General features: G+C 68.7%; 56 protein-coding genes and 2 pseudogenes (1 of these 58 only partly in view). 33 read left to right on the plus strand and 25 right to left on the minus strand.

Features of this window, described 5'->3' with window-relative positions:
* Window positions 1–31: 31 nt before the first annotated feature.
* A pseudogene (locus AC1DO7_RS05345) lies at window positions 32–178 on the minus strand (H-NS family nucleoid-associated regulatory protein); the annotation flags it as partial.
* Window positions 179–1,258: 1,080 nt separating this feature from the next.
* On the opposite strand from AC1DO7_RS05345, the gene AC1DO7_RS05350 reads away from it, so the two are divergent.
* Entirely contained in the window at window positions 1,259–1,549 is a 291-nt protein-coding gene (locus AC1DO7_RS05350) for a DUF3649 domain-containing protein (RefSeq protein ID WP_441616694.1), read from the plus strand.
* Between the two features lie 120 nt (window positions 1,550–1,669).
* Here AC1DO7_RS05350 and AC1DO7_RS05355 read toward each other — a convergent pair whose 3' ends face one another.
* Entirely contained in the window at window positions 1,670–2,146 is a 477-nt protein-coding gene (locus AC1DO7_RS05355; protein WP_441616692.1) for a hypothetical protein, read from the minus strand.
* Window positions 2,147–2,286: 140 nt separating this feature from the next.
* On the opposite strand from AC1DO7_RS05355, the gene AC1DO7_RS05360 reads away from it, so the two are divergent.
* Window positions 2,287–2,709 (plus strand): PaaI family thioesterase, encoded by a 423-nt coding sequence (locus tag AC1DO7_RS05360; RefSeq protein WP_441616690.1) that lies wholly within the window; start codon window positions 2,287–2,289, stop codon window positions 2,707–2,709.
* Between the two features lie 121 nt (window positions 2,710–2,830).
* On the opposite strand, the gene AC1DO7_RS05365 is transcribed toward AC1DO7_RS05360, so the two are convergent.
* From AC1DO7_RS05365 to AC1DO7_RS05375, 3 genes and pseudogenes are all read right to left on the minus strand, one after another.
* Window positions 2,831–3,187 (minus strand): endonuclease, encoded by a 357-nt coding sequence (locus tag AC1DO7_RS05365; RefSeq protein WP_441616688.1) that lies wholly within the window; start codon window positions 3,185–3,187, stop codon window positions 2,831–2,833.
* A 361-nt stretch (window positions 3,188–3,548) separates the two neighbouring features.
* Entirely contained in the window at window positions 3,549–3,875 is a 327-nt protein-coding gene (locus AC1DO7_RS05370) for a four-helix bundle copper-binding protein (RefSeq protein WP_441643334.1), read from the minus strand.
* A gap of 151 nt (window positions 3,876–4,026) precedes the next feature.
* Window positions 4,027–5,502 (minus strand): annotated as a pseudogene (locus AC1DO7_RS05375) (MFS transporter).
* 133 nt (window positions 5,503–5,635) lie between these two features.
* Here AC1DO7_RS05375 and AC1DO7_RS05380 point away from each other — a divergent pair.
* Window positions 5,636–6,037, plus strand: coding sequence for a response regulator transcription factor (locus AC1DO7_RS05380; RefSeq protein WP_441616684.1), 402 nt, complete (start codon window positions 5,636–5,638; stop codon window positions 6,035–6,037).
* Between the two features lie 883 nt (window positions 6,038–6,920).
* Window positions 6,921–7,139, plus strand: coding sequence for a hypothetical protein (locus AC1DO7_RS05385; protein ID WP_441616682.1), 219 nt, complete (start codon window positions 6,921–6,923; stop codon window positions 7,137–7,139).
* A gap of 62 nt (window positions 7,140–7,201) precedes the next feature.
* Here AC1DO7_RS05385 and AC1DO7_RS05390 read toward each other — a convergent pair whose 3' ends face one another.
* Window positions 7,202–7,474: a hypothetical protein gene (locus AC1DO7_RS05390; RefSeq protein ID WP_441616680.1), complete on the minus strand. Its 273-nt coding sequence runs from the start codon at window positions 7,472–7,474 to the stop codon at window positions 7,202–7,204.
* Window positions 7,475–7,886: 412 nt separating this feature from the next.
* On the opposite strand from AC1DO7_RS05390, the gene AC1DO7_RS05395 reads away from it, so the two are divergent.
* A complete protein-coding gene (locus AC1DO7_RS05395; protein ID WP_441616678.1) occupies window positions 7,887–8,708 on the plus strand; it encodes an alpha/beta fold hydrolase in 822 nt (273 codons plus the stop codon).
* A gap of 133 nt (window positions 8,709–8,841) precedes the next feature.
* A complete protein-coding gene (locus tag AC1DO7_RS05400) occupies window positions 8,842–10,116 on the plus strand; it encodes an MFS transporter (protein ID WP_477115867.1) in 1,275 nt (424 codons plus the stop codon).
* 93 nt (window positions 10,117–10,209) lie between these two features.
* On the opposite strand, the gene AC1DO7_RS05405 is transcribed toward AC1DO7_RS05400, so the two are convergent.
* Window positions 10,210–11,013 carry a BON domain-containing protein gene (locus AC1DO7_RS05405; RefSeq protein ID WP_441616674.1) on the minus strand — a complete coding sequence of 268 codons (804 nt, stop codon included), beginning with the start codon at window positions 11,011–11,013 and terminating at the stop codon, window positions 10,210–10,212.
* 304 nt (window positions 11,014–11,317) lie between these two features.
* Here AC1DO7_RS05405 and AC1DO7_RS05410 point away from each other — a divergent pair, with 304 nt between their 5' ends.
* Window positions 11,318–12,415, plus strand: coding sequence for a methyltransferase (locus AC1DO7_RS05410; RefSeq protein ID WP_441616672.1), 1,098 nt, complete (start codon window positions 11,318–11,320; stop codon window positions 12,413–12,415).
* A gap of 49 nt (window positions 12,416–12,464) precedes the next feature.
* The gene (locus tag AC1DO7_RS05415) at window positions 12,465–12,935 is read left to right on the plus strand and encodes a ferritin-like domain-containing protein (protein WP_441616671.1); all 471 of its coding nucleotides are present in this window, start codon (window positions 12,465–12,467) and stop codon (window positions 12,933–12,935) included.
* Window positions 12,936–13,042: 107 nt separating this feature from the next.
* On the opposite strand, the gene AC1DO7_RS05420 is transcribed toward AC1DO7_RS05415, so the two are convergent.
* Window positions 13,043–14,014: a FadR/GntR family transcriptional regulator gene (locus tag AC1DO7_RS05420; RefSeq protein ID WP_441649924.1), complete on the minus strand. Its 972-nt coding sequence runs from the start codon at window positions 14,012–14,014 to the stop codon at window positions 13,043–13,045.
* A 308-nt stretch (window positions 14,015–14,322) separates the two neighbouring features.
* Here AC1DO7_RS05420 and AC1DO7_RS05425 point away from each other — a divergent pair, with 308 nt between their 5' ends.
* Complete coding sequence (locus AC1DO7_RS05425; RefSeq protein WP_441616667.1) at window positions 14,323–15,789, plus strand: NAD-dependent succinate-semialdehyde dehydrogenase; 1,467 nt, start codon at window positions 14,323–14,325, stop codon at window positions 15,787–15,789.
* A 52-nt stretch (window positions 15,790–15,841) separates the two neighbouring features.
* A complete protein-coding gene (locus AC1DO7_RS05430; RefSeq protein WP_441616665.1) occupies window positions 15,842–16,723 on the plus strand; it encodes an NAD(P)-dependent oxidoreductase in 882 nt (293 codons plus the stop codon).
* 100 nt (window positions 16,724–16,823) lie between these two features.
* On the opposite strand, the gene AC1DO7_RS05435 is transcribed toward AC1DO7_RS05430, so the two are convergent.
* Window positions 16,824–17,084: a hypothetical protein gene (locus tag AC1DO7_RS05435; RefSeq protein ID WP_441616663.1), complete on the minus strand. Its 261-nt coding sequence runs from the start codon at window positions 17,082–17,084 to the stop codon at window positions 16,824–16,826.
* 145 nt (window positions 17,085–17,229) lie between these two features.
* On the opposite strand from AC1DO7_RS05435, the gene AC1DO7_RS05440 reads away from it, so the two are divergent.
* Together AC1DO7_RS05440 and AC1DO7_RS05445 are read left to right on the plus strand one after the other, a co-directional pair.
* Window positions 17,230–18,660: a TAXI family TRAP transporter solute-binding subunit gene (locus AC1DO7_RS05440; RefSeq protein ID WP_441643333.1), complete on the plus strand. Its 1,431-nt coding sequence runs from the start codon at window positions 17,230–17,232 to the stop codon at window positions 18,658–18,660.
* A gap of 86 nt (window positions 18,661–18,746) precedes the next feature.
* The gene (locus AC1DO7_RS05445) at window positions 18,747–19,628 is read left to right on the plus strand and encodes a hypothetical protein (protein WP_441616659.1); all 882 of its coding nucleotides are present in this window, start codon (window positions 18,747–18,749) and stop codon (window positions 19,626–19,628) included.
* 192 nt (window positions 19,629–19,820) lie between these two features.
* Here the strand turns inward: AC1DO7_RS05445 and AC1DO7_RS05450 are convergent, their stop codons facing one another.
* A complete protein-coding gene (locus tag AC1DO7_RS05450) occupies window positions 19,821–20,711 on the minus strand; it encodes a LysR substrate-binding domain-containing protein (RefSeq protein WP_441616657.1) in 891 nt (296 codons plus the stop codon).
* Between the two features lie 268 nt (window positions 20,712–20,979).
* On the opposite strand from AC1DO7_RS05450, the gene AC1DO7_RS05455 reads away from it, so the two are divergent.
* The 7 genes from AC1DO7_RS05455 to AC1DO7_RS05485 all read left to right on the plus strand — a co-directional run bounded on the left by AC1DO7_RS05455 (window position 20,980) and on the right by AC1DO7_RS05485 (window position 27,078).
* Window positions 20,980–21,543, plus strand: coding sequence for a carboxymuconolactone decarboxylase family protein (locus AC1DO7_RS05455; RefSeq protein WP_441616655.1), 564 nt, complete (start codon window positions 20,980–20,982; stop codon window positions 21,541–21,543).
* Window positions 21,544–21,614: 71 nt separating this feature from the next.
* Window positions 21,615–22,415 (plus strand): SDR family NAD(P)-dependent oxidoreductase, encoded by an 801-nt coding sequence (locus tag AC1DO7_RS05460; RefSeq protein ID WP_441616653.1) that lies wholly within the window; start codon window positions 21,615–21,617, stop codon window positions 22,413–22,415.
* A gap of 40 nt (window positions 22,416–22,455) precedes the next feature.
* The gene (locus tag AC1DO7_RS05465) at window positions 22,456–23,466 is read left to right on the plus strand and encodes a Bug family tripartite tricarboxylate transporter substrate binding protein (protein WP_441616651.1); all 1,011 of its coding nucleotides are present in this window, start codon (window positions 22,456–22,458) and stop codon (window positions 23,464–23,466) included.
* A gap of 84 nt (window positions 23,467–23,550) precedes the next feature.
* The gene (locus AC1DO7_RS05470; RefSeq protein WP_441616649.1) at window positions 23,551–24,384 is read left to right on the plus strand and encodes an amidohydrolase family protein; all 834 of its coding nucleotides are present in this window, start codon (window positions 23,551–23,553) and stop codon (window positions 24,382–24,384) included.
* A gap of 17 nt (window positions 24,385–24,401) precedes the next feature.
* Window positions 24,402–25,358, plus strand: a complete 957-nt coding sequence (locus AC1DO7_RS05475; RefSeq protein WP_441616647.1) for an SMP-30/gluconolactonase/LRE family protein — start codon at window positions 24,402–24,404, stop codon at window positions 25,356–25,358.
* A gap of 63 nt (window positions 25,359–25,421) precedes the next feature.
* Window positions 25,422–26,405, plus strand: coding sequence for a Bug family tripartite tricarboxylate transporter substrate binding protein (locus AC1DO7_RS05480; RefSeq protein ID WP_441616645.1), 984 nt, complete (start codon window positions 25,422–25,424; stop codon window positions 26,403–26,405).
* A 4-nt stretch (window positions 26,406–26,409) separates the two neighbouring features.
* Window positions 26,410–27,078, plus strand: a complete 669-nt coding sequence (locus tag AC1DO7_RS05485) for a glutathione S-transferase family protein (RefSeq protein ID WP_441616643.1) — start codon at window positions 26,410–26,412, stop codon at window positions 27,076–27,078.
* A 24-nt stretch (window positions 27,079–27,102) separates the two neighbouring features.
* Here AC1DO7_RS05485 and AC1DO7_RS05490 read toward each other — a convergent pair whose 3' ends face one another.
* From AC1DO7_RS05490 to AC1DO7_RS05515, 6 genes are read right to left on the minus strand one after another with little or no spacing between them, the layout of a single operon-like run.
* Window positions 27,103–28,302, minus strand: coding sequence for a CaiB/BaiF CoA transferase family protein (locus tag AC1DO7_RS05490; protein WP_441616641.1), 1,200 nt, complete (start codon window positions 28,300–28,302; stop codon window positions 27,103–27,105).
* A 14-nt stretch (window positions 28,303–28,316) separates the two neighbouring features.
* Window positions 28,317–29,312, minus strand: a complete 996-nt coding sequence (locus tag AC1DO7_RS05495) for a tripartite tricarboxylate transporter substrate binding protein (RefSeq protein WP_441616639.1) — start codon at window positions 29,310–29,312, stop codon at window positions 28,317–28,319.
* Between the two features lie 60 nt (window positions 29,313–29,372).
* A complete protein-coding gene (locus tag AC1DO7_RS05500; RefSeq protein ID WP_441616637.1) occupies window positions 29,373–30,176 on the minus strand; it encodes an enoyl-CoA hydratase/isomerase family protein in 804 nt (267 codons plus the stop codon).
* Between the two features lie 13 nt (window positions 30,177–30,189).
* A complete protein-coding gene (locus tag AC1DO7_RS05505; RefSeq protein ID WP_441616635.1) occupies window positions 30,190–30,951 on the minus strand; it encodes an SDR family NAD(P)-dependent oxidoreductase in 762 nt (253 codons plus the stop codon).
* A gap of 1 nt (window position 30,952) precedes the next feature.
* On the minus strand, window positions 30,953–32,098 hold the full coding sequence (locus AC1DO7_RS05510) for a thiolase family protein (RefSeq protein WP_441616633.1): 1,146 nt from the start codon (window positions 32,096–32,098) through the stop codon (window positions 30,953–30,955).
* Window positions 32,095–32,460, minus strand: a complete 366-nt coding sequence (locus AC1DO7_RS05515) for a Zn-ribbon domain-containing OB-fold protein (protein ID WP_441616631.1) — start codon at window positions 32,458–32,460, stop codon at window positions 32,095–32,097. Before AC1DO7_RS05515 ends, AC1DO7_RS05510 begins: the two co-directional genes overlap by 4 nt.
* A 200-nt stretch (window positions 32,461–32,660) precedes the next feature.
* Here AC1DO7_RS05515 and gcvA point away from each other — a divergent pair, with 200 nt between their 5' ends.
* Window positions 32,661–33,563, plus strand: coding sequence for a transcriptional regulator GcvA (gene gcvA, locus AC1DO7_RS05520; protein ID WP_441616629.1), 903 nt, complete (start codon window positions 32,661–32,663; stop codon window positions 33,561–33,563).
* Window positions 33,564–33,608: 45 nt separating this feature from the next.
* Here the strand turns inward: gcvA and AC1DO7_RS05525 are convergent, their stop codons facing one another.
* Window positions 33,609–34,520, minus strand: coding sequence for an oxidoreductase (locus AC1DO7_RS05525; RefSeq protein WP_441649925.1), 912 nt, complete (start codon window positions 34,518–34,520; stop codon window positions 33,609–33,611).
* Window positions 34,521–34,932: 412 nt separating this feature from the next.
* Here AC1DO7_RS05525 and AC1DO7_RS05530 point away from each other — a divergent pair, with 412 nt between their 5' ends.
* From AC1DO7_RS05530 to AC1DO7_RS05540, 3 genes are read left to right on the plus strand one after another with little or no spacing between them, the layout of a single operon-like run.
* Window positions 34,933–35,895, plus strand: coding sequence for a Bug family tripartite tricarboxylate transporter substrate binding protein (locus tag AC1DO7_RS05530; RefSeq protein WP_441616625.1), 963 nt, complete (start codon window positions 34,933–34,935; stop codon window positions 35,893–35,895).
* Window positions 35,896–35,935: 40 nt separating this feature from the next.
* Complete coding sequence (locus AC1DO7_RS05535; RefSeq protein WP_441616830.1) at window positions 35,936–36,823, plus strand: PhzF family phenazine biosynthesis protein; 888 nt, start codon at window positions 35,936–35,938, stop codon at window positions 36,821–36,823.
* On the plus strand, window positions 36,808–37,338 hold the full coding sequence (locus tag AC1DO7_RS05540) for a RidA family protein (RefSeq protein WP_477115868.1): 531 nt from the start codon (window positions 36,808–36,810) through the stop codon (window positions 37,336–37,338). The genes AC1DO7_RS05535 and AC1DO7_RS05540 overlap by 16 nt, the downstream gene beginning before the upstream one ends.
* On the opposite strand, the gene AC1DO7_RS05545 is transcribed toward AC1DO7_RS05540, so the two are convergent.
* Entirely contained in the window at window positions 37,296–38,072 is a 777-nt protein-coding gene (locus tag AC1DO7_RS05545) for a helix-turn-helix transcriptional regulator (protein ID WP_477115869.1), read from the minus strand. The genes AC1DO7_RS05540 and AC1DO7_RS05545 overlap by 43 nt on opposite strands.
* A gap of 338 nt (window positions 38,073–38,410) precedes the next feature.
* Between AC1DO7_RS05545 and AC1DO7_RS05550 the strand changes: the two genes are divergently transcribed.
* The 5 genes from AC1DO7_RS05550 to AC1DO7_RS05570 all read left to right on the plus strand — a co-directional run bounded on the left by AC1DO7_RS05550 (window position 38,411) and on the right by AC1DO7_RS05570 (window position 44,263).
* Window positions 38,411–39,409 carry an O-fucosyltransferase family protein gene (locus AC1DO7_RS05550; RefSeq protein ID WP_441616619.1) on the plus strand — a complete coding sequence of 333 codons (999 nt, stop codon included), beginning with the start codon at window positions 38,411–38,413 and terminating at the stop codon, window positions 39,407–39,409.
* A gap of 65 nt (window positions 39,410–39,474) precedes the next feature.
* Window positions 39,475–40,377: a LysR family transcriptional regulator gene (locus tag AC1DO7_RS05555; protein WP_441616617.1), complete on the plus strand. Its 903-nt coding sequence runs from the start codon at window positions 39,475–39,477 to the stop codon at window positions 40,375–40,377.
* A 210-nt stretch (window positions 40,378–40,587) separates the two neighbouring features.
* On the plus strand, window positions 40,588–41,925 hold the full coding sequence (locus tag AC1DO7_RS05560) for an MFS transporter (protein ID WP_441616615.1): 1,338 nt from the start codon (window positions 40,588–40,590) through the stop codon (window positions 41,923–41,925).
* Between the two features lie 152 nt (window positions 41,926–42,077).
* Window positions 42,078–43,283, plus strand: a complete 1,206-nt coding sequence (locus AC1DO7_RS05565; RefSeq protein ID WP_441616613.1) for a CaiB/BaiF CoA transferase family protein — start codon at window positions 42,078–42,080, stop codon at window positions 43,281–43,283.
* Window positions 43,280–44,263 carry a hydroxymethylglutaryl-CoA lyase gene (locus AC1DO7_RS05570; protein ID WP_441616611.1) on the plus strand — a complete coding sequence of 328 codons (984 nt, stop codon included), beginning with the start codon at window positions 43,280–43,282 and terminating at the stop codon, window positions 44,261–44,263. Before AC1DO7_RS05565 ends, AC1DO7_RS05570 begins: the two co-directional genes overlap by 4 nt.
* Before the next feature lie 66 nt (window positions 44,264–44,329).
* Here the strand turns inward: AC1DO7_RS05570 and AC1DO7_RS05575 are convergent, their stop codons facing one another.
* The 4 genes from AC1DO7_RS05575 to AC1DO7_RS05590 all read right to left on the minus strand — a co-directional run bounded on the left by AC1DO7_RS05575 (window position 44,330) and on the right by AC1DO7_RS05590 (window position 46,138).
* Window positions 44,330–44,725, minus strand: a complete 396-nt coding sequence (locus tag AC1DO7_RS05575) for a RidA family protein (RefSeq protein ID WP_441616609.1) — start codon at window positions 44,723–44,725, stop codon at window positions 44,330–44,332.
* A gap of 97 nt (window positions 44,726–44,822) precedes the next feature.
* Window positions 44,823–45,077 carry a hypothetical protein gene (locus AC1DO7_RS05580; RefSeq protein ID WP_441616607.1) on the minus strand — a complete coding sequence of 85 codons (255 nt, stop codon included), beginning with the start codon at window positions 45,075–45,077 and terminating at the stop codon, window positions 44,823–44,825.
* Window positions 45,078–45,427: 350 nt separating this feature from the next.
* Window positions 45,428–45,565, minus strand: a complete 138-nt coding sequence (locus AC1DO7_RS05585) for a hypothetical protein (protein ID WP_441616605.1) — start codon at window positions 45,563–45,565, stop codon at window positions 45,428–45,430.
* A 195-nt stretch (window positions 45,566–45,760) separates the two neighbouring features.
* The gene (locus tag AC1DO7_RS05590; RefSeq protein WP_441616603.1) at window positions 45,761–46,138 is read right to left on the minus strand and encodes a cupin domain-containing protein; all 378 of its coding nucleotides are present in this window, start codon (window positions 46,136–46,138) and stop codon (window positions 45,761–45,763) included.
* Window positions 46,139–46,377: 239 nt separating this feature from the next.
* Here AC1DO7_RS05590 and AC1DO7_RS05595 point away from each other — a divergent pair, with 239 nt between their 5' ends.
* From AC1DO7_RS05595 to AC1DO7_RS05605, 3 genes are all read left to right on the plus strand, one after another.
* Entirely contained in the window at window positions 46,378–46,824 is a 447-nt protein-coding gene (locus AC1DO7_RS05595; RefSeq protein ID WP_441616601.1) for a cupin domain-containing protein, read from the plus strand.
* A 229-nt stretch (window positions 46,825–47,053) separates the two neighbouring features.
* The gene (locus AC1DO7_RS05600) at window positions 47,054–48,364 is read left to right on the plus strand and encodes a dicarboxylate/amino acid:cation symporter (protein ID WP_441616599.1); all 1,311 of its coding nucleotides are present in this window, start codon (window positions 47,054–47,056) and stop codon (window positions 48,362–48,364) included.
* 31 nt (window positions 48,365–48,395) lie between these two features.
* Window positions 48,396–49,328 carry an amino acid ABC transporter substrate-binding protein gene (locus AC1DO7_RS05605; protein WP_441616597.1) on the plus strand — a complete coding sequence of 311 codons (933 nt, stop codon included), beginning with the start codon at window positions 48,396–48,398 and terminating at the stop codon, window positions 49,326–49,328.
* A 40-nt stretch (window positions 49,329–49,368) separates the two neighbouring features.
* On the opposite strand, the gene AC1DO7_RS05610 is transcribed toward AC1DO7_RS05605, so the two are convergent.
* Window positions 49,369–50,133 carry a DUF899 domain-containing protein gene (locus tag AC1DO7_RS05610; RefSeq protein WP_441616595.1) on the minus strand — a complete coding sequence of 255 codons (765 nt, stop codon included), beginning with the start codon at window positions 50,131–50,133 and terminating at the stop codon, window positions 49,369–49,371.
* 124 nt (window positions 50,134–50,257) lie between these two features.
* Between AC1DO7_RS05610 and AC1DO7_RS05615 the strand changes: the two genes are divergently transcribed.
* Together AC1DO7_RS05615 and AC1DO7_RS05620 are read left to right on the plus strand one after the other, a co-directional pair.
* The gene (locus AC1DO7_RS05615) at window positions 50,258–51,478 is read left to right on the plus strand and encodes a helix-turn-helix domain-containing protein (protein WP_441616593.1); all 1,221 of its coding nucleotides are present in this window, start codon (window positions 50,258–50,260) and stop codon (window positions 51,476–51,478) included.
* A gap of 9 nt (window positions 51,479–51,487) precedes the next feature.
* Window positions 51,488–52,174 (plus strand): Vgb family protein, encoded by a 687-nt coding sequence (locus AC1DO7_RS05620; RefSeq protein WP_441616591.1) that lies wholly within the window; start codon window positions 51,488–51,490, stop codon window positions 52,172–52,174.
* A gap of 18 nt (window positions 52,175–52,192) precedes the next feature.
* On the opposite strand, the gene AC1DO7_RS05625 is transcribed toward AC1DO7_RS05620, so the two are convergent.
* Window positions 52,193–53,164 (minus strand): Bug family tripartite tricarboxylate transporter substrate binding protein, encoded by a 972-nt coding sequence (locus AC1DO7_RS05625; protein ID WP_441616589.1) that lies wholly within the window; start codon window positions 53,162–53,164, stop codon window positions 52,193–52,195.
* 20 nt (window positions 53,165–53,184) lie between these two features.
* Window positions 53,185–53,289, minus strand: partial view of a CaiB/BaiF CoA transferase family protein gene (locus tag AC1DO7_RS05630; RefSeq protein ID WP_441616587.1) — the final stretch only. The gene runs 1,068 nt beyond the window's last position; the window shows 105 of its 1,173 coding nt (coding positions 1,069–1,173); the start codon falls outside the window, past its right edge; it ends in the stop codon at window positions 53,185–53,187.

Raw genomic sequence — 53,289 nt, forward strand, 5'->3', positions numbered from 1 at the left:
GGGCACCGGACTGCCGGCGCCCCGTCTGCCCTCAGCCCACGCGGAAATGCTCGACCGACTGGCCGGCATTGACCGCGCGCAGCAGCCACGAGGGCATCGCGCCCTCGCCGTCCCAGACCTGCCCTTCGGCGTTGCGGTAGCGGCGCGGGCCGGAGGGAGCCGCCGGGGCCGCAGCAGGGGTGACGACGGGCGCGGTCTCGGCCTTTGGCTCGGCTTTTGGCTCGGCTTTTGGCTCGGCTTTTGGCTCGGCTTTTGGCTCGGCTTTTGGCTCGGCTTTCGGTTCGGCTTCTGGCTCCGCCACAGTTTTCGGCAAACCCGCAGCTGACGCCGCGGCTTCCGGCGCTACTGCCAGTGCCGATCCGGGCGAGGCGACATCGGCCGCATTGCGCTGGCCACGCCTCCTCTTGCGCCGCGGCCGCGGCGCCACCATCGGCGGCGCCGTGACAGGTGCCGCTGGCAACAGCCCCTGAACCGGGCCGGCCGGCTCCGCGATGACGTCGGCTTCCGCCTCGGGTTCGGCGACCGCTTCAACTTCCGCTTCAACTTCCGCCTCAACCTCCGCTTCAACGTCCGCCTCCACTAGCGGCTCAACTTCCGCCGCCACTTCCGTGTCCAGGGCGGCAGCAATCTTCGCGGCAGGCTCCGCGAGCGGCGCGGCAAGCAGTTCCGCCACCGGCAGGATTTGCTGCCCGCCGCCGGGTTCGGCCACAGGTTCAGCCTTCGGCGCCGCGGCTGCCTGCGCCGCCTCGATGTCATCGGCGGTGATGCCCAGCCGCTCCATCTGGACCCGTATCCAGACAATGGCGGCTACTCGTTTGACGTCGGCGGAAAGAACAGCGGGAATAGCGGAAGACACGATAGAAACCAGTAAAGGATGCGGGACAGGGGGTTCTCCATGCGGCGCTCACCGCACACCCATATCCCCGAAGCTCGCACATGATAGCCGAGCGCGGAAACCGCCTCTTGCGAGAGCCAAAAACGCGGCAGATCGCCCAGTAATACGGCCTCCGGCAGCAAGCACATAACAGGCCAGCCAGCACCGGGAATCCGCCCGGATCCACACAACTCAAATGAGAACGATTATCATATGCGACCAACAGGGCCATCAGGCGTCGCCTGCGGCCGGCCTCTTGCGCGGCGGGCCGCCTGCCGCGCAATACGGCCCTCTTCCATAGGACATATAGCCAATGCATCGACTCATTTCCACTGCCCCGCTACGGATTGTTGTGCCCGGCCGGGCTGCCCGGGAGGCGCGGACATGGGCTTGAGCCGGAACGGCCGCTACCGCCTGGATGTTGCCTCGCGCGTGGTGGCCGCGATCGGTGGCGGCTATGTGCTGGCAGCCCTGGCCACCGGCCTGCTGGCGGTGGTGCTGCCGATGCCGCCGTCCGAGGCGGTGACGACCGCCACGCTGCTGTCGTTCTCGCTGTACGCGTGCGCGGTGCTATGGGTGTTCGCCGCCGGCAGCGCGTTGCGCGCGTGGGCCGGACTGGCGATTCCCGCCGCGGTCATGGCGGCCGTGCTGGCCGCGGCGCGGAGCGCGGCATGAAGGCCGGCCTGCGGCAGTCGATGGCCTGGCTGCGCGCGGCCAGCCTGAGTGGCGCGCTGAGCGGCGCGCTGGGTGGCTGCGGGCTCCTGGCACTGCGCGCGCTGCCCTGAGCCGCCGCCGCTAGCGCGCGCACTTCTTGTACGGCGCATACTGCGCGCCGTTCCAGCGCCAGACCGGAAAGCAATTGCCCGGCCCGCCGATCTCGATGTCCGGATAGCCGAGGTGCTTCGTCTTGAGCACCGTGGCCTGCCCCGGAAAGCCGAACTGCGGCTGCCAGCGCCCGCTGCCATCCTTCACGTACAACTGCATCGAGACGCCGGCCATGCCGCCCACGCAAGTGCCGTAGAAATTGGTGAAAACCTCGGGCTGGCCATCGCCGTTCAGGTCGACGACGGCGGCATCGTAGTCCACCGACTCATTGCATGACTTGTCGAAGACCTTGCCCTTGAGCGCCTTGAGCTGGCCTTGCGTGGCCTCGGCGACGAGTTTCGCATCGGCACCCGGCGCGGCGCCGGCAGGCATGGCCAGGGCCACGGCAAAGCCGCCGGCGACGGCCGGCGCAAACGCTGCGGCCAGGACAGATGGACGGCGGGGCATGGCGGTCTCCCTGAAGGCAAGGCAGCCCGGCACGGCATCGTGGCGCAAGCCGAAGGCTGCCCTTCGATGATATGAAGAACGGTTCGCCGCCGCCAGCTATCATGTCGGCCATTCCATTCGATTGCCGACCGCTGCAAGCCATGTCCGACAAGACCCCCGCAAACCAGCCCTATGCGCTGGAGAACCCCTTCCTCGAATCCCTCAACGTCACCATCGTGGAGTGGCAGCCGGACCTGGTACGCATGGCGCTGGTGCCCCAGCCCGCGCATCTCAACAACACCGGCGTGGTCCAGGGCGGCATCCTGGCCACGTTGCTGGACGCCGCCGGCGGCTATGCCGGCCTGTTCCCGGAAGGTGGCGTGCGGCGCGCCGCCACCACCATCTCGCTCAACGTCAACTATGTCTCGTCGGGGCAACTCGAACCGCTGGTGGTGACAGGCCGGCGCGTGGGCGGCGGACGGCGCGTGTTCTTCTCCAATGCAGAAGTCACCGACAGCCAGGGCCGGGTGATCGCCACCGCGCAGGCGGCATTCCGGCGCAAGGATCCGGTGCCCTCGGCCTGATCTTCCCGGCCATGGCGTTGCGCGACTGGCATGGGCGCCGATGCATGCCGCCCCCGGCACTTCACCTGCTGGGGCGGAAGTCGGAAATCAAGATCACGGCCAGCCTATGAGGCGCCGGATCTCAGGCCCCGTCCAGGAAGCGGCTGCGCAGGCCCAGGCGCGTGCCCAGCGTGGGGCCCAGCCAGCGCGAACGGTCCATGTAGGCCAGCTGCGCATTCTGGCTCTGGTCCATGTAGGGCTCTTGCGTGGGGGCCAGGTCGGTGCGCACGGGCTGGCTGGCGCCCTGCGTGTAAGGGTCGAACTTGTCCGGCGCGCGGGCACCGGCGTAGGGGTCGGTCAGGCCGGCGCCGCTATTGGACATGCCGCCCTGCGAATACGGACTGCGGGGCTCCTGCACGCCCACGCCCTGGGCCAGCGCGCAAACCGAAGCCATGGCGGCGCCTGCCATCAGCAGGGCCTTGGCGAATGAATGCTTCATAGGTACCTCCTCGGAGAGGAAAAGAGAGGAAAAGGGTCGCTCGCATGCGGAGCGCCTGGTCTCTTCCCAAGCCAGACATGTGCCAGTCAGACGCCGTCCGACAAGCATGCGGGCCGCTCGGGGGGGAGTGCTCGCGCGGGGCGGGCGGCATGCGTTGGCAGCGCTTGCCTGGCGGCCTCCCGGCGGCCTGCGCCGGGCGCGATGCGGACGAACACGCATGGGTTCACGTGGCCGGAAACAAAGGCGCACGATGGTAATCGTTACCTGCGCGCGCCGACTGCTCCGCCCGTGTCACAGGTGCATGTCACAGGTGCATGTCACGCGCGCAGATCATTGCGCGTGTGATGTGCATCAGCGCGCCTTATGCCATGCCGTGGCACGCGTCCGCGCACAGCTTGCAGGCAATCGCGCAGACCTGGCAGTGCCGCACGGCATGTCGTCCGCACTCGCTGGCGCAGGCCTCGCAGGCCTTGCTGCACAAGCGGCATATCTCCGCTGCATAGGGGCTGCCGCGCGCCATCGCGGCGGCGGCAAGCTGGCACAAGGCGGCGCACTCCATGTCCAGCCGGATGCATTCCGTCATGTCCGCGGCCTGCCCTTCCTGCAGGCACGACGCCGCGCAGTGGTTGCACGCCGCGGCGCAGGCATTGCACGCGTCGATGCAGGCTTGATAGTCATCCATCGTCATGGTGGCTCCTGGTCGGCTGGGAACGGGCGAGCTTCACGCGCAAATCGTGCCAGCTTGCCCTGCGCATGGCCGGGGCTGACAGCGCGCCCGGCGATGCGCGCCTTGCATGCAGCACGGGCAGAGTACAGGGGCGGCATGCCCGGGCCTGGCGCTATTCCCGCGTCGCTTGCGCCGGGTCCGCGGACAGCGGCGGCGCGATGTCTTCCAGCGGGCGCATCTCTGCGTTGACCGCGTAGCGCAAGGCAAACAGGCCCGCGGCGATCACCAGCAGCGCCCCGATGCCGTAGCCGGTAGCCACCGCCACGCGGCTGCCGCTTTCTATCAACGCGCCGAACAGCAGCGGGCCGATAAATCCGCCGCTCCCTGTTCCTACAGCGTAGAACACCGAGATCGCCAGCGCGCGCGTTTCCAGCGGAAACACCTCGCTGACCGTGAGATACGCCGAACTGGCCGCGGCCGACGCCAGGAAGAAAACCACCGACCAGCACAGGGCCTGGCTGCGCGCGTCGAGCCAGCCTTGCACGAAGGCCCAGCCGGTCAGCGCCAGGCCCACGCCGGACAGCACATAGGTCAGCCCGATCATGCGGCGCCGGCCGACTCTGTCGAACAGCGGGCCCAGCAGCAGCGGCCCGAGCACATTGCCCAGCGCGAACGGAAACATATACAGCCCCACGCGGTTGTCCGGCACGCCGTGAAAACGCGTCAGCACCAGCGCATAGGTGAAGAAGATCGCGTTGTAGAAAAATGCCTGCGACACCATCAGCGCCAGCGCCACCGCGCTGCGCATGCGCTAGCGCCGGAACAGCACGCCGGCGACCTCGCGCAGCGCGGGCGTGGCGCGGCGCACGAAGGTGATCGTGCCCGCCGCGGGCGGCAATGCGCCGTATTGCGCGATCACCTGCGACTCGATGTCCGCCACGATGCGGCCCGCCTCCGCCTCGCGCCCGTGCGACAGCAGCCAGCGCGGGCTCTCGGGCACATCGCGCCGTACCAGCAGGATGGCCAGCGCCAGCACGGCGCCGAGTGCGAACGCGGCGCGCCAGCCCAGCGCCGGGCCCAGTACGCGCGGATCCAGCAGGAGCAGGCTCAGCCCGGCGCCCAGTGCCGCGCCGAGCCAAAAGCTGCCGTTGATGGCCAGGTTGACGCGGCCGCGCACGCGGGCCGGGATCAGCTCATCGATGGCCGAATTGATCGCCGCGTATTCGCCGCCGATGCCGAGCCCGGTCAGGAAGCGGCACACCGCGAAGAACACGAAGCCCGTGGAGAATGCCGTGGCGAGCGTGGCGGCCATGTACACGGCCAGCGTCGCCAGGAACAAGGTCTTGCGTCCGAGGCGGTCCGCCAGCCGTCCGAACACCAGCGCGCCCGCCACCGCGCCCGCGACGTACAGGGAGCCGAGCCAGCCCACCTGCGCCGCATCCAGGCCGAGGCCGTCGGGACGCTCCAGCACGCCGCCGAGCGAGCCGACCAGCGTCACCTCCAGTCCGTCGAGCACCCATGCCACGCCCAGCGCGATGACCACGCGCCAGTGCCAGCGCGACCACGGCAAGCGGTCAAGGCGGGCCGGGATATCGCTGCGCGCGACCGGCGCGGCAGCCATGTCCGGCCCCTTTGGGCGCCCTGGCATATCTGACACTGGTGGCACGGGTTGCACGACGGGCATGGGCAGGTTCCGGCTGGCGGTGGCAGGCAGCGGGCTTCTGGCCCGGGCCTTGCGTGGAGCAGTGTCTTCTACGACAAACTCATCATAGGCAGATTCCATGCGGCGTCCCTGTCAAACCATCCTCGTGGTCGACGATGAACCCGGCGTGGCAGATGCGCTGGCGTGCGCGCTTGAGGACGCCGGCTATATCGTGGAGCGCGCCGCCGACGGATTCAGCGCTTATTTCATGGCGCAACGCGTGCATCCCAGCGTGGTAGTGACCGACTGGATCATGCCGCATGGCGACGGCGCGGTGCTGTGCGGCATGCTGCTGCACGACCACGCGCTCTGTGCCACGCCGCTGGTAATCTCGACCAGCATGCGCCCTGTGCCCACCATCGCCAACCCTAGCGTGCGCTACTGCCCCAAGCCTTGCCACCCCGACGAAGTAGTCCGGCTCGTACGCGAGCTCGCCGGCGAATCCGGCGAGTCCGGCGCATGCGGTCCGGCGCGGCCTTGAAACTCTTGCCATGCGCACCATGCCGTGCGCCGCCCGGGTGGCCTCGTTCCGGGTGCCGGGATCACATGGCAAATGAGCTGGGCAAATGGCAAGGCGAGGAACCTGCGCCGGCAAGCCAGGAGAGCGGTCCACGCACAGCGCAATGCATAGCCCATGCAGCACCTGGATCGGGCCGACACCGGCTCCGCTGCCATCGCTGTCGCATTTATTTTTTGATGCGTGTCAAGTGAGTGACGAAGCACAAACCCCCCGGTATTGGGGCAGCCGATCGACGCTCATGGTGAGACACTATGCGCGGGCGGGAAACCAAAGCGCTCGCCCATCTCACTTCGTCAATGCCCTCCGGACCAGACCGGCGGGCATTTTTTTACCTGTCGCGCGCGGGATGACCACCGCACGGGGCCATGCGACTTTTTTACATGAGCAGGAAAGTTCGGGATACCCCGCGGCCGGCATTCGTGCACCGGCGACCCCTCAGGCTGCCGCGCGCCGACCGCGCAGAGACCGGCCACCCGCGGACACCCGGCATCGCCTGCGCCCGGGCGAATTGTCCTGGCGCGAGTGGCACGATTCCTGCCAGTTCAGCATCGCATGACGGGAAGCCATTTGTCACATGGCTGGGGCTTGCGGGGACGCGGGCCGAGTGCCGCGTCCCCATTTTTTCCGCCCGGCATGCGCGCCCGGCCGCGCAGGGAATCCGCCATGCGCCGAACGCCGCAGCCGCGTCAATAGTTCTTCGCGCCTACACCAACAAGGGGGCAGCGCACCGGTGCCGCGCCGGCGCAAAATGCGGCCAGGCCGCACGTGGCGGCGCCATGCCCTGCCGGTGACGGCAGCCCCAGGACCCAACACCTTTGCCCACATGTTCCATGACCCGAAACCAATGACCGATGCGGCCAGCCGCCCGGATGGCGCGGCGCAGGTGGGTGCATTGCCCGCCCAGCCCCCGTCATCGTGCGAGCCCACGCTGCAGCAGATAGCCGAGCGCCGTACGCGCGCGCTTGCCGATGCGCTGGAAGAGGCCATCCGCTCGTCACCGGCAAGCTCGAGCCGCGCTACCGTGCGCGCGCGCACGCAGGCGGCGGCCAAGGCGTCCGGATAGGTCCCGCGGCCCGACAACCCGGCCGGCCGGGCGGATGCTTTCCCGCCTGGCGGAGACACCGGCTAATCCGCCAGCGGGAATCCGAACACATCCTGCGCGAGGTCGCGTTCGAAGACGGCCGTCCACGCACCCTGGACACCGTCGCGGTATTCCCTGGCTTCACCCCCGGTCACGCGGGCCACGGTGATGCTGCGGGACGCGTGCCCAGGAGCGCCGTCCCGCCCATCCTGCGCGCTGACCTCGAAGTCCTCAAGGGCAAAACCGTGCAGCGCGCAGGCGGACGCGAAGTCGTCGCGCTCCTGCGCCGGCAGTTCGTGGAACCGCAATTGCGCCATGGCCGTCTCCCGGGGCCGCCGCGGATGCCGGCGGTATCTCGTCTCTGATGAGAACCGCAGTATCGCAGCAAGGGGATTCGGCGGGCAACAAGGCTGCCCGGGAGAGAGACCAGGCCCCGCGGCCAGCGGATGCGCTCCCTGCGCGATGCCGTCGCCTCGCGTTTTCCGCGCCAGCGAGCCACCGCCGCCAACGCCTTCCGAAGGCTTCCGATTACCTCCCCGGTAATTGGCCCGCCGCGCGCCAGCGCCGACACTGAGCTTGCCTGGAACCGCCAGGCAAGCTCAACCGGAGCCGACCGCCATGCCCGCAGCCAGCCTTGCCCGCCTCGAACCCGCTTATCCTGCTTCTCCCGCTTCTCCCGCTTCTCCCGCCGCCACGTCTACCACGTCTACCACCGCCCCACTCCTCCCGATGGACTACGTGCAAACCCGCGACGGCGTTTCGCTGTTCGTGCGCGACTGGCACGACGGCAGCGCCGCCGGGGTGGTGCTGTTCGTTGCCAGCTGGGCCCTGTACTCGGATTCCTGGGGTGCCCAGATGGTGGCGCTGCGCGCCGCCGGCCTGCGCTGCATTGCCTACGACCGGCGCGGCCACGGGCGCTCGGGCGATCCGGGCCGCGGCTATGACTTCGATACGCTGGCCGACGACCTCGCCGATGTGATCGAGGCCCTGGACCTGCGGCGCGTCACGCTGGTGGGGCATTCGATGGCTGCCGGCGAGATCGTGCGCTATCTCTCGCGCCATGGCGCCAGCCGCGTCGCCGGCATGGTGCTGGTGGGCTGCACCACGCCGTGCCTGGCGCAGAGCGCGGACAACCCCGACGGCATCGCCCCCGCCCTGCTCGAGCAGGTCGCAGGCGAACTGGCCGGCGATTTCCCGCTGTGGGTGGAGAATAACCTCGCGCCCTTCGGCGGCGGGCTGTGCTCTGCGCCACGGCTGGAATGGGTGCGCGCGATGGCGTTGCAGACTTCGCTGCCGGCGCTGCTCGGCTGCAACCATGCCAACGCGTATGCGGATTTCCGCGCCGAGCTGCCGGCGATCCGCGTGCCGGCGCTGCTGGTGCACGGCGACAACGACGTGTCCTGCCCCCTGCCGCTCACCGCGCAGCGCACGGCTGCGCTGCTGCCCGATGCGCGCCTCGCCGTGTACGCAGGCGCACCGCACGGCCTGCCCTACACGCACGGGGCGCGGCTGTCTGCCGACATCCTCGGCTTCGTGCGCGGACTTGACTGACGATCCGCCGACGCCTGCCTGTCGCCTGCCTGTCGCCTGCCTGTTCCCTGCCTGATGGATCCCGACCGGAACCCCGCCATGTCCTCGCCCAGCCCCGAGCCAGCCGTAGCGCTGCCCTGCGCTGCAGCTGGTGGTGGCCGGCTACGGCGTGGCCAACGCGGCCGGCCTGATCACCGGCGGGCGCCTGGGCGACATGCTCGGGCGCCGTCGCATGTTCATGCTGGGCCTGGCGCTGTTCGGGCTGGCTTCCGCCGCGTGCGGACTGGCGCCGGACGCCCGCGCGCTGGTGGCGGCGCGCGTGGCGCAGGGCCTGGGCGGCGCCTTGCTGCAGCCGCAGGTGCTGGCCATGCTGTCGCTGGCCTACACCGGGCCGGCACGCGCGCGCGCCTTTGCCGCCTACGGGCTCACGCTCGGGCTTGCCGCGCTGCTCGGCCAGCTGCTCGGCGGCGCGCTGATCCGTGCCGACCCGGGCGGCCTGGGCTGGCGCGCCTGCTTCCTGATCAACGTGCCGGTGGCCGCGGCGGCGCTGCTGCTGGCGCCGCGCGTGCTGCGCGCCGCGCCGCGGGTCCCGGGCAGCAAGCCGGACCTGCGCGGCATGGCCTTGCTTGCCACGGCCCTGTGCGCGCTGGTGTGGCCGTTGGTGGAGGGCCGCCAGCAAGGCTGGCCGCCAGCAACGCTGCTGGCGCTGGCCTTGGCCCCGCCGCTGCTGGCGCTGTTCGCATGGCAGCAGCGCCGGCTGCAGGCCCGTGGCGGCCAGCCGCTGGTCAGCCCCGCGCTGTTCGCCACGCCGGGCTTCGCGCGCGGGCTGGCGGTGACGCTGGCCTTCTATGCCGGCAATGCATCGTTCTATTTCGTGCTCGCGCTGTACCTGCAGGACGGACTCGGCCTGAGCCCGCTGCAAGGCGGCGGGGCCTTCACCATGCTGGCACTGGGCTTCTTCGGCGCCTCGCTGGCGGCGCCGCGCATTGCCGCGCGGCTGGGTCGCTCGTCCATCGCCTACGGCGCGCTGCTGCTGGCCGCAGGCCACTGGCTGCAACTGGCCAATGCGCTCTTGCCGTGGCATGCGCATGCCACCGCGCCGGTGGCGGCGATGCTCGGGCTTCTGGCGGTGCAAGGCGCCGGTATCGGCATGGTAATGGCGCCGCTGGCATCCGCAGTGCTGGCGGGCATGCCAGAGCGGCACGCAGGCGTCGCCTCCGGCGTCCTGGCTACCGTGCAACAGGTCGGCAACTCGGTCGGGGTGGCGCTGATCGGCAATGTCTTCTACGGCGTGCTGGAAGCCAGTGCCATGCCCCCGGACTGGCCTGGCTATACCCATGCCTACGCCTGGAGCCTGGCCTGCCTGCTCGGGCTGGCGCTGGCCGTCACCCACTTGTGCCGCGCCCGCCGGCAGGTGCCGGCGCCGTAGGCCCCGCCGCCTGCGTGGCGGGCCACCGTGGCATGGGTGGCGCCGCGCGGCGTCAGGGCCGGAATGCGACGCCGTGCCGACGCCGCCGCCCGCCTACTCCGAAGCCAGCACCCCATACGGCCGCACCCGGATCTGGTTGATCACCTCGGTGACGCCGTACACATCGTCGGCCACCTCTTCGATTTCGTATTTGATGTGCCGCTGGGTGACCGTGCCCTCCAGCGTGACCATGCCCCCGCTTACCGAAACCGTGACTTCGCTCACGTCGAGCGTGTGGTCGCAGGCAAGCCGCTCGCATACTTCCTCGCGCAGGCTCTCGTCCGAGCGGCGGTAGCCCTTCGGACCCATGCGCCGGCCGCGTTCGTACCCGCTCCGCTCATACCCGGCCCCCTGGTATTCATCCGGGCCGGCCATCCCCGCGCCCGGCCCCGCCGTGGCGACGCCGGGCGTCGCGCGTGCCCGCTGCGCGGCGCGGTAGCCGTCCGCATAACCGCTGGCGTAACCGCTGACGTAGCCCCGCCCGCCGGGGGCGCCATCCGGTGCGGCCGTGCCCTGGGTGCTGGCATAGCCATCGCCGTCCGGGCGGCGCGACGCGGGCGATACGAGCGCCTCATCGCGGCCGCGGTCCCAACGGCCCTGCCCCCAGGGCTGGCGCTCGCCACCGCCCATGCCGGCAATGGCGCTCGCCGGCCGGCGGAACCGGGCCTGCGGATAGCGCGATTCGTAGCGCGCGATTTCGTCTTCGCCGAGACGCCAGCTATCGTCGTTGCGATCGCCGGAATACCACGCGTGCCGCTGCGCGCGCCTTGTCGCACGCGCTCCGTCGTCGTTGCCGGGCGCATCCGCGCCGCCCGGCGCATACCGTTGCCGGCCGTATTCGTCTGTCCACGTACCCATGGCTATCCCCAATGTCGTTCCGGAGGGGACCAACGCCCCTCCACCATGGTTGATCGGGGCAAAATCCGTACCGGGTCCAGGCCGGCGGCCATGGCCCCGCCACGGCGGGCGCAGGCGGGCGGCCCATGCCGACAGCGAGCAGCAAGCGGCACGTGCGCCATGCGCTTCCCGCGTGTGCGCTTTACCCGGCGTTGTAATACGCACCCTCGCCTGCAGGCGGGGCCCGGCTGGATTTCGACCGGCCCGGCATCTAGAGTTAGCTAGCATCCTCCCCACCGCCGTGCCCACCGTGATGAGGTGACCTATGCAAAACGAAGCCGACACCCAGCGTGCGCCGGCAGACGCAGGGGCAGCGCTTTCGCCCCAGCACCTGCTGCAGCTCGGCATGGGATTCTGGGCCGCCAAGGCCATGCTGAGCGCCGTGGAACTTGGCGTGTTCACCCAACTGGCGCGGCAGCCGCTCGATGCCGGCGCGCTGGGCGCGGCGCTAGGCCTGCATCCGCGCGGCGCCGCGGATTTCCTCGATGCGCTGGTTGCGCTGCGCGTGCTCGACCGCGAGGACGGCGGGCAAGGCGGCGGACAGGAAGGCGGTGGACAAGGCGGCGCCGGCAGGTACCGCAACACGCCGGAAGCGGACCATTTTCTCGACAAGGCGAAATCCACCTATGTCGGCGGCCTGCTGGAGATGGCCAACGCACGCCTCTACCCCGCCTGGGGGGCGCTCACCGACTCGCTGCGCACCGGCAAGCCGCAGGGCGATGCCGCCGAGGGCACCGACCCGTTCGCCACGCTCTATCGCGACGAAGCGGGGCTGCGCGGGTTCCTGCGGGCGATGACCGGGGTCAGCCTGGCCGCCGCGCAAGCCATGGCGCAGCGCTTTCCATGGCAGGAATGCAAGACCGTCATCGATATCGGCGCCGCCCAGGGTGCGCTGCCGGTACAGCTTGCGCTGGCCCATCCACACCTGCGCGGCGGCGGCTTCGACCTGCCCGCGGTCGGGCCGGTGTTCGACGCCTACGTCGCCGAGCATGGCCTGCAGGACCGGCTGCGCTTCTACCCCGGCGATTTCTTCAACGATCCCTGCCCGCAGGCCGACGTGCTGGTGATGGGCCATATCCTCCATGACTGGGACCTGGAGCAGAAGCTGCATCTGCTGCGGCAGTGCCACGCGGCGCTGCCCTCGGGCGGTCGCCTGATCGTCTACGACGCCATGATCGACGACGCGCGCCGGCAGAACGCGTTCGGCCTGCTGATGAGCCTGAACATGCTGATCGAGACACCGGGCGGATTCGACTACACCGGCACGCAATGCTGCGACTGGGCCAGGCAGGCCGGCTTCGCGCAGGCGCGCGTGGAACCGCTCAGCGGTGCGGATTCGATGATGATCGCGACCAAGGCATAGCATCGCCACGGCATCGCGCGGCGGGACGTAGCCAACCGGAGACACAGCCATGGCTGAAATGAACAACGAGGACAAGGCAAAGATCGTCACCGTGCTGAACGGGATCCTCGAGGCCGAACTGGCCGGCGTGGTCCGCTACACGCACTACTCGCTGCTGGTGTTCGGCTTCGGCCGCATTCCCATCGTGTCGTGGCTGCGCGACCAGGCCAACGAATCGCTGCTGCATGCGCAGCAGGCCGGGGAATGGATCACCACGCTGGGCGCCTATCCGTCCCTGGCCATCGGCAAGCTGCTCGACAGCCACACCTTCGACACCGCCGCCATCCTGCGCGAATCGCTCGACGCCGAGATGGCCGCCCTCAAGCTCTACCGCGAACTCCTGGCGCTGGTCGAAGACCGCTCGGTGGCGCTCGAAGAATACGCGCGCCAGATGATCCAGCTCGAAGAACTCCATGCCGGCGAGGTGGACAAGATGCTGCGCAAGCCCGGCAGCACCGCGGCGTTCGCGCCGTCTGCGTGAGATCCCGGGCTAAGGCCCGGCCCCCCTTGGATTGCCGCCCGGACTTGCCTGCGTCCGCCACGCCATGCGTACGCTGCCCGGCCGCCAGCGCGGCTCGACCCGGGACACTAGCGTCGCGCGGACGGCCGCCGCAGCACCTCGCCCAGGTCTGCCCGCGCCAGGCGCTGCGCGGCCGCGCGGCTGTTGCCGGTCCAGTAGCTCTGGTCGGCGTGGGCAATGCGGTCCGCCGTGTTCTTCATATGCAGGAAGGCGGCCTTGCGCGCGGCCTCGGGATCGCGCGCCTCGATGGCGGCGCACATGGCTTCGTGCTCCGCGCGTACCTGCGCGGCCAGATCGGCGCGCTTCGCTTCGTTGCCGCGCGTGAGGCGGATGGCGTCCTGCAGCGCGCGCGTCAGCAGGCCCAGCAGTTCGGTGTAGTGCGGGTTGCCGGTGGCGCGCGACACGGCCATGTGGAAGGCCAGGTCCTCCTCCACGCCATCGCCGCCGGCCGCCGCCGCACGGTCGATGGCCTTGAGCGCGCGGCGGATCCGCGCCATCCCGGCCTCGCTGCGGCGCTCCGCCGCCAGCGCCGCCATCTCGGCTTCGATGCCGCGCCGCAGCTCGATGATGCGCACCACGCCCAGCGCGGGGTTATCGTCGTTGCGGCCGAGGCGGAAGGCCTCGCTGGCCTTGGGGTCGAGCACCACGGTGCCGCTGCCCTGGCGGGTTTCCACCAGTCCCTCCGACTTGAGCCGCGAAATGGCCTCGCGCACCACGGTGCGGCTCACGCCGTATTCCTCGGTCATGAACTTCTCGGTGGGCAGGCGCGCATTGACCGGATAGGTGCCCTTGCGGATCTGGCTTGCCAGCAGCTCGGTGATGCGGTCGGCCAGCGTCATCTCGCCGGGCGGCTTGCGCGGCGAGGCCGTGGCGTTCAGGGTGTCGGTGCGCATGCGGGCTCCGTCTCGGACTGGCTGGGTGCGGCTATCGGTATCGGCTTCGCTATCGGGCGGCATCCGTGGCTTCTCGTGCTTCTCGTGCTTCTCGTGCTTCTCGTGCTTCTTGTTCTTCTTGCCGGCGCGGTTGCCCGCGCTGGCCATCGTTCCGTGCCGATGATAGCACCGGGAACAAAGTGGTTGACAAACTCATCATATAAATTTGTAATACAAATTACTGACCAGCGCGACCGCGTCCCCGCCTCGGGACCGGCGTCTCCGAACGCCCGCAGAGGCGCCATCGCCAGTCACCGCACAGGAGACACCAAGCCATCGACGGCCTTGCGGCCCTGCAGCGCGGCGAACGGCCCGGCAACCTGCTGGCATCAGGCGGCACGAGCAGCGCCCTCACCCTCCCCCTCTCACTGTTCCTTTCCATCGATGCGGCCAATGCCCGCCCGGAGCGCCTGACCATGAAGATCACCCGTCCTTCGCTGTTTCGCCAGCAATGCCATGTCGGCGGTCGCTGGGTAGACGCCACCGGCCGCGAGACGCTGTCGGTCACCAACCCCGCCACCGGCGCCGTGATCGGCACGGTGCCGCGCATGACCGGCGCTGACGTGCAGGCCGCCATCGCTGCGGCCGGCCAGGCCTTGCCGGCATGGCGCGCCACCAGCGCCAAGGAGCGTGCCAGGATGCTGCGCCGCTGGTACGAGCTGTGCATGCAGCACCAGGAGGATCTCGCCACCATCCTCACCACCGAGCAAGGCAAGCCGATGCGCGAGTCGCGCGGCGAGATCGCTTACGGCTCGGGCTTTATCGAGTGGTTCTCCGAAGAGGCCAAGCGCATCTACGGCGACATCATCCCCGCCCCCGCCAGCGACCGCCGCATCGTGGTGATCAAGCAGCCGATCGGCGTGGTGGCCGCCATCACGCCGTGGAACTTCCCCAACGCCATGATCACGCGCAAGGCGGGGGCCGCGCTGGCCGCCGGCTGCACCATCGTGGTCAAGCCCGCCTCGGCCACGCCCTACTCGGCGCTGGCCCTGGCCGAACTGGCCAGCGAGGCCGGCATCCCGCCCGGCGTGTTCAACGTGGTGACCGGCTCCGCCGGCGTGGTCGGCCGCGAGCTGACCGGCAGCCCGGTGGTGCGCAAGCTCTCGTTCACGGGCTCCACCGAAGTCGGCAAGGAACTGATGGCGCAGTGCGCGGGCACGGTCAAGAAAGTCTCGATGGAACTGGGCGGCAACGCGCCCTTCATCGTCTTCGACGACGCCGACCTCGACGCCGCGGTGCTGGGCGTGATGGCCTCCAAGTTCCGCAATGCCGGCCAGACCTGCGTCTGCGCCAACCGCATCTTCGTGCAGGACGGCATCTACGACGCCTTCGCGGCAAAGCTCAGGACCGCGGTGGAAGCACAGGTGGTGGGCGACGGCCTGGACGACGGCGTGGACCTCGGCCCGCTGATCGACGACGCCGCGGTGCGCAAGGTCAAGGAGCATATCGAGGACGCGGTCGGGCTCGGCGCCAGGGTGCTCACGGGTGGCCAGCCGCACCCGCTGGGCGGGCACTTCTTCACGCCGACCATCCTCACCGAGGTCTCGCCCAAGGCCAGGCTGATGAACGAGGAAACCTTCGGCCCGGTGGCGCCGCTGATCCGCTTCTCCTCGGACGAGGAAGTCATCGCCATGGCCAACGACACCCCGTTCGGGCTGGCCGCCTACTTCTACACCGGCAGCTACGAGCGTTCCTGGCGCGTGGCCGAAGCGCTGGAGGTCGGCATCGTCGGCCTGAACGAAGGCATCATCTCCACCGAGGTCGCGCCCTTCGGCGGCGTGAAAGAATCCGGCGTGGGCCGCGAAGGCTCGAAATACGGCATCGAGGACTACGTCGAGATCAAGTACATCTGCGCCGGCGGCCTCGGCGGCAAGCGCGCCTGAAGCGCGCGCGGCCATCGGAAAACCGCCAGCCCGGCATCGAAACGGAGACAACATGAAGACAATCGGCATGATCGGCATCGGCATGATGGGCCACGGCATCGCCACCAATATCGCGAAGCACGGCCACCCGCTGGTGCTGCTCGACCATCCGGGCAACCAGCCGCTGGACAAGCTGCTGGCCGCGGGCGCCACCACCGCCGCCACTCCCGCCGAAGTGACGCGCGCCGCCGACGCCGTGATCCTCTGCGTCACCGGCACGCCGGAAGTCGAAGACGTCCTGTTCCGCCCCGATGGCGTGCTCGCCGGGCTGCGCCCGGGCACGGTGGTGATCGACTGCTCCACCGCCATCCCCTCGTCCACCGTGCGCATCGCGGACGCCGTGACCAGGGCCGGCGGCCGCTTTCTCGATGCGCCGATGACGCGCACGCCCAGGGAAGCCGCCGAAGGGCGTCTCAATCTCATCGTCGGCGGCGAGCGCGAACTGTTCGAGCAATACCGGCCGCTGCTGGCCTGCTTTGCCGAGAATATCGTCCATGCCGGCCCCGTCGGCTCCGGCCACCGGCTCAAGCTGCTGCACAACTACGTCTCGCTCGGCTTCTCCGCCGTGCTGGCCGAGGCCGCCGCGTGCGCCGAACGCGCCGACGTGGACCCGGCGGTGCTGCTCGAAGTGCTCTCCAAGGGCGGTGGCGACGGCGTCGTGCTCAACCGCCTGCGCCCCTATATCGAAGCACAGGACAACTCGGGCTTCCGCTTCTCGCTCGCCAACGCGCTCAAGGACATGGGCTACTACACCACCATGGCCGCGGAACTTGGCGCCGCGCGCGCCACTGCCGAAGCGGTACGGGACACCTATGAGCAGGCCAGCCACAGCGAGCGCGCGCAAGGCACGGTGCCGGAATTGATCTCGATTCTGGGGGACAGGCAGGCGGGATGAGTGCAACGCAGGCCGAAAGTGAGCGGCATGGCGCTCTTCGGCAAGCCGGATGCGGCGCAGGCGCCGCATCCGTCAGGATGGTTCTTCTTCTATATGTCGTCTAGATGCCGAGAATCTTCTTTGCCTCGCCAAGTGACTTCATGGACTCATCGTGCTTGCCAGCCTTGTGATAGGCCTCGCCGTCGGCGCGCAGCTTGGTCACCTTGGCGGCGTCTTCCGCCGACAGCGCCGGCTTGGTGGCAAGCTTGGCATCGATCGCCTTCATCTCGTTCGGGCAGTTGTGGGCCAGGGCCAGACCGCTTGCGCCGAGCAGGAACAGCGAAGCGGCAATGGGAATATATCTACGCACATCGGCCTCCATCGGGTATTGAGCGGATATTCAGCTTAGACCATCGGAGCTGAAGCAGCGCTATCGCTGGCGGGTCCGGCGCCGCGGCGCCCGGCGCGGTAAGCCCGCCGGGGCCGGTGCTATGATTCTGCCGCTCCATCCCAGCGCACGCGAGCCGATGACGCCAGACTCCGGGCAAGCCAAGCCCACGCCACCCGAAGCCAGACCGGAAACCACTCCCGGAGCCAGCCCCGACGCCACCTCCGCCCCCGCGGCGGCGCGCGCCAGAACCGATATCCGCCGCCTGGGCGCCCGCTTCGTCGCCATCTCCTGGCGCGACCTGGCGGTGTCCTTCGGCCCCGCCGTGGTGTTCTGCATCGCGGCCGCCTGGCTGGCGGTCTGGCTGATCCAGCCGGCGCCGCCCAATGCCATCACCATCAGCGCCGGGCCGAAGGACAGTTCGTTCTGGAACGCCGCCGAGAAGTACCGCGCGATCCTCGCGCGCAACGGCATCACGCTCACTGTGCTGCCGTCCGAGGGTTCGCTGCAGAACGTCGGGCGGCTGGCCGATCCCAAGCAGTCCGTCGACGTGGCCCTGGTCCAGGGCGGCGTCTCCGGCGAGGTGAACAAGGAGGGACTGGTCTCGCTCGGCAGCATGTTCTACGCGCCCATCAGCGTGCTGTACCGCGGCAAGGAAAAGCACAAGCTGTCGGATTTCCGCACGGCGCGCATCGCCATCGGCCGCGAAGGCAGCGGCAGCCGCGCGCTGGCGCTGACGCTGCTCAAGGCCAATGGCATCGAGCCCGGCGGCAGCGCCACGCTGCTCGCCCATGACGGCGACGAGGCGGCGCAGGCGCTGCTCGACGGCAAGATCGACGTGGCCATGCTGACCGGCGACTCCGCCACCGGCCCCACCATGCGCAAGCTGTTCCGCATGCCGGGCATCCGCCTGCTGGACTTCGCCCAGGCCGACGCGTACACGCGGCGCTTCCTCTACCTGCAGCAGCTGGTCCTGCCGGCCGGCGTGCTGGACCTGGGCAAGAACCTGCCCGTCCACCCGATCCACCTGATCAGCCCCACGGTGGAACTGGTGGCGCGCGACAACCTGCACCCCGCGCTGTCCGACCTGCTGATCGAGGCCGCGCGCGAAGTCCACGGCAAGCCCGGCTTGCTGCAGGGCGCGGGGCAATTCCCCTCGGCCACCGTGCACGAGTTCCCGCTCAGCGACGACGCCACGCGCTACTACGCCTCGGGCAAAGGCTTCCTGTACCGGCACCTGCCATTCTGGCTGGCCAGCCTGCTCGACCGCGCGCTGCTGGTGGTGGTGCCCATCCTGGTGCTGCTGATCCCCGCCTTCAAGGTGGTGCCCTCGCTCTATAGCTGGCGCGTCAAGTCGCGGATCTACCGCTGGTACGGCTCGCTGATCGAGATCGAACGCGTGGCGCTGGTCGATCCCACCGAGGAAGAGAAAGCCACCCTGATCGCCCGGCTGGACCACATCGAGGACGCCGTCAACCGGCTCAGGATGCCGCTGGCCTACGCCGACCAGTTCTATGTGCTGCGCGAGCATATCGCCTTTGTCCGACGGCGCCTGACCGGCGCGCCATAGCCCGGGCGGCGCGGCTCGCCGCCGGGTGCTATGATGGCCGCCGCCATCCGCCACAGAGCGGGTGCAAGGGTCAGACAGGGCGAGCCATGAGTAGAAGATTCTGGGTATCGAAGCGGACGGGAAACGGCACGCGGGTGGGGATCGGTGCGTCGTCCGGACGGGGCGGGAGCAACGATGCCCGGGTCTACGCCTCGCAGGACATCGGCAACGGCGTCAGGATCGGCGCCAGCATGCCGGCCGGCAGACTGCTGACGCTATGGGCCACGGGCGCCCTGGTGATCGGCATCGCGGTCGTGGTCATGCACTACGGCTTCGGCTGGTTCCCGGATGCCTGCAAGCCCGGCGACACGGCCTGCCTGGCGGCAGAGAACGCCAGGTACCAGGCGAGCATCCGGGAGCGCGTGGAAACACTCTACCGGACCCTCCACGATCCCGGAGCCGACGCCGCCGAACGGGAGAACGCAGCCTACTCCCTGGCGCGCTTCAAGGCCGACGGCCACGTCCCCATGGCCGAGCGCGCCGCCTACGCACACGAAAAGCGGGAAGAGGCCGAGCGCCAGGAACAGAAGCTGTTCGAGCAGGAGTCCCGCCATCTCGCCAGGATCCGCAATGCCATGATGCAACGCGGTTGGTATCCCAGTGAAGCCGACCGCCGCTTCCTCGATCAATCCGAAGAACTGGACCGCCAGGACCCCGGCCGCATTCAACGCCGCGAGAAGCTGGAGCCCGCCCAGCAGCGCGACGCTACCGGCATCGCGCGCGAGAGCGCCCGCCTCTACCAGCAGCGGCAGGCCGAAGACGCGCAGCGCCGCCAGCGCTTGCTGGCCGTGCAAGAGCGCCAGCAGGAGATCCTGAGCCGCGAGCAGAAGCCTGCCTTGCCGCAGGAGCAGCGCGAGCAAGCGCCGGCGCCGGCCGCAATCCAGGCACCCGCGCAGGGCGCGGACCGGAGCATGTACATGGGCGGGTGAGTGGCAAAGGGGCCGATCACCGCGGCCCTGCCCCTTCGGCCAGCGCGAAGCTCGCTGGCCTGGCCGCGCTCGCGATGCGTCTCGCCGGCCATGACGTGGCCGCGATCGTCGTGGACGACAACAAGCCCGAGGCAGGTTCCGATACGGACCTGATGCGGCAGATCCGCCTGGCGCCGGCCGAGCGCGCCGGCCTCAATTGCCCGCCGGCACGCCGAGCAGGCCCAGCGCCCGCGCCAGCACCGGCGACTGGTTGCCGGGATGCCAGATCACCGAATACTCGGCCTGCGCCTGCGCAGCCGTGCCCGCCAGCGGCTTGAGCACCACGCCGGGCAGCGCCGCCCGGCCCAGCGTGCGCGGCACCAGCGAAACGCCCCGCCCCAGCGCCACCAGGCTCACCACCGAAAGCAGGTGCCGCACGTAGTGCCGGATGTTCGGGCTGAAGCCGGATTGCAGGCAGGTGGAGACGATGAGATCGAAGTAGCCCGGCGCACTCTCGCGCGGAATCACGATGAAGGTCTCATCCTCCAGCTCGGCGGGGTCGATGCGCCGGCGCTGCGCCAGCCGGTGCGTGGCGGGCAGCGCGGCTACCAGCGGCGTGCGAGCGACCAGGTGCGTGGCCATCTCGCCGGCGCCGGCCTGCACCTGGGCAAAGCCGAGATCGATGCGGTCATGGCGCAGCGCTTCCACCTGCTCGGACGAGCCCATCTCCTCCCACACGGTCTCCACGCCGGCCAGGTCCCGCTCCAGCCGCGCGAACAGCTTCTCGATGCCGATATAGATCACGGCTGCCACAAAGCCGATGCGCAGGGTGCCGGTCTCGCCATGCTCGGCGCGGCGCACCACCTGCATGGCAATCTCGGCCTGGCTGAGAATGCGGCGCGCCTCCTGCACCAGCGCGCTACCCGCGGGCGTGAGCCGCACGCTGCGCTTGTTGCGGTCGAACAGCATCACGCCGAGCTGCGCCTCGAGCTGCTGGATGTGCTTGGTCAGCGGTGGCTGCGAAATGCGCAGGCGCTCGGCGGCGCGGCCAAAATGCAGCTCTTCGGCCAGGGCCAGGAACATTCGCAGGTCTCGCATTTCCATGCATCGTCTCGCATCGGATCAGGGTTCGGTAATTCTAATTTGGAATTAGTCTGTTCCAAAAAATATATTGGACGATGCCAGGCTCCGCTCCGCACAATGCAGCCAGCATCGCAAATGCAGCGCACCTGCGACCAGCACAGCGGCGCGATCCGTGCGCGACAGAACAGCAGCACAACAGAACGATACGGAGACAAGCCATTCCCGCGCGCGCCGCACCGGCAGCGTGGCGGCATGCCGTACCTCCGCCCAACGACCGAAGAAAGCCGCCATGACCCGACTCGCCCCGCTTGCCCCCGCCGACATGACCCCAGAGCAACGCGCCGTGCACGACACCATCGTCGCCGGCCCGCGCGGGCAGGTGCGCGGCCCGCTCGCCGTGTGGCTGCACCGCCCCAAGCTGGCCGCGACCGCGCAGGCGCTGGGCCAGTATTGCCGCTATGACTCTTCGCTGCCGGCGCGCCTGTCGGAGCTGGCCATCCTGGTGATGGGGCAGTTCTGGGGCGCCGAGTTCGAATGGTGGGCGCACAAGCCGCTGGCACTGAAGGCCGGCATCAGCGCCGAGGTGGTCGAAGCCATCCGCACCGGCCAGGCGCCGCGGTGCGATCGCGAGGACGAGGCCGTGGTGATCGCGGTGATGCACAGCCTGACGCGCGAGCGCAGGATCCCTGCGGCGCTCTACCAGCAGGCCGTGGACGTGCTGGGCCAGGACAACGTGATCGACCTGGTCGGGCTGGCCGGCTACTACACGCTGATTTCCATGACGATCAACGCCTTCGAGGTGATGCCGCCCGAAGGCACGGCGCCGGAACTCGGCGACGCCCGTGGCGGCTGAATAGACATCCCCGCGCCATCCCTGGCACCGCCTCTCCAATGAACACGCAAGCACGCAAGGAAGCACAGATCATGTCGAAGAGACTGCAGGGCAAGGTCGTCATCGTCACCGGCGCAGGATGCGTCGGCCCCGGATGGGGCAACGGGCGCGCCGTCGCGGTGCGCTTCGCCGAAGAAGGCGCCAGGGTATTCGCCGTGGACAAGAGCGCGGCGGCCATGGAAGAAACGCTGGAGCGCGTGCGCGCCGTGCAGGGCGAGGTCGAGCCCCATACCTGCGACATGACCAGCGCCGCCGGGGTGCAGGCCATGGTCGAGGCCTGCGTGGCCCGTTTCGGACGCGTGGACATCCTCGTCAACAACGTGGGCGGCTCCGCCCGCGGCGGCCCGGTGGATCTCAGCGAGGAAAGCTGGGATGCGCAGATCGATTTCAACCTGAAGAGCGTCTTCCTGGCCTGCAAGCAGGTGCTGCCGCTGATGGTGGCGCAGGGCGGCGGCGCCATCGTCAATACCGCCTCCACCTCGGGCATCCGCTGGACCGGCGCGGCCCAGGTCGGCTATGCCTCGGCCAAGGCCGCGGTGATCCAGTTCTCGCGCGTGGTGGCGGTGGAGTACGCCAGGCAGAATGTCCGCGTCAACACCGTCATCCCCGGGCAGATGCATACGCCCATGGTGGAAGCACGCCTGGCCGGCCAGCGCGCCGGCGGCGACGTGGACGCCCTGCTTGCGCAGCGCGTGGCGCGCATCCCGCTGGGCTTCATGGGCGACGGGCGCGATACGGCCAACGCCGCGCTGTTCCTGGCCTCGGACGAGGCGCGCTTCGTCACGGGCGCGGAGCTCGTGGTGGACGGCGGCATGAGCGTGCGCTGCGACTGAGCGGACGAACCCGACAAGAAAACCAGGAGACAAACCACAGATGGCATCGCGCAATCGTCCTTGCCCCACCCGCCGCACCGTGCTCAACGCCCTGCTGGGCGCAGCCGTGGCCGCCGGCATGCTTTCGGGGGCCACGCAGGCCAGCGCCGCGGGCTACCCGGACAAGCCCGTGCGCATGGTGGTCGCCTTCTCGCCTGGCGGCCCCACCGACATCATCGCGCGCGTGATCGCGCGCAAGCTGGGCGAGCGCCTCGGCCAGCAGGTGCTGGTTGACAATCGCCCCGGGGCCGGCGGCAATATCGCCTCGGAGCAGGTCGCGAAGGCGCCGGCGGACGGCTACACGCTGCTCTACAACAGCTCCTCCATCGCCATTTCGCCAGCGCTGTTCCACAAGCCTGGCCTGAACCCGGCGGAGATCTTCACGCCGGTGGCCTATGTCGCCACGGTGCCGCTGGTGGTGATCGTCAATGCCGCCACGCCGGTCAAGACACCGCAGGACTTCCTCAAGCTGCTCAAGGCCCAGCCGGGCAAGCTCAACTTCGGTTCGTCCGGCAACGGCACCATCGACCACCTGACCAGCGTGCTGTTCGCCGCGAAGACCGGCACCACGTTCAACCATATCCCATACAAGGGCAACGCCGCTGCGCTGCCCGACCTGCTCTCGGGCCGGCTCGATTTCATGATGTCCGGCAGCCTGAACGCCGTCATGCCCTTCATCAAGGACGGCAAGCTGCGCGCGATTGCCGCCACCACCAGCCGCCGCGTGTCGATCCTGCCCGACACGCCCACACTGGCGGAGACCATCACGCCCGGCTTCGACTCGGGCACATGGCAGGGCATCGTGGCGCCGGCCGGCCTGCCCGCGGCCATCGCCGCGCGGCTGAACCGCGAAGTCGCGGCGGTGCTGGCCGACCCCGAGACCATTGCCGCCCTGCATGCCCAGGGCGCCGAGCCCATCGGCGGCAGCGCCGCCAGATACGGCGAACTGATCAAGACCGAGTACGCACGATGGACGCGCGTGGTCAAGGAAACCGGCGCGAGCTCGGACTAGGCGTCCGGACCAAGCGCCCGGACCAGGCACAGCCCGGCCCCGCCCGTCTCCGATCAATTCGCAGCCAGGAGAACAAGACCCATCATGACCCAGCCTGACGCCGGTGCCGCCACGCGCGGCACCTGGGATTGCCACACCCATATCTTTGGCCCCTACGATGCGCATCCGCTGCCGTCGGACGCCATCTACAGCCCGCCCGCGGCACCCTTCGCCGAGCTGCGCGCGCTGCACGCGGCGCTCGGCATCGTCCACGGCGTGCTGGTGCAGGGCGCCTGCTACGGCGACGATCACAGCGCCCTGCTGGCGGCGCTGGATGCCAGCGCCGGCACCTACCGCGGCGTGGCGCTGATCGATCCCGAGATCGACGAGGCGCGCCTGGCGGACATGCATGCGCGCGGCGTGCGCGGCATCCGGCTTGGCCTGATGTCGCACCTGGGCGGCGCCATCGATCCGGGCCGCATGCGGGCCATGCTCGATCGCATCCGTCCCTATGGCTGGCATGCGCTGCTGCACGGCCAGCTGACGGACGTGACCGGAGCGCTGGAGACACTCGAGGCGCACGGCGTCAAGCTGGTCGTGGACCACATGGCGCGCGTCGAGGCGGCGCGCGGCGTGGACTACGCGGAATTCACCGCGCTGGAGCGGCTGCTGGCGCTGCCCAATGTGTGGATCAAGCTGTCGGGCCCGGACCGCATCACCAGCGGCACGGCGCCCTTCGCCGCCGCCGTGCCGGTGGCCCGCCGCCTGCTGGAGATCGCACCCGCGCGCGCCATCTGGGGCAGCGACTGGCCCCATCCCAATATCGCCTACGCGCGCCCGGACGAAGCGCAGCTGCTGGCGTGGATCCACGCCGTCTGTGGCGGCGCGGCCGGCGCCGATGCCGTGCTGGTCCGCAACCCTGCCCGCCTGTACGCCTGACCCCACCCGGAGATCCCATGACCAGCCTTGCCCCCGCTCCAATGCCGCTGATCCGCTACCCGGACCCCGCCGTGCAGGTGCTCAGCCCCGCCTTCGAGAAATACCGGCTGGTGCTGGCCGCGGTGGAGCGCATCGCCGGCGGCAGCCGCTGGGCCGAAGGCCCGGTATGGTTCGGCGACGGCCGCTACCTGCTGTGGAGCGACATCCCCGGCAACCGCATCCTCAAATGGGAGGAAGCCACCGGCGCCATCAGCGAGTTCCGCGCCCCTTCCGGCCACGCCAACGGCAACACGCGCGATCGCCAGGGCCGGCTGGTGAGCTGCGAGCATGGCGGCAGGCGCGTCACGCGCACCGAGTACGACGGCAGCATCACCGTGCTGATGGACCGCTTCGAGGGCAAGCGCCTGAACTCGCCGAACGACGTGGTGGTGAAGTCCGACGGCTCGATCTGGTTCACCGACCCGCCCTTCGGCATCGCCGGCTACTACCAGGGCGAACAGGCCGAAGCCGAGCTGCCCGAGCGGCTGTACCGGCTCGACCCCGTGACCGGCGCCGCCAGCGTGGTGGCCGACGACATCAGCGGCCCCAATGGCCTGGCCTTCTCCCCGGATGAACGCATCCTGTACGTGATCGAATCGCGCGCCCGCCCGCGCCGTATCCGCGCGTTCGACGTGGAGGCCGGCGGCGCCCGGCTCGGCGCCAGCCGGGTGCTGGTGGACGCCGGGCCCGGCACGCCGGACGGCTTCCGCGTGGATGTGGACGGCAACCTCTGGTGCGGCTGGGGCATGGGCACGCCGGAGCTCGATGGCGTGCGCGTGTTCTCGCCGCAAGGCGAGCCGATCGGCCATATCGCGCTGCCCGAGCGCTGCGCCAACCTCTGCTTTGGCGGGCGCCAGCGCAACCGGCTCTTCATGGCGTCGTGCACCTCGATCTACGCGCTTTACGTAAATACGCAAGGCGCGGCGGGCGGGTAAGCGCCTGGTGCGCCCACACCCCGGCTAGCGCCACGCATGCGAACGACAGGACAGGAGACCTAGATGCAACCACGCACCACACGCCGCGCGCTCGGCACCGCACTGCTGGCGAGCCTGCTCGCGCCGCTGCTGGCCTTGCCCGGCACCGCGCAGGCCGCACCCATCACCCGCCTGGTGGTGGCCTTCCCCGCGGGCGGCCCGGCCGACTCCCTGGCGCGCGTGATCTCGCGCCAGCTGGAGACCGAACTGAAGCAGACCGTGGTCATCGACAACCGGCCGGGCGCCAACGGCGCCATCGCCGCCGGCTTTGTCGCCAAGTCGCCGCCGGACGGCTCCGTGCTGTTCCTCACCAGCGCCGGCGCCATCGTCATCAACCCGGCCCTGTACGCAAACCTGCCCTACAACCCGCAGAAGGACCTGGCGCCGATCTCGATGGTGGTCAACACGCCCGAGGTGCTGGTGGTCAAGCCCGATGCCAGCGCCGCCACCGCCGCCGCCTTCGTCAAGCAGTCGCAGCAGGCCGCCAAGCCGCCCAGCCTCGCCTCCACCGGCGTCGGCAGCATGCCGCACATGGCGATCGAGCTGTTCAAGGCGGCCACCAGCGTCAACTTCCTGCACGTGGCCTATAAAGGCGCCGCCCCGGCCATCACCGACACCCTCGGCGGCCAGGTGGATGCCTTCTTCGGCGACGCCTCCGGCCTGATGCCCTTCATCACCAGCAAGCGTCTCAGGCCCATCGGCGTGGCCGCGCCCCGGCGCCTGCCTTTCCTGCCCGAAGTGCCCACGCTGGCCGAGCTCGGCATCGCCAATGTCGAGGCCAGCAACTGGTACGGCATGATGGCGCCGGCCGGCACGCCGCCTGCCGTGGTCAACCGCATCAATGAAGCGCTGCGCCACACGCTGGCCGCGCCGGAGGTCCGCAAGAGCCTGGACCAGCTAGGCCTGGTGCCGGCGCCGGGCAGCGCGGCGGAATTCGCCGCCATCATCCGCGCGGACGCCGCCAAATGGGCCCGCGTCATCAAAGACCGCAATATCCACGGAGAATAAGCCGATGCAGCCCGATGCCCAGTCGCTGTCGCCCTCCGCCACCCCGCTGCCCGGCCGCCTCAACCTGTTCTGGTCGCCGCGCTCGCCTTTCGTGCGCCGCGTCATGGTGGCCGCGCACGAACTCGGGCTGGCACAGGCCATCCACCGCATCGATGCCGTGGTGTCCATGACCACCTGCCACGCCGGGCTGATGCGCATCAACCCGCTCAGCAAGATCCCCACGCTGGTGACCGAAGACGGCGCCGCCCTGTTCGACACGGTGCTGATCTGCGAGTACCTCGACAGCGTGGCCTGCGTGCCCTCGCTGTTTCCCCCGGCGGGCGAGGCGCGCCTGCAGGCCATGCGCTGGCACGCGCTCGGCCACGGCCTCACCGACCTGCTGGTGCTGTGGCGCAATGAGCGCAACCGCCCGGCGGCGCAGCAGTCGGGCGACACCATGCGCGCCTGGGATGCCAAGCTGCGCGCCACGCTCGCCACGTTGCAGGCCGAGGCGGCGGCCCTGCAAGCCGCGCCGCTGTCCATCGGCCAGATCGCCGTGGCGTGCGCGCTGGGATACCTGGATTTCCGCTTCGCCGAGATGGCATGGCGTGCCGGCGTGCCCGCGCTCGGCGCGTGGTTCGACGCTTTCAGCCGGCGCGAGTCGATGCAGGCGACGCTGCCGTCGCAGGGGTAGCGCGGGCGCGGGTCCGGGGCAAGGTCAGTGCGCCGCGCAGAGCGCGCCGGCGGCAACCATGCCCGCCACCTCATCCGCACCGAATGCCAGCTCTTCCAGGATCTCGCGATTGTGTTCCCCGAGCGACGGCGCACGCGTGTGCGGCAACGCATTCTCGACGGCACTGTTGATCGGGAATCCCGGCATCCGTATCTCGCCATGCGCGCCGCCTTCCATGCTGGCGATCATGCGGTTGGCCAGCACTTGCGGGTGGCGGGTGGCATCCTCGTAGCTGGCGACTTTCGCGCACAGGATGTCGGCGTCCTTCAGGACCCGCAGCCAGTGCGCGGCGGCGCGGGTGCGGAACACCGCGCCCAGCTCCGCCTTCATGGCGGCGCGGTGCTCGACCCGCCGGGCCGACGAGGAGAAGCGCGGCTCCTGTGCGATGTGCGCGAGCCCCAGCACCCCGCACAGGGTGGGCCAGCGGCTGCCGTTGTAGGCGGCCACCATGATCCAGCCGTCGGCGCACTGGAACGCCTCGTTGGGCGCGGAGTACGGCGCGGCGCTGCCGATGCGCTCGGGCAGGACGCCGTCGGCCAGGTAACTGGTCAGCGAGGCCTGCTGCAGGGCCAGCGCGGCGTTCAGCAGGTTGACGTCCAGGTGCCCGCCCTGCCCGTCGCGCTCGCGGGCGTTGAGCTTGGCCAGCACGCCCACGCAAGCGACATAGCCCGTCATCATGTCCACCACCGGCGCCTGCACCTTGCACGGCTCGGCCCCGGGCACGCCGACCAGGCTCATCAGCCCGGAATCCGCCTGCAGGATGCCGTCGACGCCCGCCTCGTGCGCGTACGGGCCGCCCTGGCCGTAGGCCGATACGGAGCAGTAGACCAGTCGCGGATTGTCCGCGGCCACCTGCTCGTAGGCCAGCCCCAGCCTTGCCATCACGCCCGGGCGCATGCTCTCGATCACCACGTCGGCCCGGGCCACCAGCCGCCTGGCCACGGCCAGGCCCTCCGCTGTCTTCAGGTCCAGGCAGATGCCCCGCTTGTTGCGGTTGAAGCCGTGATACAGGGCGCTGTCCTCGCCGATCCAGCCCGGGCCGAGCTGGCGGCCGAGGTCGCCGTCCGGGCCTTCGACCTTGGTGACGCTCGCGCCCATGTCGGCCAGCAGCATCGCGCACAGCGGCCCCGCCGCGATCTGCGCGAACTCGACCACCTTCAACCCCTCCAGTGCCTTACGCAGCATGATGCTCTCCCTGCCTACAGTTCGACCTTCAGGCCCGTGGCTTTGACCAGGTTGGCCCAGCGCGTGGCGTCCCTGGCCAGGATGGCCTTGAGCTCGTCCGGCGTCGACGACGTCGGCTCGAAGCCCTGCTTCGCAAGGGAGCCGTCCGCCCGCAGGCTCTTGACGGTCTGCACCAGCGCCGCGCTGAGCTTGTCGACATTGGCGCGCGGCATGCCGGCCGGTGCCAGCATGCAGTACCAGAGCGCGGCATCGTAGTTCTTCAGCCCCGCTTCCTCGAAGGTCGGCAGGTCCGGCAGGCCGGGCGCGCGCTGCTTGCCGGCGATGCCGAGCGGGCGCAGCTTCTTTGCCTGGATGAAGGTCAGCACCGAGGCCATGGTGGCGAACGAGGTAGGCACCTGCCCGGCGACCACGTCGCTGATCGCCGGCGACGTGCCCTTGTACGGCGCGTGCAGCAGATCGGTCTTGGTCAGGAAAGTGAACAGCTCGCCGGCCAGGTGCTGGGGCGTGCCGACGCCCGGCGTGCTGTAGGAGAGCTTGCCCGGGTGTGTCCTGGCGTATTGCAGGAACTCCTGCAGCGTCTTGTACGGCTCGTTCGGATTGACCACCAGAAGGATGGGTACCGAGGCGATCATGCCGACCGGCGCGAAGTCGCGCTCCACGTTGAACGGCGTCTTGTTGCCGATGGCCGGGTTGATGGTGATCTGGTTCGAGGCAAGCACCAGCGTGTGGCCATCGGTGGCGCGCGCCGCCAGCTCGGTGCCGAGGTTGCCCCCCGCGCCGGGGCGATTGTCCACGATCACCTGCTGGCCGAGGAGCTTCGACATGCCCGGCGCGATCGCGCGCGCCAGGATATCGTTGCCGCCGCCGGGCGCGAATGGCACGATCAGGCGGATGGTCTGCGAGGGGAACCTGGCGGCGTCCGCCGCGGCCGCGGCGCCGGCCATGCCGGCAAGGCCGGCCAGCGACAGCATCGCGGTGGCGATGCGCTTGGACAGGGTTGGGTGGTACATGGTGTGGTCTCCTGGCTTGTCTTCGTCTTGGGTGATTGAAACGCAGCGGGACTTCGGGATTCAGCGGCCGGCGTAGCGCGGATCCCGCTTCTCGGCAAACGCCTGACGGCCCTCCACGCGGTCCTGCGTGTCCCGCAGCGCGCCCCAGTAAAGCTCGGTGAGCTGCTGCGCGTCGGTATCGCTGAGGTGCGCCGTCTGGCGCGCCAGGCGCTTGATGGCCTGTAGCGCAAGCGGGCCGTTGCGGGCAATGCGCCTGGCGATCTCCATCGCGCCGGGGATCAGCGCGTCCGGCGCGAACACGTCGGAAACCAGCCCCATGCCGAGCGCCTGCTGCGCGTCGATATGGCTTGCCGTCAGCGCCATCTTCATGGCATGCGCGCCCGGCACGGCCCGCAGCAGCCTGTGCAGGCCCGATACCGCGGGAATCGAGGCCACCGCCGCCTCGGGCAGGCCGAAGCGTGCCGTGCTCGATGCCACGCGGATATCGCATTGCAGCGCCAGCTCCAGCCCGCCGCCCAGGCAGTAGCCGTTCACGGCGGCAATCACCGGCTTCCAGAGATCCAGGCCCGCGAGGTCCATCAGGCGGATATAGAGGCCGCGCTCGGCGGCCGTGCCGGTTTCACGGAACATGGCTTCCGGGTAGCTGGCGGCAGACACGGCCGTGCCCTTGAGGTCCGCGCCCGCGCAGAAGGCCTTGCCGCCCTCGCCGGTCACGATGCACACGCGCAGGTCGTCGCGGTCGCGAAAATCGGCAAGGTGCCCGCGCAACGCCTTCAGCGTGGCGAGATCGAGCGTGTTCAGCGCCTGCGGCCTGGCAATGGTGAGGATGGCAACGTTGCCGTCGACCTGTAGGTTCGCGCTCATGGCTTGACTCCTCTCAGACGCTGGGGCTGGCCAGGCTGCGGCCGCCGCAGACATAAAGCAACTGGCCGGTGATATACGAGGCAGCCGGCGAGAGGAAGAACTCCACCGCATGGGCAATATCCTCCGGCGTGCCGATGCGCTGCACCGGCACCGATGCCTGCAGGCGCGCCTGCACTTCGGGCTTGAACTCGCGGAACAGCGGCGTGTCCACGATGCCCGGCGCGATGGCATTGACCGTGATCCCTTCTCGCGCGAACTCCAGCGCCAGGCTGCGCGTCAGGCTGACCACGCCGCCCTTGGCCGCCGAGTAGTTGGCCTGGCCGAAGCCGCCCAGCCAGGCGCGCGAAGAGATATTCACGACGCGCCCGAAGCCGCGCTCCACCATGCCCGGCAGCACCGCCTGGCACGCCAGGAACTGCGAGCGCAGGTTGGTCGAGATGACGAGGTCCCAGTCCTCCTCGGTCATCTTGAGGAAGCGCTTGTCGCGCACGGCACCGGCGTTGTTGACCAGATAGTCGATGCGGCCCGCCCACTCCGCGGCGTGCGCCACCGCGCCGGCGACTTCCTTGCCGTTGGTGAGGTCGACCACCACGCCGTGGGCCTTGTGCCCCGCTTCCTGGATCGACTTCACCGCGCCGGCCAGCGCCTGCGCGTCGCGGTCGAGGATCACCACCGCCACGCCCTGCCGGGCCAGCCGGCTGGCGATGCCGAAGCCGATGCCCCGCGCCGCGCCCGTCACCACCGCCACGTGGCCTTGTTCCAATTGGTCGCTCATTTCAGACTCCCAGCAAGTGAACCGAAGACGCCGCGTGATCCACGCCGGCAATGCCGCCGCCCGTGCACTGCGCCAGCCCGATCACGGGCATGCCCGCCTGGCGAGCCCCGGCCCTGCCCTGCAGTTGCCAGGTCAGCTCCACCATCTGCGCCACGCCGGTGGCGCCGAGCGGGTGCCCCTTGGCCAGCAGGCCGCCACTGGGGTTGACCGGCACCCTGCCGCCCAGCCGCGTGGCGCCAGAACGCAGCAGGTCCACCGCGTGGCCCGGCCGGGCCAGGCCCAGCGCCTCGTAATAGATCAGCTCGGCGATGGTGAACGCATCGTGCAGCTCGACCACGCCCACATCTTCCGGCGCGACGCCGGCCGCCTCATACGCCAGCCGGGCGGCGCGCGCGGTGATCTCGGCGTCGAGAATGTCGTCGTGTGCCTCCTCGCGCATGCCGGACTGCACGATCGAAGCAAGCACCTTCACGGGCTTGTTGCCGGCCGGCACATCGGTGCCCAGCACCAGGGCCGCCGCGCCGTCCACCTGCGAGGGGCAGCACTGCAGCAAGGTCAGCGGATCCGCCACCATGCGCGATGCCAGCACGGCTTCGATCGTGGTCTCGCTGCGCTGCTGGGCATATTCGTTCAGCGTGCCGTGGTGGCGGTTCTTGACGGCGATGGCGGCGAGGTCTTCGCGGGCGGCATCGCGTTCGTGCAGGAAGCGCGTGGCGCGCATGGCATAGACCGCCGGCAGGACCATCCCGGCCTTGGCATACAGATTGGTCTTTTCATCGTTGAGCTGCATCGGAATCGTGCCGCCGCCCAGCTGCGTGAGCTGCTCGATGCCGAACACCAGTACCTTGCGGTACTGCCCGGCCAGCAGGGCATGGCGCGCCAGGTGCACGGCGGTGGCACCGCTGGCGCAGGCGTTCTCGACGTTGTAGACCGGGATGCCGCTGAAACCGAGATCACGGGCGATCACCTGGCCGAGGATCATGCCGCCGAACACGTTGGCGCAATAGATGGCCTCGATCTCCCGCACCGCAGCACCGGCATCGTCGAGCGCCGCCAGGATGGCGCGGTGCGCCAGTTCCGGTGCCATGGTGTCCTGGTGCCGTCCGAACGCCGTCATGGCGACGCCGGCGATGTAGATATTGCTCATGCTGCTTCTCCTTGCGCGCGGGCACTGAAGACATAACCAAGCGCCTGGTCCGGCTCGGCGCGGCAAAGCGCGCCGATCGACGGCGGCAGCGCACCATTGACCCGTCCGAAGATGCGCACCGGCTGGTCGCGCATATCGACATAGCCCACCGCATACGGCGCCTGCCCGCTCTTGGGGTTGGGATGGATCACCGTGAAGCTGTACAGCGTGCCGAACAGGCCGACGTCCACGTCGTCATGGCCGGCCGCGAGCACGGCGGCGGGCGCGAACGCCGGGAAAACCAGCTCGCCGGTTGCGCGTTCGCGCGATGCGAGCAGAGATGCCCCGGATTGGCTCCACAAGCGTTGATGGATTGCTTCCATTTGCAGTTCCTCTGGTATGCCCTGGCGCGATGCGCTGGCCGGGCCGTTGGATGACGAGTTCATGATGGTTCATGGCAATGCCGCCGACAAACGAGATTTCTGGCCGTCTCGCTTGAGTTTTTATCAAGCGAGCGGCACCATGGGCGCATCGGTCCGCGCCCCGGTTGACAAAGCGCGCCGCACTCCTTACAACCATCGTCATGGACCGACTGCCACCCCTCAACGCCATCCGCGCCTTCGAAGCCACGGCCCGCCATCTGAGCATGACGCAAGCCGCCAGCGAGCTGAGCGTGACCCCCGGCGCCGTCAGCCGGCAGATCCGCACGCTGGAGAGCTTTCTCGGCATGCCGCTGCTCTACCGCGGGCATCGCGAGATCACGCTCACGCGCGAAGGCGCGGAGTACTTCAAGGCCATGAGCAAGGTGGTGGAGCAGATCCGCGACGCCACCCGGCGCGTGCGCGGCACCAGCGAGCGCAAGCAGCTCAAGGTGCGCGCCTACACCACCTTCGCCATGCGCTGGCTGATCCCGCGCCTGTCGAGCTTTCACGGCAAGCACCCGAAGATCGAGGTCTTGCTGACGGCCTCGCTGGAGCCCGTGGACTTCCGCAAGGAAGACCTGGACTTCGCCATCCGCCTTGGCGACGGACGCTGGCCGGACGTCGACTGCGAGCGGCTGGTGGCCAATATCCTGGTGCCGGTCTGCAGCCCCGCGCTGCTGGAGAAGTCCGCCAGCAAGCTCAAGAAGCCGGCGGACCTGGCTGCGTTCGTGCTGCTGCACTCCATCGCCCGCCCCGACGACTGGCAGGTCTGGCTGCAGAAGGCGCGCGCCGCGGGCAAGGTAGACGCGCATTCCGGCCTCACCTACCAGAGTTCGGCCATGGCCTATTCCGCCGCGCTCGAAGGCCACGGCGTGGCCATCGCCCAGCAGTTCCTGGTGGAAGACGACCTGGCGGCCGGCAAGCTGGTCAGGCCCTTCGCGCAGTCGGTGGACATGGGCGACTACACCTACTACCTGCTCCAGCCGGCCCACCGCAAGCAGAGCGCGCACGCCAGGGCGTTCCGCAACTGGCTGCTCGCCGCCTTTGCCGGCGGCGAGGCGTAGCTTTCCTTCCCGGCCACGATCCCGGCGGCGATCCCGACCGCGGACTCAGCCGCGCACGTCGTCGTGGTCGGTGGACATGGCCACCTCTTCCCACTGCGCCAGTTCCGCTTCGACCGACTGGTTGATCTCGCGGATCTTGGCCACCGTATCGGAGCCCAGCGGCAGGCGCAGCGGCGGCTCGGCGCTGTCGGCCAGCTGCAGGATCGCCGTGGACAGCTTGCGCGGATCGCCGGGTTGCTTGTGGTTGGCCGCGGCCATCATGGTGCGCATGGCGCCCACCGTCTGCTCGTAGGCGTCGATCCGGCTGGCCGTCGGCACCATCGAGCTGGACTCCAGGAAATCCGTGCGGAAGAACCCGGGCTCGACCACGGTAGCGTGGATGCCGAGCGGGGCCAGCTCGACGCGCAGCGCTTCCGTGATGCCCTCCAGCGCGAACTTGGTGGCGCCGTACACGCCCCAGCCCGGGTACGCGACATAGCCCCCGATCGACGAGATATTGATCACGTGGCCGCTGGACTGCGCGCGCATCGTGGGCAATACCGCACGCGTGACGCTCAGCACGCCGAACACGTTGGTGTCGAACTGCCGGCGCACTTCCGCGTCGCTGGCCTCCTCCACCGCGCCGAGCAGGCCATAGCCGGCGTTGTTCACCAGCACATCGATACGCCCGAAGCGCGCCACGGCCTGCTTCGCGACGTCGATCGCATCGGCCTCGCTGGTGACATCGAGCCTGGCGGCCAGCAGGTTGGGATGCTCGCCCAGCGCGGCGATGATGGCTTCGGGATTGCGCGCGGTGGCGACAACGCGGTCGCCGCGGTCCAGTGCATCCTGCGCGATCAGCACGCCGAAACCGCGCGACGCGCCGGTGATGAACCACACCTTGGCGGTGGCCGGGATAGTCTGAATTGCCTGGGTGGTCTGGGTAGCCTGGGCGGTCTGGGTGATGGACTGGGACATGATCGATCTCCTTGAGGTTGGAATCCGCCGTGGCGCTGCGTTGCTGGCTCACTGCGGCTTGGGAGTCTTCATGGTAGGACGCACCCCATTCACAAACTAGATGGAATCCTTTTGTTTTATTCACAACCAATCGTTACCAATAACGAAGGACGGCAAGGCATCTCCTGTGGGTTCCGCAGCCCGTCGCGCATGCGTATGCTTGCGCCCGCCAGCACCAGGGTGATGAATGGCGATTCTGTTGACGCCGGGAGTTGCCAATCAGCTGTGGCACCGCCACGCCTGCACGCTCCGGTGCAAGGCACGACGCCCGTCGCATTCTGGTTCAAACCCTGTCGCATTCCGGTTTGGCGTGGCTAACGCCGGCCAATACAGTGAAGGCGTTCATTCAAAGGGGAACGCCATGGCGTCAAGCATGCGAATACGCTACCGGGCTTCGGCCTGTCTCATCGCTGTCCTGTCCTGCGGCACGGCCTGCGCGCAAGTCTGGCCGTCGAAGCCGGTCACGCTCGTCGTGCCGTTTCCGGCCGGCGGCGGCACCGATCTCGTGGTGCGCTCTGTGCAGCAGAAACTGCAGGCCGAACTCGGGCAGCCGGTGGTTGTCGACAACCGCAGCGGGGCCGGCGGCACGATCGGCTCCACCTTCGTCGCGCGCGCCGCGCCGGACGGCTATGTGATCGGCGTTGCCACCACCAGCACGCATGCGGTGAGCGTCAGCGTCTACCCCAGGCTGCCCTACCAGCCGGCCAGCGATTTTGCGTATGCGGGCTTTATCGGCACCTCGCCCTATGTGCTGGCGGTCAACCGCGCGCTGCAGGCGGGCAGCACCAGAGACCTGATCGAGAAGCTGCGCCACGACAAGGGCCAGAACAGCTTCGCCTCGGTCGGCGTCGGCACGGTCTCGCACCTGATCGGCGAGCAGTTCCGCAAGCTCGCCAATGTGCCCATGACGCACGTCCCCTATCGGGGCGCGGCGCCGGCCTATACCGACCTGATGGGTGGACAGGTGCAGATCATGTTCGACAACCCTGTGGGGCTTGCGCCGTATATCAAGGCGCACAAGCTGACCGCGCTTGCCACCACCGCGCCCACGCCGTTGCTCGGCAACGTGCCCACCTTTGCCAGCCAGGGCATCCCGGACTTCTCGCAACAACTCTGGTACGGGCTGGCCTTCCCCAAAGGCACGCCCGCCGCGATCGTCGAGCGCCTGAACCGCGCGCTGAACAAGGTGCTCAACGACAAGGATGTCGTGAAGGACCTCGCGGAGAAAGGCGTCACGGCCCGCCCCGGCACGCCCGCGGAGATGCAGGCAGCGGTGGTGCACGACATTCCGTACTGGGGCGCCATCGCCAAATCCGTGGGAGCGACCATTGAATAAGACAGCCTGGATCCCCGCACCCGCACCGGGCGAAGTCGCCATGATCAACGTGTTCGTCGGCGGCGATAGTGGCGATGGCGTCAGCGCCGGCGGCGGCAACCCCGTGCCCCTGGTGGCCGACGCCCGCGGCATGACTTCGGCGGCGATGCAGTCGGTCGCGGCGGCATACGGCCACGAGTCCGCCTTCGTCCTGCCGGCCACCGCGCCGGGCTTCGACCTGCGGCTGCGCTTCTTCGTGCCGCAGCACGAGATGGAAATGTGCGGCCACGCGACGGTCGGCTCGCTGTGGGCCTTGCGCCAATGGCAGCAGTGGACGGCCCCGACCGCGCGCATCGAAACGCTCAGCGGCGCCGTCGATGCGCGGTGGGACGACGCCGGGCAACGCGTATGGATCTCGCAGCCGCCCGTGCAGACGCGCGTGCTGACCGTGCAGGAACGCCACCGGGTCGCGGCGGTCCTCGGGCTTGCTACCGAAGCGGCCGGCTACGCCATGACCAACGCATCGACCAGCCGGGTCAAGACCCTCATTGCGCTACCGGACCTGGACACGCTGCATGCCCTGCGCCCCGATTTCGCGGCAATGGAGTCGTTGTGCGCAGCGATCGGCTCCACGGGGCTCTATCCGTACGTCCTCACCTCCCTGCCGCAGACCACCGGCGGCTACGCCGTGGCACACGCCCGCCAGTTCCCGAAGTCTTCCGGCTATCCGGAAGACGCGGCCACCGGCATCGCCGCCGCCGCGCTGTGGGGACATCTGGTGGCGTCCGGCGCGCTCGGCGCCGCGGGCGGCGAACCACCCGCCGTGTCCGTGCGCCAGGGCGAAAGCATGGGCCGGCCGTCGGAAATCCTGGTCGCGCCGCGCGCGTCGGAGACAGGCGCGCCGCAGGGGTGCTGGCTCAGCGGAAACGTGGCATGGGCAAGCGCATGACAACACTGACGCCGGAAGCACGACTAGCCGCTGCGGGCCATGTACTGCCGCCGGCGCCGCAGCCGCGCGGTGCCTATGCGCCATTCAACGTAGCCGGAGACTGGATCGGGATCAGCGGACAGACCTCAAGGCGCGACGGCGTGGCCATGGCCGGCATGTGCCGGGCAGACGCCGATGTGGAGCCGGCAAGACAAGCGGCGCAAGTCGCCATGCTGAACGCGCTGGCCGCGCTGAGGGCCGCGTGTGGCGGAGGGCTGGAGCGCGTGGTCCAGGTCACGCGCCTGCGCGGATTCATCCGCAGCGGCACGGACTTCACGCGGCACACCGCCGTGCTGGACGCGGCATCGGATGTCCTCAGCCATGCCTTCCCCGAGCACGCCCTGCCCGCGCGCACGGCGGTAGGCGTGGCGAGCCTGCCCGACCAGGCCTGGATCGAGATCGAACTGGAGGCGCGCCTGTCGCCGGCAGCCAGTCATTCGCCATCGTCCGAGCCGCGCAGCAGCCGCGTCAGATGACCACTGCTGGCAAAGCCCAGCTGCTCGCTCACCCTGGCTAGCGGCCGGCCCTCCGCCAGCAGCGTGCGCGCATGCGCCGCCAGCACCCGCCGCCGCACGGCGACCGGGCTGGCGCCCAGTTCCAGCTGGCAGGCACGCTGCAGTTGCCGCATCGATACGCCCAGGCCCGCGGCCACCACTTCGATCGAAGGCAGCGCGGCGTCCCGCTCCAGCGCTGCCGTAAAGCGCCCCACCATCCGCAGCGCGACCGAGGCCGGCTCGGCCGGCACCGCCAGCGGCCTGCCTGCCATCAGCTGCGCCACGATCGCCCGCACCAGCAGCGCCGCGCTGGCCGGCGCGAGCATCGGCGACAGCAGCGCCTCCAGCATCGCGATGGTCGCCGCGTCCAGGTGCACCGCGCCGAAATGACTCAGCGCGCGCAGATGCTCGGGCGCCAGGTAGAGTTCGCCGTGCTGCTGCCGCCCGGCCTCGGCGACGGTCAGGTGCGTGGTTCTCGCCGGCAACAGCACGGCATCGCCGCGAACCAGCCGCGTGGACACCGCGCGCGCATCGTCCGGGCGGTCCGCGCGCGCCTCCCACATGCTCTTCAGCCGCCCCATGCGCGGCCACAGCAACATGCCGCAGTCATGGGTATGCCACTCGCGGCGGAAATCCGCCTGCCGGCTGTCATGCAGGGCAAAGCCATGCTCGGCGACCAGATGCAGCTTCGGGGAGAAATGGATGGGTGAGGCCATGGCGTAGAAGTCACCGCCGGGGATGGGCCGGGGCTCTGCCGGACATGATACGCCGGCCGGGACCGGGTGACCTGTTCGCCGCGCAATGCACCGCACTGGTGCTCGCAAGAAACGCGCCGTGCGCCAGGCATTTTCTCGCTTGCCGCGCTCACCCGGCCGTTGCGCGATAGACTCACTTCACGCGCGCCTGCCAGCGCACAGACGTATCTGTGCGGCGTCCCACAAATCGAAGCGACTCTTCCTTGTACGCTGCCATGTGCTGCGCATGGCGCGCCGCCGCGCAAGGATGCCGCGCGGACGCTCAATCCCGCGATGCGACCCCCGAACAGGAGCAGGGCATGTTGCGAAAGGTGATGGACCGGGCGAGACAGCTCCGGCGCAGTGAGCGGTTCAAGCATTCCGTGGCCACGCTGAGCCGCATATCCCTGCATGCGAAGCAACGGCTGAACCGTGGGGTGTTCGCCATCGACATCCACGAGAATTCCGGGTTCTTCTCCGTGCTGCAGATGGTCCTTTTCATCCTGATGTATTGCGAGGAGAAAGGGCTGGTTCCCTGCATCTCCGCGCGCGGCCGCATCTACGGCGATCCCGAAGGCAGGACAGACTGGTTCTCGACCTTCTTCGAATCCGTGCAGCGCCCGTCGCAAGCACCGTCGTCACGAAAGGTGCGGACCTCGATCGTCCACGACCTGGTTCAACTGGGATTCCGCGAGCGCTACGAGTCCAAGCTCGAACTCAAGAGTGCCAGCGCGCTGTTCTACGCGCACTACCGGCCCGCCGCGCATATCGTCGAAGAGGTCGATGCGCTCTGCGAGGCGCTCGGCATCGGCGGGTCGACACTCGGCGTGCATTACAGGGGCACCGACAAACGGCACGAGGCAGAGTCGATCTCCTGGGAAGCGTTCTGCAAGGTCGTCGAGTCAACCTTGTCGGAGAATCCCCGCCTGACCAGCATCTTCGTCTCCAGCGATGAAAGGGCGTTTCTCGACTTCTTCGTCGCCTGGCCGTTCGACAGGCCGGTCGGCGTGGCACCCTCGAGACTGCTCGCCAACGGCAGCATGCCGATCCATTTCGGTGGCTATTCGGGCCTGGAGATCGGCCGTGAAGCGCTGGTCTCCTGCCTGCTGCTGTCCAGGTGCGGCTTCCTGGTGAAAACGCCGTCTTACTTGTCTGCCTGGTCGAAGATCTTCAATCCGTCGCTGCCGGTGCGGCTCGCGTCGCCGCCCCGGGCGGATGCGTTCTGGTTTCCGGATAGTCAGCTGTGGGTTGAGAATGACCTGGCGCAAGCTGGCCAGGAGAAATGGGCGGCGGCGCCGGAAACACTGTCGCCACGCTAGGCGTAGCGAGCGGAGAAGGAAATGTGAGTGCAGAATGCGAGGCCTCCGCGTGAATATCGGCAATCATGAATCCGCACCGTCTCGACCTGGTCTCCCTTTCCCTGTTCAACCTGGTGGTCCGCTCCGGCAGCATCAGCAAGGGCGCGACGCTGGCCCACGTGGCGGTGGGCGCGGCCAGCAAGCGAATCTCCGACCTGGAGGCGGCGGTGGGCTCGAGCCTGCTGGAGCGACATTCGCGGGGCGTTTCCCTGACTGTCGCCGGGCAGGCGCTGTACCGCCACGCCCAACGCATTCTCGACGATGTCGACCTGCTGGTCGCCGACCTCTCCGACTACGCGTCGGGGATCGTCGGGGTGGTGCGCCTGTGGGTCAACACGTCGGCCGTCACCCAGTTCCTGCCCAGCGAGCTTGCCACTTTCGTGCAGGCAAATCCCGGCATACGGATCGAGCTCGAGGAGCAGAACAGTAGCGAGGTGGTGCAGGCGGTGCTGGACGGCCGGGCGGATATTGGCATCTTTGCCGATCGGACGCCCGCGCCGGGCCTGCACCAGGTGAAATACCGGGAAGACCGCCTGGGCCTGGTGGTGCCGCGCAGCCACGCGCTCGCGGGACGGCGCACGGTGAATTTTGAAGAAGCACTGGACTTCGACTTCGTCAGCCTGTCGGAGGGCACCTCCCTGGCCAAGCGCCTGCAGGCGGAGACCGAAGCGCTGGGACGCCGCCTGAAGCTGCGCATCCAGGTCCGCAGCTTCGATGCCATGTGCCAGATGGTGGCGGCCGGCATGGGCGTCGCCGTGCTGCCGTCCCATGCCGTTCACGCCCTTGTCCGGCCGCTGAACCTGCGCCAGATCCCGCTCAAGGACACCTGGGCCCGGCGCCAGCTTCTCATCGGCCTGCGCGATCCGAACGCCCTCCCGCGCCATGTGCGCACGCTCGTCGATCATCTCTGCGAGGCGCCCGCGGCCTAGCCTGCGCCTGGCGCGGGACCGGGCCAGCCAGCCCCTTCCAGCTTTCGCGTTTCGGGAAAGCTGCGTTCTCGCCTTCGTTCTTCTCCGGCTGAGTGCGGTCATCCAGAATGCCGCCATGCGTCACCAAGAGCGCCAACCACTCAGCAATTGCCAGACTCTCTGCGTCGCCGGTGCGACCGCGGGCAAGAGCAGCAAGCAAAGGAGACCAAGATGACCCAGGCTCAATCCCTGCCCATTGGCGCGCGCCCGCTGGCGCCGCCTGACGAATCGCGCACCGTGCGCAAGGTGGCATGGCGAATCATGCCCCTGATCATGGTGTGCTACCTGTTCGCGTTCTTCGATCGCATCAACATCAGCTTTGCCAAGTTCGCCCTGCAGAGCGACCTCGGCCTGAGCGACACGGCGTACGGCCTGGGTGCGGGCCTCTTCGTCGTGGGCTATGTGCTGTTCGAGGTGCCTAGCAACCTCATGCTCTACAAGGTCGGGGCGCGGCGCTGGATTGCCCGCATCATGGTGTCATGGGGCATCGCCACCGCCCTGATGGCCTTTGTCCAGACCGAATGGCAGTTCTACTCCCTGCGCTTCCTGATCGGCGCCATGGAAGCCGGGTTCGCGCCCGGCGTGCTGTTCTACCTGACCCTGTGGTTTCCGCTCGCTTATCGCGGCCGCATCACTTCCATGCTGTTCCTGGCCTCGGCCTTTGCCGGCCTGGTCGGCGCGCCTGCCGCGGGCCTCGTCCTGTCGCACATGGAGGGCTTCCTGTCGATGCGAGGCTGGCACTGGCTGTTCCTCGTGGGGGGCGTGCCCTGCGTGGTGCTCGGCTACCTTGTCTTCAGGCTGTTGAATGACCGCATCCAGGATGCCGCCTGGCTCACGCCGGACGAACAGGCCCTGCTCTCGAGCCGCATCGCGGAGCAGAACAAAGGCGTTGGTGGCCACTCCCTGCTCGACGCGCTGAAGGCGCCCGGCTTCCTGACCCTGGGCCTGGCCTACTTCCTCATCCAGATCAGCTCCTACGGCCTCAATTTCTGGGCTCCTCACCTGATCCGCGCCTCGGGCATCGCCAATCCCACTACCATCGGCCTTCTCACCGCGGTTCCATATCTCTTCGGTGCGATCGCCATGGTAGTGGTGGGGCGCCTCTCGGATGCGACCGGCGAGCGCAGCAAGTTCGTGGCGGGGCTGATGGTGATGGCCGCCATCGGCTTCTTCAGCGCGGGCGTGTTCGACAAGCAGGCCGGCTTGCTCGTGGCCGCGCTGGCGATCATGGGCGCGGGCGTTATCGCTTCGATCCCCGCCTTCTGGGCGCTGCCGCCGAAGCTGGTGAGCGGGGTCGGCGCCGCGGGCGGCATCGCACTGATCAATACCCTGGGCCAGCTCGGCGGCATCGTCAGCCCCGTCATGGTGGGTCGCATCAAGGACTTGACGGGCAGCACCACGCCAGCCTTGTACGTGATCGGATGCCTGGCCCTGATCTGCGCCGCGATCCTCCTGTTCGGGCTCCCCGCGAAGCTGCGCGCAAAGGAAGACAAGCGCCCCGCCCACTGAGAACCGGGCCAGCGCAGCGCATTGCTCCGCCGCAACGCTGCGCCGAGTCCCGCCTCAGGGAATCTCGCCTCAGGGGAGCCTCCCTTGCACATGGCGATTGATGGCGTCTTCTAGAATCAACCGACAACCGACACACGAGAACGAGGTCGATCATGAACAAGGACATTCCAGTTGCCGCGCTGCAGGGCGTGCGCGTCATCGAGATGGGGCAGCTGATCGCCGGCCCCTTCGCCGGCAAGACGCTGGGCGAATTCGGCGCCGACGTCATCAAGATCGAGCCCCCGGGCAGCGGCGACCCGTTGCGCAACTGGCGCCTGATCAAGGAAGGCACCTCCGTGTGGTGGCAGGTGCAATCGCGCAACAAGCGCTCCATCGCCCTGGACCTGCGCAGCAGCGAGGGCCAGGACATCGCCAGAAAGCTCATCGCCGAAGCCGATGTGCTGATCGAGAATTTCCGGCCCGGCACGCTGGAGAGCTGGGGCATGGGCTGGGACGTGCTGTCCGCGCTCAATCCGGGGCTCGTGATGCTGCGCATCTCCGGCTATGGCCAGACCGGCCCTTACCGGGACCTGCCGGGCTTCGGCGCCATCGGCGAGGCCATGGGCGGCTTGCGCCATCTCACCGGGGAGCCGGGCCGGGTACCGGTGCGCTGCGGCATCTCGATCGGCGACACCCTTGCGGCGCTCCATGGGACCATCGGCATCCTCACGGCGCTTTACCACCGCAAGGTCAACGGCGGCCACGGGCAAGTGATCGACGTGGCCCTGAACGAGGCGGTGTTCAACGTCATGGAGAGCCTGATTCCCGAGTACAGCGCCTTCGGCGCCGTCAGGGAAGCTGCCGGCAGCGCCCTGCCCGGGATCGCTCCCTCCAACGCCTACCGCTGCAGCGACGGCTTTGTGCTGATCGCCGGCAACGGCGACAGCATCTTCCGGCGCCTGATGCAGACCATCGGCCGGGACGACCTGGCCGCCGATCCCGCGCTGGAGAACAACGCGGGGCGCGTTGCGCGCGCGGCCGAGCTGGACAGCGCCATCGAGGCCTGGACGCTCACGCGGCCGGTGAGCCAGGTCGTGGAAATCCTGGGCTCGGCGCGGGTGCCGGCGGGCAAGGTCTACACCGCGAAGGACATCGCCGAGGATCCGCATTACCGGGCGCGTGACATGATTCTTTCCCAGACGACGCGGGACGGGTTCGATGTCGAGGTGCCCGGCGTGGTCCCCAAGCTGCTGGGCACGCCGGGCTCGGTCCGCACCTCGGCACCGGGTCTCGGCGACGATACCGACGGGGTCTTGCTGGAAATCGGCTTTTCGGCCCAGGACATCGCCGCCTTGCGCGGCAGGAAGGTGGTGGCATGAATACCTGGAACGGTGCCGGACGGCACATCTACATGCAGGAAGTCGGCATGCGGGACGGCCTTCAGGCCGAACGGGCCTTCGTGCCCACCGCGGACAAGGTCGCGCTGGTGAATGCCCTGTCCCGGGCCGGCATGGCGAAGATCGAAGTGACGGCATTCGTCTCGCCCAAGGCGATTCCGGCGCTGAGCGATGCGCAGGACGTGCTGGGCGCCATCGAACGCCACCCCGGCGTTGTCTACAGCGCCCTCGTACCCAATGTGCGAGGCGCGGAGCGCGCCATCGAGGCCGGCACGGACGAGTTGAACCTGGTCATGTCCGCCAGCGAGTCCCACAACCTCGCCAACCTGAGGATGACCCGGGCCCAGTCCTTCGCTGCCCTGTCGGAGGTGGCCGGCATCGCCCGCGACGCTGGCGCCGCCGTCAACATCTCGCTGTCCTGCAGCTTCGGCTGTCCCATGGAGGGCGACGTGCCTGCGGCGGCGGTGCTCGACTGGTGTGCCCGCCATATCGAGGAAATCGGCACCCACGGCATCACCCTGTGCGACACCACCGGCATGGCATACCCGGGCCAGGTGGCCGCGCTGACACGCCGCTTCCGGGAGCGCTGGCCGGATACCGAACTGACCCTGCATTTCCACAACACCCGCGGCATGGGGCTGGCCAACGTGCTTGCGGCCATCGACGCCGGCGCCGACCGCTTCGACGCTTCGCTCGGCGGCATCGGCGGCTGCCCGTACGCCCCGGGTGCCACGGGCAACGTTTGCACGGAGGAGATCGTCCATGCGCTGCAACTCATGGACTACGACACCGGGGTGGACCTTGCCCGCGTCCTCGAGGCCGCGAGGACGCTGTCGGCCCTGCTTGGCCATGACATCCCGAGCCAGATCCTGAAGGCTGGACGCCGGCTCGACCTGCATGCGCCGCCCGCCGACTTCGCCGCCATCCGGGAGCGTGCGCACAGCCGGCCCGCAACGCCGTGAGCCCCGCGCCGCGGCAGCCGGTTCGCACTGGTTTGCGCACGCTGCCGCGGGCACGGCGCCCACGCTTCATGCCGCCGGGTCCGGCTCCCCGAATACCGCAATGCACTCCACCTCAACCCTGGCGCCAAGCGCTAGCCCGCTGGCGCCGAGTGCGCTGCGCGCAGGGTATGGCGCCTGGAAGAAATCCTTGTAGACCTCGTTGAAGATATGCCATTCGCTGATATCAGCCAGCATGATGGTGCATTTCGCAACCCGCTGCAGCGACAAGCCGTGTGCTTCGAGCGTGCCGCGGATATTCATCAGCGTCTGCCTGGCCTCTTCGCGAATCCCCCCCGGCACTAGCCGGGTGGTGCCCGGTACGATGCCCATCTGCCCGGACAGATAGAGCAGCTCGCCAACTCGCACGCCTTCGGAGAAAGGCAGCCCGGCAGGAAGAACCTTGCCTGAATTCAGGAATTCCATATTGCGCCCCGTGTCAGCAGTGGGAACCGCGAACCGCGCGCGCCGCCCGGTCGCGTCCAACCGGTTTTCAGTGTAGGGCAAGGATGCCCGGGGTTAACTAATGTGACTCCTGATGTACTGCATTCCTGGCCGCGCCGTAGCCCTCGCGGGCCTTGCCTGCCACGCCATGGGCGACGTCCCTGGCAGCGTGGCCGATGCCGCGGCCGGCGTCGCGCGCCAGCTCTCCGGTCCTTTTGACAGCATGCACGGTTGCCTGCTTGACCTCATGCGCGGCCTGGCGCGCATCGGCCCTGGCCAGCGGACTGAGCGTCAGCGTGACCAGGGCAGCCAGAATGAATTTCCGATTTTTCACGAAGGCGATTCCAACAAAAAGCGCGGCGAGCCGGCGAGCGGATGCGCGGGCATCCACCGGCGCGGGGCCGCTTGCTCACAGGGCGCTATTGTAGGCGGATTGGTCGAGGCACTGGATGCCAGCCCCGGATGACCAGGCGGGGGGCTGCGGGCAGCCAGCCGGCAGCGGGGCTGCGTGGCGGTGCCTGGCGATGGTGTTCGGTTTCAACGGCGAGGACCAGATCCTGCTGCCGGATCATGGTGCGCCTCCCGTCATGGTCCGCGCGTTCGGGACAGATCGGCTTCACTGCGGCGACCGGCCTGCATGGCTGGTTGCGCCGTGCCGCGGCTTCAGCTTCGGCCTCAGCCGGGTCAGGACTTCTTCTTGGCGACGCCGTCATTGCCCACGCGCGACTGCACCGTGCCGAACGGGCTTGCCGGCGCTGCCGGTTTCTTCGGCTGCTTTGGCTTCTTCGCTTCGCGGTTGCCGCGTAGTTGACTCTTGGCCATGGTGATACTCCTTTGGAATCCTGATGCGTTGCTTGCCGGAGGGCAGATCCAGCATACGCCGTTAATCCAAAGCAAAGGGAAATATCGTATATGGAATGCGGCCGGCCATATCTTCAAGCGATATGCCGCCATGCCGGGCTGCCCCGGATAAGCGCGAGCGTGCGGACAGCGTCCTGGCTCCCGCGCGGGTTCGCCTCAGGTCTGCACCGCCACCATCAGGGCGGGCACTGCGCTCTTGACCGTGCTCTTATGCCCAAGCCCCGTCGTGTCCTCGAGGAGAATCGCAAGCCCCGGCTTTCCCAGCAACCGCTGGCCGTCGCTCACCTCGAATTCCATCTCACCGGAGAGAAAGAAGAGCCATTGGCGTTTCGGGCTCGGGTGGAAATCGCCGAAATACGCCACTGGCACGGACAGGAACGCGTAAGCGGATGCGGGCTGCAGGCCGGAGACAAGAATCGGCGGCGCCGGAGGAACGAAATCCGTGGACGCCATGCCGAGGCAAAGGCCTTCCTCGATATGCGACTCACCTTTGGCGTCCGCGTAGAGGCGCGCGTATGTCACAGCGTTGTCCATGGTGGCTCGGCTCCTTCGGCGCGAACATGCGCTGACTGATTGTAGGACAGCGATGCCCGGCCGATGGCGGCCGCCCGCCTTGCCGACTGCGGCGACATGCTGCCGCGGCTTGCAAATGAGCCCGGCCGGGTCGCGCCTGCTTGCAGCCGATCGGCCGCTCGCGGATAGTGCACGCCGACCTACAATGACAATGCAATGCGGGGGGACAGACCAGAGCCCCCAATTTCAAGGGGCTGACAATGACTCCTGGCCGCGCGAACCAGGGCGAACCGATCAAGGTTGGCCAACTGGACATCCAGTACCTGATCGATGGAACCGCCACGGGCGGGATGGGTGCCTTCGAGATGACGGTGCCGCCCGGCTCGCAAGTGCCGCCGCCGCATAGCCACACACACAACGAAGAGTGCGTCTATGTGCTGGAAGGCGTACTTCGGTACTCGGTCGACGGCGTTGCCCGTGACCTGGCGCGCGGCGACTATATGCTCTCCCCACGCGGATCGGTCCATCACTTCAGCAATCCGCACGGTGACACGGCCCGCGCGCTGATTGTCATGACGCCCGACCTTGGCGCCCAGTACTTCCGCGACGTCGCGGCCATCATCAATGGCGGCGGACCGCCCGACCGCGCCAGGCTTGCCGAGGTCATGTCCGGGTACGGGCTGGTGCCGGCGCCGCCCGGCGCATAGCACTCGCCAGGCAATCGCTTCCAGTGATGCGGTTTCCCGCATCTCGGGTGTTTCTCACCGGAACACCCGGCCCGACTGGCGGGGGCAACTGTGACGGATCATGGACTTTGCGCGATCCGGCGCGATCGGGGTCACGCCAGGGATTGCCCATTGCCGCTGCGGCGACCTATCGTTATTTAGGTGCAGACCTCGGCGCAGGACGTCCACCCGGAAGCCCCAAGGAGAAGTCATGAGCAAGAAGTCCCATATCACGACGTATATCGTCATCGCGATGATTCTCGGCGGCGTGGTCGGTTACGCTTGCCACATCGCTTTCCCGGATCCCAAGCTCGCGAAAGACGTCGCCGGATACATCTCGATCATCACCGATGTGTTCCTGCGGCTGATCAAGATGATCATCGCGCCGCTGGTCTTCTCCACGCTCGTGATGGGCATCGCGCACATGGGAGATGCCAGCACGGTGGGGCGCGTCGGCGTCAAGGCACTCGGCTGGTTCATCACCGCGTCGCTGGTATCCCTGACGCTGGGCCTGATCATGGCCACGCTGCTGCAGCCCGGCACCAATATCGGCCTGCCGCTGCCCGAGGTGGGCGCCGCCACCAACCTCAAGACCAACGCCTTCACGCTGAAAGACTTCGTGGCCCACACGGTGCCAAAATCCGTGGCCGAGGCCATGGCCAACAACGAAATCCTGCAGATCGTGGTGTTCTCGATCTTCTTCGGCACGGCCCTGTCCACCCTGGGAGAGCGGGGCGCGCGCATGGCCGGCGTCATCGAGGACCTGGCACAGGTGATGTTGAAGATCACCGGCGCGGTCATGTGGCTGGCACCGGTGGCGGTGTTCGCCGCCATTGCATCGACGGTGACCACGCAAGGCCTGGGTATTCTCCTGACCTTCGCCAAGTTCATGGGCAGCTTCTACCTGGCCCTGATCGTGCTGTGGGGCCTGCTGACACTGGCGGGCATGGCGTTCCTCGGCAAACGGACCTTCACGCTGATCCGCCTTATCCGCGAGCCGTTCCTGCTGTCGTTCTCCACCGCAAGTTCGGAAGCCGCTTACCCGAAGATGCTGGAGGCGCTCGACAAGTTCGGGGTCAGCCGCAAGATCTCCAGCTTCGTGCTGCCGCTGGGCTACTCGTTCAACCTGGACGGGTCGATGATGTATTGCACCTTCGCCGTCCTGTTCATCGCCCAGGCGTATGACATTCATCTGCCGCTGGGCACCCAGATCACCATGCTGCTGCTCCTGATGCTCACATCGAAGGGGATGGCGGGCGTGCCGCGCGCCTCGCTGGTGGTGATCGCGGCCACGCTGAACCAGTTCAACATCCCGGAAGCGGGCCTGCTGCTGATCATGGGCGTGGACCAGTTCCTCGACATGGGCCGCTCGGCGACCAATGCCGTCGGGAACTCGATCGCCTCCGCCGTGGTAGCCAAGTGGGAAGGCCAGCTCGCGAGCGAGTCCACGCTCGGTCCCGGCGAGGGCGGCGTCGGCGGCGGGCCGGTGCCGCTGCACAAGCCGGACGCCGTGCGTGCATAGCCGTCCGGGCCCGGATCTGGGAGAAGCGCGCATGCATGCCATACAAGTACGCCGGTGGTCCCTGCCCGGCCATCCGATGCTGCAAGCGGTCGTGGCCCTGTGCATGGCGATATGCGTCGGCATCGTCTCGGCTCAGGAAGCCATCGAGCTGCGCGGCACCCTGAGGAAAGCCAAGGACACCGGCAGCCTGACCATCGGCTACCGGGAGTCGTCCCTGCCGTTCTCGTACCTGAACCAGGCCAACAGGCCGATCGGGTACGCGATCGATATCTGTACGGCCATCGTGCAAGCCGCGGGGGCAGAGGTCGGACGCGAGTTGTCGATCCAGTGGGTGCCGGTGACGTCCGAGAACCGCTTTGACGCCATTGTCTCGGGCAAGATCGACCTGGAGTGCGGATCGACCACACGCAACGCCGAGCGCCTGCAGCGCGTCGCGTTCTCGCCCGTGATCTTCATTGCCGGTACCAAGCTGATGGTGCCGCACGGCTCGCCGATCAGGTTGCCCCGCGACCTGAAAGGCAAGACGGTGGTCGCCACGGCAGGCACGACCAACGCCCAGGCGCTGGAGCGGCTGTCCGCGCGATTCGACCTGGGGCTGAAAATCATCCGCGCGCGCGACCACGCCGATGCGTTCGAGGTGCTGCGGCACGGCGGCGCCGACGCCTATGCGGGGGACGATGTGCTCCTGTACGGCATGATTGCCAAGTACGCCGCCGGCAAGAAATACGACATCACCCGCGATTTTCTCTCTTACGACCCGTACGGGATCATGCTGCGCAAGGGCGATCCCCAGTTCTCGGCTGTGGTGGACAAGGCCGTTCGCGAGCTGATCACCTCCGGAGAACTGGAGCGCCTGTACAAGCAATGGTTCCTTGACCGGCTGCCCACCGGTGAGCGCCTTGGCATCCCGATGAGCGCGCAACTGGAGGACATCATCAGCGCGACGCCGGAACCGCCGGACTAGAGACGCGCCGCAAGGACGCCAGCAACACCCGCGAACTGGTTCAGCGCTGGTCGTACTCGTCGTGGCGGCGCCACCAGACGCCTGTCTCGTTGCGCCCCCTGGGGGCACGGTCGAGCCACTGGTACATGCCCCAGAGCCCGTCCAGTCCGCGCGCATAGGTGGAATAGGTGTGATAGACGACGCCGTCCTCCAGCACGAACACGCTCATGCCCGGCCTGTCGCGCGAGAACGTCGGCGCGTCGGTCCCGCATGTGGCTGCGATCCGGGCGACCGGCTCCGGGACCCGGGTCGCGTCCATCGCATGGCCGGCGCGCCGGTAGTTGTATTCGATGTCCCCCGCACGCTGTTGCGCCTCGGTAAACGAGACGTTGAAGTCGAAGTTGAAGTCGCTGTCGAGCGAGGACGCCCAGGGAAACGTCCATCCCATCCGCCGCTGGTACGCCTGCAGCTTCGCGAGCGGAGCCCGCGACACCGCCATGAGCGTGACGTCGTGGTTCGCCAGGTGGACGACGAAGCCGTCGAAACCGTCCGCGATCGCCGAGCAGGACGGGCAACCCGCCGTGTAGTCGGGCCCGAACATGAAGTGATAGACAAGGAGCTGCGAGCGTCCCCCGAAGAGGTCTGCCAGCGAAGCGCTCCCCTGCCCGGTCTCGAATCGGTACGCCTTGTCGACCCGGACCCACGGCAGCGCCTGACGTTGCCGCGCCAGTTCGTCGCTGCGCCGCGTCAACTCCTTCTCCGCCTCGAGCAGCTCGAACCGCGCTGCCAGCCACGCTTCGCGTGTCCCGGTCATGTGTCCTGTCATCGTTCTCTCCTTGGCTGTCCTGCGTCGTTCTTTCGGTTCCCGGTACGACGTGCTGGCCGGGGGTCGTGTGCTAGATTAGTACCGGGCATCGAACGGTGGGAGTGACAAGTTTGGCGGGATTCAGATGGACTCGCTGATCACGGCCGCGGCGCGTGCGCTCGCCGCGGGTGATCCCCTCGGCGCGCTGAACCGGATCGCCTTGCGCGACGACGCCCCTGCGCTTGCGCTTCGCGGCATCGCGATGGCGCAGCTCGGCGATCTCGCTCGCGCGAAGGCGCTGGTGCGAAGCGCGGCACGCGCCTTCGGCCCGAAAGAGGCCGTGGCCCGCGCGAGGTGTATCGTCGCCGAGGCCGAGATCGCGCTGGCCTCGCGCGAGCTGGGCTGGCCTGCGAAGGCGCTCGACGCGGCGCGGGCGACGCTCGAGGCGCACGGCGACCGCGTAAACGCTGCCCATGCGCGCCATCTCGAACTCCGGCGCCTCCTCCTGATCGGGCACCTCGACGAGGCCGAGCGTGCGCTCGCCGGGCTCGACCCCGCGCCCTTCCCGCCCGCGGCGCGGGCCGCCCACGAACTGGTCGTTGCCGGCATCGCGATGCGACGCCTGCGCACGCAGGCGGCGCGCGCCGCGCTCGCCCGGGCCGGGCGGGCCGCGCGTCTCGCAGGTATCCCCGCGCTGGCGGCGGAGGTCGAAAGCGCGCGCCTCGTCCTGGACACGCCCGCGGCGCGCCTGATCGCGCGTGGCGAGCAACGACTCCTCCTGCTGGAGGAAGTCGAGGCGTTGCAGGCGTCGCAGGCGCTCGTGGTGGACGCGTGCCGCCATGTCGTGCGCGACGCGGGCACGGTGGTGTCGCTCGCAAGGCGTCCGGTGCTGTTCGCGCTCGCCCGCGCACTGGGCGAAGCCTGGCCCGCAGACGCGCCGAGGGCCACGCTCGTCGCGCGGGCGTTCCGCGCGAAGCTCGCCGATGAATCTCACCGCGCGCGGTTGCGAGTCGAAGTCGGGCGACTTCGCACGGTGCTCGGGACGCTGGCCGGCGTGAGCGCGACGAAGCGGGGATTTGCGCTGGTACCGCGTCGCGCATGCGAGGTCGTGGTGCTGGCGCGGCCGGTCGAAGAGGCGCATGCGGCAATGCTGGCATTGCTCGCCGACGGCGAGACGTGGTCGAGTTCGGCCCTGGCGCTTGCGCTCGGAGCCAGCCAGCGCACCGTGCAGCGGGCGCTCGACTCGCTTGCGGCAGCCGGCAAGGTACAGTCGTTTGGTCGCGGGCGCGCTCGTCGCTGGCTGACCCCACCCGTGCCGGGATTCGCGGCGACCTTGTTGCTCCCCGATCCACTACCAGGTGACTAGGATGGAAGCATGAAGCGATCAGCAGCCGAAATTCTCCGCGAATACGGGCCCTTTCCGGGTGTCGACCATGTGCATGGCGTCACATATGACGGCCAGCGCGTCTGGCTGGCTGCCGGAGACAAGCTCAACGCCTTCGATCCGGCAAGCGGGGAGACGCTGCGCTCGATCGATGTCGCCGCGCAGGCGGGAACGGCCTTCGACGGCCGGCACCTGTTCCAGATCGCCGGCGATCGCATCCAGAAGATCGATCCGGACACCGGCCGCGTGCTCGCCACCATCCCGGCGCCCGGCGGCGGCGGCGACTCGGGGCTGGCGTGGGCCGAAGGGACGCTCTGGGTGGGCCAGTATCGGGACCGCAAGATCCATCAGGTCGATCCCCTGACAGGGGCGATTCTCCGCACCATCGCGTCCAACCGCTTCGTCACCGGGGTCACCTGGATCGACGGGGAACTGTGGCACGGCACCTGGGAAGATGAGGCGAGCGATCTGAGGCGGGTCGATCCGCGCACGGGCGAGGTCCTGGAGAGCCTCGAGATGCCGCCTGGCGTCGGCGTATCGGGGCTCGAGTCCGATGGCGGCGACCAGTTCTTCTGCGGAGGCGGAAGCAGCGGCAAGGTCAGGGCCGTCCGCCGGCCCAGGCCAGGCCTGGCGGACGGCAGCGGCCCCGCGATTCCCGCCGGCTCCGCTGGCGAGTAAGCGGGGCGGCCGGCAGCTTCAGTCGACCTGCGCGTTCGATTGCTTGACGACGGCGGTCCACTTCTGCATCTCGCCATTCACGAAGCCAGGCAATTGCGCCGTCTCCAGCGTGGCAGCCTCCAGGCCCTGCGCCGCCAGTTGCTTCTGGACGGCCGGATCCTGCAGTACCGCCTGCATCGTCTGCACCAGGCGGGTCCGCGCCTGGGCACCGAGTCCGGCCGGGCCGGCCAGCATGAACCAGGCCGTCAGGTCGAAGCCGGGATAGCCCGACTCGGCCACCGTCGGCACGTCAGGCGCCGCCACCGAGCGGCGCTGGCTGCTTGCGGCCAGCGCGCGCAGCTTGTGGCCCTTGAGGTAGGGCAGCACGGCCACCGGGTGATAGAACATGAAGTCCACCTGCCCGCCCAGCACCGCGGTCAACGCCTGGCCGCCTTCCTTGAACGGCACGTGCGTCATGCTCACGCCCGCCATCGACTTGAGCAGTTCGCCCGCCAGGTGGCCGGAGGTACCGCTGCCCGCCGAGCCGAACGACAGCTTGTCCGGATGTGCCTTGGCGTAAGCGATCAGGTCGGCCAGCGTCTTGTACGGCGCGTCCTCGCGGACCACCAGCAGCGTCGGCGTATAGCCCGGGATGCCGATGAACGAGAAGTCCTTGCCCGGATCGTACGGCAGCTTGCGATAGAGCGCCTTGTTGATGGCGAGCGTGCCGACGGTGCCCATCGTGAGCGTATAGCCGTCGCCCTTGGACTTGGCGACATAGTCGGTGCCGATCGCGCCGCCCGCGCCAGCCTTGTTCTCCACCACGATCGGCTGGCCGAGTTTCTTGCCCATGGCCTCGCCGATGATGCGCGCGGTGATGTCCGTGGACGTGCCGCCGCCAAACGGCACCACCAGCCGTACCGGCCTGGAGGGATAGTCGTCGGCCCGGGCAAGGCCGGCGATGAGGGTGAAGGCAGCCATCGCGGCTGCCGCCGTCAGTATCTTCTTCATGTCTCCTCCTTTGCGGATTGTCAGGAACCGGTCTGTGCCGGACTTCCCGTTTGCGCCAGTGCGGCGCGGACTTCTTCGCGAACCTGTTCGTTATGCTCGCCCAGCAACGGCGGCGCCATCACATC

The organism is Cupriavidus sp. 05N40, assembly GCF_056397305.1.

Bases quoted from the DNA above. Each gene is read 5' to 3' on its own strand.
- AC1DO7_RS05555 (WP_441616617.1), top strand. From the start codon at position 39,475: ATGAATCCGCACCGTCTCGACCTGGTCTCCCTTTCCCTGTTCAACCTG.
- AC1DO7_RS05570 (WP_441616611.1), top strand. From the start codon at position 43,280: ATGAATACCTGGAACGGTGCCGGACGGCACATCTACATGCAGGAAGTC.
- AC1DO7_RS05610 (WP_441616595.1), bottom strand. From the start codon at position 50,133: ATGACAGGACACATGACCGGGACACGCGAAGCGTGGCTGGCAGCGCGG.
- AC1DO7_RS05475 (WP_441616647.1), top strand. From the start codon at position 24,402: ATGACCAGCCTTGCCCCCGCTCCAATGCCGCTGATCCGCTACCCGGAC.
- AC1DO7_RS05540 (WP_477115868.1), top strand. From the start codon at position 36,808: ATGGGCAAGCGCATGACAACACTGACGCCGGAAGCACGACTAGCCGCT.
- AC1DO7_RS05585 (WP_441616605.1), bottom strand. From the start codon at position 45,565: ATGGCCAAGAGTCAACTACGCGGCAACCGCGAAGCGAAGAAGCCAAAG.
- AC1DO7_RS05620 (WP_441616591.1), top strand. From the start codon at position 51,488: ATGAAGCGATCAGCAGCCGAAATTCTCCGCGAATACGGGCCCTTTCCG.
- AC1DO7_RS05625 (WP_441616589.1), bottom strand. From the start codon at position 53,164: ATGAAGAAGATACTGACGGCGGCAGCCGCGATGGCTGCCTTCACCCTC.
- AC1DO7_RS05525 (WP_441649925.1), bottom strand. From the start codon at position 34,520: ATGTCCCAGTCCATCACCCAGACCGCCCAGGCTACCCAGACCACCCAG.
- AC1DO7_RS05615 (WP_441616593.1), top strand. From the start codon at position 50,258: ATGGACTCGCTGATCACGGCCGCGGCGCGTGCGCTCGCCGCGGGTGAT.
- AC1DO7_RS05350 (WP_441616694.1), top strand. From the start codon at position 1,259: ATGGGCTTGAGCCGGAACGGCCGCTACCGCCTGGATGTTGCCTCGCGC.
- AC1DO7_RS05360 (WP_441616690.1), top strand. From the start codon at position 2,287: ATGTCCGACAAGACCCCCGCAAACCAGCCCTATGCGCTGGAGAACCCC.
- AC1DO7_RS05415 (WP_441616671.1), top strand. From the start codon at position 12,465: ATGGCTGAAATGAACAACGAGGACAAGGCAAAGATCGTCACCGTGCTG.
- AC1DO7_RS05505 (WP_441616635.1), bottom strand. From the start codon at position 30,951: ATGAGCGACCAATTGGAACAAGGCCACGTGGCGGTGGTGACGGGCGCG.
- gcvA (WP_441616629.1), top strand. From the start codon at position 32,661: ATGGACCGACTGCCACCCCTCAACGCCATCCGCGCCTTCGAAGCCACG.
- AC1DO7_RS05410 (WP_441616672.1), top strand. From the start codon at position 11,318: ATGCAAAACGAAGCCGACACCCAGCGTGCGCCGGCAGACGCAGGGGCA.
- AC1DO7_RS05565 (WP_441616613.1), top strand. From the start codon at position 42,078: ATGAACAAGGACATTCCAGTTGCCGCGCTGCAGGGCGTGCGCGTCATC.
- AC1DO7_RS05480 (WP_441616645.1), top strand. From the start codon at position 25,422: ATGCAACCACGCACCACACGCCGCGCGCTCGGCACCGCACTGCTGGCG.
- AC1DO7_RS05460 (WP_441616653.1), top strand. From the start codon at position 21,615: ATGTCGAAGAGACTGCAGGGCAAGGTCGTCATCGTCACCGGCGCAGGA.
- AC1DO7_RS05510 (WP_441616633.1), bottom strand. From the start codon at position 32,098: ATGAGCAATATCTACATCGCCGGCGTCGCCATGACGGCGTTCGGACGG.
- AC1DO7_RS05575 (WP_441616609.1), bottom strand. From the start codon at position 44,725: ATGGAATTCCTGAATTCAGGCAAGGTTCTTCCTGCCGGGCTGCCTTTC.
- AC1DO7_RS05600 (WP_441616599.1), top strand. From the start codon at position 47,054: ATGAGCAAGAAGTCCCATATCACGACGTATATCGTCATCGCGATGATT.
- AC1DO7_RS05550 (WP_441616619.1), top strand. From the start codon at position 38,411: ATGTTGCGAAAGGTGATGGACCGGGCGAGACAGCTCCGGCGCAGTGAG.
- AC1DO7_RS05380 (WP_441616684.1), top strand. From the start codon at position 5,636: ATGCGGCGTCCCTGTCAAACCATCCTCGTGGTCGACGATGAACCCGGC.
- AC1DO7_RS05395 (WP_441616678.1), top strand. From the start codon at position 7,887: ATGGACTACGTGCAAACCCGCGACGGCGTTTCGCTGTTCGTGCGCGAC.
- AC1DO7_RS05470 (WP_441616649.1), top strand. From the start codon at position 23,551: ATGACCCAGCCTGACGCCGGTGCCGCCACGCGCGGCACCTGGGATTGC.
- AC1DO7_RS05465 (WP_441616651.1), top strand. From the start codon at position 22,456: ATGGCATCGCGCAATCGTCCTTGCCCCACCCGCCGCACCGTGCTCAAC.
- AC1DO7_RS05535 (WP_441616830.1), top strand. From the start codon at position 35,936: ATGATCAACGTGTTCGTCGGCGGCGATAGTGGCGATGGCGTCAGCGCC.
- AC1DO7_RS05515 (WP_441616631.1), bottom strand. From the start codon at position 32,460: ATGGAAGCAATCCATCAACGCTTGTGGAGCCAATCCGGGGCATCTCTG.
- AC1DO7_RS05365 (WP_441616688.1), bottom strand. From the start codon at position 3,187: ATGAAGCATTCATTCGCCAAGGCCCTGCTGATGGCAGGCGCCGCCATG.
- AC1DO7_RS05485 (WP_441616643.1), top strand. From the start codon at position 26,410: ATGCAGCCCGATGCCCAGTCGCTGTCGCCCTCCGCCACCCCGCTGCCC.
- AC1DO7_RS05370 (WP_441643334.1), bottom strand. From the start codon at position 3,875: ATGACGATGGATGACTATCAAGCCTGCATCGACGCGTGCAATGCCTGC.
- AC1DO7_RS05430 (WP_441616665.1), top strand. From the start codon at position 15,842: ATGAAGACAATCGGCATGATCGGCATCGGCATGATGGGCCACGGCATC.
- AC1DO7_RS05450 (WP_441616657.1), bottom strand. From the start codon at position 20,711: ATGGAAATGCGAGACCTGCGAATGTTCCTGGCCCTGGCCGAAGAGCTG.
- AC1DO7_RS05390 (WP_441616680.1), bottom strand. From the start codon at position 7,474: ATGGCGCAATTGCGGTTCCACGAACTGCCGGCGCAGGAGCGCGACGAC.
- AC1DO7_RS05445 (WP_441616659.1), top strand. From the start codon at position 18,747: ATGAGTAGAAGATTCTGGGTATCGAAGCGGACGGGAAACGGCACGCGG.
- AC1DO7_RS05420 (WP_441649924.1), bottom strand. From the start codon at position 14,014: ATGGCCAGCGCGGGCAACCGCGCCGGCAAGAAGAACAAGAAGCACGAG.
- AC1DO7_RS05425 (WP_441616667.1), top strand. From the start codon at position 14,323: ATGAAGATCACCCGTCCTTCGCTGTTTCGCCAGCAATGCCATGTCGGC.
- AC1DO7_RS05545 (WP_477115869.1), bottom strand. From the start codon at position 38,072: ATGGCCTCACCCATCCATTTCTCCCCGAAGCTGCATCTGGTCGCCGAG.
- AC1DO7_RS05440 (WP_441643333.1), top strand. From the start codon at position 17,230: ATGACGCCAGACTCCGGGCAAGCCAAGCCCACGCCACCCGAAGCCAGA.
- AC1DO7_RS05595 (WP_441616601.1), top strand. From the start codon at position 46,378: ATGACTCCTGGCCGCGCGAACCAGGGCGAACCGATCAAGGTTGGCCAA.
- AC1DO7_RS05560 (WP_441616615.1), top strand. From the start codon at position 40,588: ATGACCCAGGCTCAATCCCTGCCCATTGGCGCGCGCCCGCTGGCGCCG.
- AC1DO7_RS05495 (WP_441616639.1), bottom strand. From the start codon at position 29,312: ATGTACCACCCAACCCTGTCCAAGCGCATCGCCACCGCGATGCTGTCG.
- AC1DO7_RS05490 (WP_441616641.1), bottom strand. From the start codon at position 28,302: ATGCTGCGTAAGGCACTGGAGGGGTTGAAGGTGGTCGAGTTCGCGCAG.
- AC1DO7_RS05590 (WP_441616603.1), bottom strand. From the start codon at position 46,138: ATGGACAACGCTGTGACATACGCGCGCCTCTACGCGGACGCCAAAGGT.
- AC1DO7_RS05355 (WP_441616692.1), bottom strand. From the start codon at position 2,146: ATGCCCCGCCGTCCATCTGTCCTGGCCGCAGCGTTTGCGCCGGCCGTC.
- AC1DO7_RS05435 (WP_441616663.1), bottom strand. From the start codon at position 17,084: ATGGAGGCCGATGTGCGTAGATATATTCCCATTGCCGCTTCGCTGTTC.
- AC1DO7_RS05500 (WP_441616637.1), bottom strand. From the start codon at position 30,176: ATGAGCGCGAACCTACAGGTCGACGGCAACGTTGCCATCCTCACCATT.
- AC1DO7_RS05455 (WP_441616655.1), top strand. From the start codon at position 20,980: ATGACCCGACTCGCCCCGCTTGCCCCCGCCGACATGACCCCAGAGCAA.
- AC1DO7_RS05385 (WP_441616682.1), top strand. From the start codon at position 6,921: ATGACCGATGCGGCCAGCCGCCCGGATGGCGCGGCGCAGGTGGGTGCA.
- AC1DO7_RS05530 (WP_441616625.1), top strand. From the start codon at position 34,933: ATGCGAATACGCTACCGGGCTTCGGCCTGTCTCATCGCTGTCCTGTCC.
- AC1DO7_RS05405 (WP_441616674.1), bottom strand. From the start codon at position 11,013: ATGGGTACGTGGACAGACGAATACGGCCGGCAACGGTATGCGCCGGGC.
- AC1DO7_RS05605 (WP_441616597.1), top strand. From the start codon at position 48,396: ATGCATGCCATACAAGTACGCCGGTGGTCCCTGCCCGGCCATCCGATG.